Raw genomic sequence first — 55,241 nt, 5'->3', positions numbered from 1 at the left:
CGGCTGGTCCATGCGCCCGGCGTGTCTCGCACCGACAACGTGGGCTTTACCAACCTCCGCTGCGAGGGCACCGGCTATGCCAACGTGGCGGTGATCCCGGCGCTGTTCGGCAACTGCTCCGCCATCGAAATCACCAATGCGAAATTCCACGGCACCGGCAACGGCGACAACAACTACGGCGGCACCGCGACCTGCCTGTTCCTGGGCACGGCTGACGGTTTCAGCTTCTCGGGCTGGCTTGAGCAATGCGGCAACAGCCCGCGCTATGGCGCGGTGACGGTCGCGGGCAACAGGGTGCGGGCCGATTTCTATGGCAAGCTCACGCCCTATGGCGACGGGTCGCGCTCGGCCATGACCTATGTGGACCCGCCGCCCGGTTCCACCGAGGTGCAGATTCGCTGGGGCATGGTGCATCCGAGCGGGACGTTCCCGCGCGCGTCCCAGGCTGCGCATCGCTTCGGTCCCAACGGGACGCCCGACATGGTGGTGAGCATCGCCTCTCCGCCGCGCCCGACGACTGGTGCGCCGATCCTGACGCCGACGCGGCTGGGCGAGGTAACTGCAACCTCCCTGCGCGGGGATGCGGTCACGCAGGGGCAGACGACAGGCTCGGCGCAGGTGACATATCCGCGCGCCATGGCGGTTGGCTTCGGCGGCAACACGGGCGACGTCAACCCAGAGGCGGTGACTGACCTGGACGCGATTGTAGGCAGATGGAGAGCAGTTCGGATTGCATCTGGTCCCGGCGGGGATGGCTATGTCATTGAAGCCAAGCGCCAGGTGGGCAACACCTGCATCCAAGTCGGCTGGCGCATCCAGTTCAACTCCGCCCCCCGCCTGATCATGCGCCACAACAACAACACGGGCGGCGCTTGGGGTGACTGGTATTACCTCGACGGCACCATCCTCACCCCCTGACAGGAGGCGGCATGCTTGTCGAACTGGTCGGCCAGTCTGGCCGTGATCTCGATAACGTATCGGCCAACCCTGCGCGCTTGGTCAATGTTTACGCCGAGCGAACCACTGAGGGCGAGCGCGTGCTGAAATCCGTGCTGGGCATGGATCGCCACACGCAGCTTGATGGCGTTTTCGTGCGCGCCATGGGGCGCGTCGATGGCGTGACCTATGCCGTTTGCGGCGGCCACCTGTGGCGCATCAATCTGCACGGGTCTGCCAACGATCTGGGTGCGGTCGATACCGGACGCGCCACCCTCTGCGGCAATAACGGCTATGTCTGTGTGCAGGCCGGGACGCGGTATTTCGTCTACGACCCGGACGCCGACACGATCACCGAGCCGGCAGCCGGGGCCTTCTCCGATATCGGCTCGGTGGAGTTCTTCGGCAACTACACGGTCATCACCGAGGCAGGGGGGCGGCGGTTCCAGTGGTCGGCGCTGGCTGATCCTACCGACCTGCCGGGGCTGAATTTCTCCACTGCGGACGGCAAGGACGACAACCTGCTACGCGGGCTAGCGATGGATGGCCGGCTTTACCTGTTCAAGCAGGAAAGCACCGAGCTTTGGTATAACACGGGCGAGGCCGGAGCCGATGCCATGGCCCGTGTTGCCGGCGGCGTCTGGGATATAGGCCTGCTGTCCCGCGACATGCTTTGCCAGTTCGAGGGCGGCGCGTTCATCGTCGGATCGGACAACCGGGCGCATTTGGTGTCGTCGGGCGGTTTCCAGCCGGTTTCGATCCCGCCGGTTGAGACAGCGATCAAGATCGACCGGCCGCAAGCGTGCCTGACCTATTCGGATGAGGGGCATACCTTCTGCGCCATCATCTTCAAGGACTCGCCCGCATGGGTCTACGATCTTTCCATGAACGAATGGCACGAGCGTGCCGAGGGCGTGAATCTCGGGCCTTGGAACGTCGCCGCATCCTGCAAGATCGGCAAGGAATGGGCGGTAGGCCGGAACAACGGTGAAATCTCGATCCTGCGCCGCACCAATGCCGATGGCTCAACCCCGCTGGTGCGTGAAATCACGTCCCGGACGCTGCGCATGGACGGCCAGCGGACGATCCTGCGGGAATTCGAGGTGTTTCCGCGTCAAGGCTTCTCGGCCGGCACGATGAACCTGCACATCTCGCGCGACGGCGGGTCAACGTGGACCCCGCCGAAGCCGAAACCCATCGGCGGGCAGGGTGAGTATGGCCGCCGGGTTCTGTGGCGCAATCTGGGGCAGGCGCGGGCGATCAATGCCAAGCTGCGCTGGACCGAGCCGCGCGACATTTGCCTGTCCACGCAAGCGAGGATCGTGACATGACGGTCAAACCCCTCCTGATCGGCCAGCCCGTGACGCAGAAAGGCGACATGCCGAGCGCGGAACTGGTGATGATCATTCAGCAGCTTGTTCGCGAGGTGAACAAGCTGGCTGAGCGCGTGGCGGCGCTGGAACCGTGACCCGGCAAATCACCGTGGACGAGGCGCGCGAATTCTTCGTGCATCCGTCGCAGCGGAAAGGCTTCAACCCCGACGATCTGCCGGAAGATGGCGTGGCGTATTGGGCCGATGGGCCGGTCTGCGGCGTGTTCCGGGATTTTTCGTGGCCTCGCGTTCTGGACGTGCATTGCGGCGTGAAGCCAGAAGGCTGGGGCAGCACCGTCCCGCACGCCCGCGCCATTTTGGAAGCCGTCTGGCACTACTACGCGCCTGACCTGATCGTCGCGCAATCGCTCGCCAAAAACCGCGCCGTGCTGGCGATGAACAAGCGCCTCGGGTTCGAGGTTATCGGAACGCTACCGACGCCAGAGAGCGTCGTTGTCCAAGCATGGAGATTGTGACATGCCCGTCGCTGCGATTGCCGGTGTAGGCTCTGCCTTGATCGGCGCATCTTCCGCGTCCAAAGCCGCGAAGGCGCAAAGCCGCGCTGCCGAACAACAGATGCAACTCCAACGCGAGATGTATGACCAAACTCGCGAGGATCTGGGCGGATATCGCGATGCTGGCTCCACGGCCCTGCAAGCGTTGATGTATGAGATGGGGCTGGGGGCCGCGCCGACCGTGGGCGGGACCGCGCCGCAGATCGAAACCGTCACGACGCCCGCTGACGGGGGTGGCAGCATTCTTGGATTGCTCAAGGCCGTATATGGCGGCGATACCGGCGAACTTGGATTGCTCAATGCCTTATATCGCGGCTATGGCGGCGAAACATATGGCGGCGGAACGAGTGGGGGGACGCAATACCGTGTCGGGGGGCAGACCTTCAACACGCTGGAAGATGCACAGGCATGGGCGCGCGCCAATCCGACCGGGGGCAGCGCCTATGGAGGCTTTACGGCAACGCCCGGCTATGAGTTTCGCCTGCAATCCGGCAATGAAAGCATCAACGCGCTTGCCGGTGCCCGCGGTGGCCTGAACAGCGGTGCCACGCTCAAGGCGCTGGCCGATTACAACCAGAACATCGCGAGCGAGGAATACGGCAACTATCTGAACCGCCTCGCCGGGCTGACGGACATGGGCGCCAGTGCTGCATCCGGGCAGGCCGGGGCCAACAATGCTCTTGCGCAGATGGGCAGCAACTCGCTGGCCCAAAAGGGCAATGCTCAGTCTGCCGGTGCGATCGGTATCGGCAATGCCCTGCAAGGCGGTCTGCAAACCGGCATCGGGCTGTGGAACTACCAGAACAACCTGAACAACGGGCTGAAACCGGCCGGGTGGACGTGATGAACGCGCTTTCCCCCGAGGTTTTCTATGCCGGCTTGGTAGAGCGCGGCGTGCCATCGCATATCGCCCAAGCCTTCGTGGTGAATGCGCGGGACGAAAGCGGACTGAACCCCGGTATCAACGAAGCCGCCCCTATCGTTCCTGGCTCGCGCGGCGGTTATGGCCTGATGCAGTGGACCGGACCGCGCCGCCGGGCGCTTGAGGCGTTCGCTGCGGATCGCGGGGCCAGCGTGTCCGACCCAGACGTGCAGATGGATTACCTGCTGACCGAGTTGCAGGGGCCGGAAAGCCGTGCGTGGAGCCGGATCAGCGCCGCTCAGACCCCCGAGGAAGCGGCGGCGGCCATCGTCAACGACTTCCTGCGACCGGCCGAAAGCCACAGGGCGCGCAGGGAGCGCAACTATCTCGCTGGTGTCACCTTCAACCCGGAGAATGCCGGTCAGCTTTACATCCCCGCCAGCGAGGGCAGGGACGCGCAGGGCAATGCGCTCAATGCGTTCGGCCAGCCGCCGAAACCCGAACGCTATGCGCCGGCCCTTCCGCAGATCGGCACGTTCCTTGACGCCTCGGCTTTTCAGGCGCCCGTGAACAATGCCCTTGCGGCCCCGCAATTCTCCATCTCTCCGCTTTCCACGAGGTTCCGCTGATGGCCCTGAATCCCTCGATCATCCTTTCCGGCCAGCAGGCCGATATCCTCGGGGCCATGCAACAAGGCAACGCCCTTGCGCAGCAGGTCAACCAGCAGCGGCAACAGAACGCACTGCGCGGGTTCCTTGGCGACAATGCCGAGGCGCTGATGCAGGGCGACCAGAACGCGCTGGCGCAGTATGCACGGCTGGACCCGACCGCCGCCTTCGACATGATGGGCCGCCAGCAGGATCGCGCATGGCGTGAGGACGAGCGGCAGTATCAGCGTGGTCGCGATGCCCGGCAGGATCAGCGTGCCGCCAAGCTGGACGCCCGCGGCGATCAGGAATGGCAGATGAAGATCCAGCAGCACGCCGCGCAGCTTTCCGCAGCGGAGCGCGAGGCGCAGGCCAAGCAGATCGAGGACGCCGTGAAGGTCGGCCTTGCCGCACGGTCGCCGCAAGAATGGGATGCGCTGGTGCAATCGGTCGGCGCCCCCGATCTGGTCGGTCAGTTCGAGAACCGGCAGGCGCTAGCAAACCGCTACATGGACATGGCCGCTATCCTCAAGGGCCAGAACCCGGCGCCGCTTTCCAATCCCGGAAAGGTCTATGCTGATATTCAACGCGGCCTACTGCCCGAGGGGACCCCTCTGCGCGGCGAAGGCGCGACCGTCAAGGTGGACATGGGCGGTGGGGCGCCCGGCCTTGGTAAGCTCAGCACCGACTACGGCTATGTGATGGACCCCAACACCGGGCAACCTGTCATCGATCCGCAAACCGGGCTTCCGACCGCATCGGCCATCCCCGGATCGCCAGCCGCCCTTGAGGCGCAGCAGGCCGCCAGCAAGGCTGCGCAAGGTGGCGGTGCGAAAGCTGTTTCCACCGATACGGTGATGACCGCAGCCAACGAAGCGCGAAACCTGATTGGTCGCACGTCAACCGGCACCTTGGGGGCGGGGCTGGCATATCTGCCCGAATCCGATGCTGCCGAAGTGAACCGGCAGATCAGCGTCATGAAGTCCATTGCTACTATCGAGACTTTGGGCGCGATGCGGGCAGCATCTCCTACCGGCGGCGCTCTGGGCAGTGTGACCGAGAAGGAGGGCGCAATGCTGGCCGCCGCCGCTGGCGCTCTCGATCCCAAGTCCGGCCCGGAACGGTTCGGCAAGCAGTTGGACAATTACGAGCGGACGTTGCTGCGCATCATCCACGGCCCTAAGGTCGGGGATGCGATCTTTGAACAGTCGCGCGACCAAGCCAAGGGCGGCGGGCAAGATGGCGGCGTTCCGACGATTTCAAGCGATGCGGATTATGATGCGCTTCCATCAGGCGCGACGTTTCGCGACCCCAATGGCGTGATGCGGAGGAAGCCCTGATGGGATGGCAAGACGCCCCTATCGTTGAGGATGCACAACCCAAGTGGATGAGCGCGCCGGCGGTGGATGAGGAAGAAGTTGCATCACGGCAATCCCCCGATCAGCCCCAGATCGTCGGCGGTGTCATCATGCCGCCCCCGGAAGACCAGCAGCGGCGCATCGACCCCGTCGAATACAGCTATGGCGGCCGCGATGCGCAGCCCCGCATGGGATCGATGATGTATCCCCAAGCGGGCGGGTCCCAAGCCCTGCCTGAGCCGGATCGGCGCGTGACGTTCGAGGATTGGCAGCGCATGTCCCGGTCCGAGCGCAAAGCAGCCGGACTGCCCGTGTCGGCTATCGGCGGGCAACTGGCATTCGACCGCATGGCAACGGGGATTTCCGGCAATGCGCGAGAGTTCATCCTGCGCGATGGTCAAGAGCCGGAAAAGGTCGTCAGGGGCGATTATAATGCGCTGGGGATTTCGCCGGAAGCCGACGCCATGGTTGCAGGTGGATTGCGCACTATTGGCGAGCCGCTCAACGCTTTCAACCGCGCGTTTACGAACATGTTCACCCTCGGGTCTCTGGATGAGATTGAGGGCGTTGCTGATGCGGCGATGACGGATCAGTCGTTCAGCGAAGCGCGGCAGGCATCGCGGCAGCGTTCGGAAGCGCAGGCGGCGGAATATCCCATCGCCACCACCGCCGCCGGGGTAGCCGGGGCCGTCACGTCGCCAGCCGCTCAACTTGCCATGCGGTATTTCCCCGCTGGCGGCTCGCCTGTTGCGCAGATCGGCGCAGGGGCTGGAACCGGAGCGGTTCTGGGGGGCGCGCAGGGCTTCATGGAGGGCGAGGGCGGCGCGGTCAACCGTCTCAACAACGCCTTGGGCGGGATGCTCTTTGGGGGCGCCATTGGTGGGGCCATTCCGGCAATCGCCCAAGGCGCTGGCGCGCTCTATCGCACGGGCCGCAACGCTCTGGCGGAATATCGCGGTATCGGACAGGTTGCCGACGACCTCGGTATCAGCCGCCGCGCTGGCCGCCTGCTGTCCGACACGCTGGAAATGGACGACGCCGCCCGGATGCGGAATGCTCTGAGACGCCCCGATGCGATGCTTGCCGACGCCGGCCCGTCCACGCAAGGCGCGCTGGATGCGGTCATTCAGTCGCCCGGCGAGGGCGCACGCACGGCGCTGGGTCGGATTGATGACCGGGCAACGGCGGCAGGTCAGCGGCTTGTCGGGGAACTGGATCGCACGATGGGCGCTCCGCAGGGTATCAACGCCGCGCAGGGGGCTATCCGGCAGGGCACCGCGGGCGCCCGCAGCGCAGCCTACGACGCCGCCTATTCCAAGCCCATCGACTATGCGGGTGAGGCAGGGATGCGGCTTGAGGGGCTGTTGCGGCGCGTGCCGGGCAAAGCCATTCAGGACGCCAACCGACTGATGCAACTGGACGGCGATTCTTCGCGCCAGATCCTCGCCAGCATTGCCGATGACGGATCGGTCACGTTCCGCCAGATGCCCGATGTTCGCCAATGGGACTACATCAAGCGCGCGCTGGATCAGGCTGCGGCCTCGGGCGAAGGGCAAGGCGCGCTCGGTGGGCAAACTCCCATGGGCCGAGCCTATCAGGGTCTCGCGCGCACGATCCGCGACACGGTTGCAGATGCCGTTCCCGAATACCGGACGGCGCTGGACACGGCAGCGGACGCGATTGGGCAGGTGCAGGGCGTCAAGTTTGGCGCGCAGATGATGCGGCCCGGCACGACGCGCGAGGAAGTCGCGGACTTTCTCAAGGGTGCCACAGGAGCCGAGCGCGCGGCCGTCAAGCAAGGTGTGCGCCAGCAGATTGACGATACTATTGCCAATGTCCGGGCCATTGCCACCGACCCGAACATTGACGCACGGCAGGCTTACAAAGCCATGACGGACATGTCGTCGCCTTCCGCGCGAGCCAAGCTGGAAATGCTGTTGGGCGATGAGTGGCCGGCAGTCAGGCAGGCTTTGGACGATACGGCGCAGGCGCTCGGGCTGCGAGCCCGCGTGGCGACGAACAGCCGCACCTTCGGGCGTCAGCAGTTCGGGCAGATGCTGGACGACAGCCTAGAGCCAGGAGCAATCGCGCGCGGCGAGCCGGTGAACACCGCCAAGGGCATCTGGCAACGCGTTACCGGGTCAACCCCTGCGCAAATCCAGCGCGCCAAGAGCGGTGTGCGCAACGAGCTTGCGGACGTTCTGACCCGACCGAACGCACTGGCAACGCTGAACGCATTGGAAGCGGCGCGCACGGCCTTTCCGATCCTGCCGGGGGCAGGGCGAGGCGTCACTAACGCGCTGAATGCGTTTGGGCTGGGTTCTGTTCCTGCGATAGTTCCCGAAGTGCGAAACCGGCTGCGCCAACCATAAAGCAGCAGAACAGGATCAGGATGATCGCCGGGCCGTCACTCTCTTTTTTCCGAAGCCGCCATAGGCCATAGAAAAACATGGCGGTGATCATGTTGGCGGCGATAGCGCCAGAAAACGCATAGACTAGCATCCCCCGATCCTACACCGGGCCGGGGGATGCCGCAATCACTCGCAAGACAGGCTAGGCTTGCGGAAATCCACCACAGTGTAGCTGCCCTTCGGGTTCCTCTGCCCGATCAGGGTGTAGGTGCATTGCCAAGTTGACACACCGCCGCCGTAGGTCGTCGCGGTCCCGGTCACCCAATTCCCGGACTGAACGGCGCTGTAGTTCGTCGTCTGCGGCATGACGGTGCCCTGCGTCATCCGCCACATGAACGCGCGGCGACCGTCAGGAAGATCCATCACGCCGGCCGGCGGCCCGTAGTCCATCGCTGCCTCTGTAATGTCCTTGCCGACATAGGATTGCATGATGCTGGACGCGCATCCTGCGACCGCCATCACCAGAGCCAGAACAATCGCTCGCATATCAACCTCCTAGCGAATCTCACACCACCGTTACCACGATCCGGCCCGCTTTCGAGCGGGCTTTTTGCATGGAGCGCCCATGGCTACTCTCATCAGCTTCAACCCCAACCGTGCCGTTGACCTGAACAGCTTCGCCCTCCCCGGCGCGCTGGCCCTGTTCTATGACAGCGGCACCTCGCGCCCTCGGATCGTCTACAGCGACCCGGAATGCACGTTGCCGCATCCCTCGCCCCTGGCCGCTGACGGGGCAGGGGTATTCCCGCCCGTCTACGACACAGGCGACGGCGACGTGAAAGTGGAGGTCACGACCGCCGAGGGCGTCATGCTGGCGGGATACCCCATGGACCCGGTCCGGGTGGTCAGCACCGGATTGACCGGCGCTTCGGCGATCCAGTTTTCCCCGACCGAGAACATTCCAGAAACCAATGTCCAGGATGCTATCGAGCGCGTTCAGGAAAACATGATCCAGCCGCTTCTTGACTACGGTCTTGGCGTGACCGGGAATGCGCCGCTGCTTTCCGATATCGACGCGGTCAATATCGCCTCTGGCATCTATCGTTTCAGCGGGGAAACGGCCGGAACCTTCCCCAGCGGTGTGACGGCCAGCAACGGCGGGACGGTGAGGGTCTGGCGGGCCAACTCGACATCGGCAATCATGATCCTCACGCCAAACGGTGCGCGAAAGCAGCACATTCGGGCGCTATCGACCACCTGGGGCGCGTGGGCGTTCATCCTGTCCAGCGCCGACACTGTGGAAAACTCGGTATGGATCACCGGCACGTCCACAACGCCGGCAGCGATTTCACCCGCTGCGCTGGCGGCCGCCTTGAACGCAGACGGCAGGACTTGGCGAAGCGTCACCTCCCAGCGGTCCATCGGCACCATTTACCAGAACACCACCGGCACCACGATCCAGGTGTCAATCTGTTCGTATGATGGCATTACCGAGGTTTCGGTTAATGGATCGACGGGCTGGGTCCGCGTCGGACAGCCTACCTCGACCAGCTTGCAGTTTCAATGTTTCGACGTGCCGCCGGGCCATCGGTATCGATGCCGCAACGCCGCCCATATCGAATCCTGGTCGGAGCTTCGCTGATGCGCGCCCCGGTCCAAATCCCCCCGCTGAACATCTGGCCCGACCGCGACACCGTGCAGTCGTGGCGCTACCTTGAGGCTCAAACCCCGGTTGACTTCACGCAGACCCTTGAGGGCGTCGGATATTCCGGCGAAATCATGATCCTGCGCTGCGGATCGGTCATCTGGCAGGCTCCCCTTGTGCTGGATGCTGACGGCTATGTCACCGTCACGGTTCCTGAATCCATAGGCCAGACCTTGCGCAGCCCCCGGCGCATCGACGCCACCGGGCAGATCGTCATCACCTCCCCCATTCCCGAACAAACCGTCACCTGGGTTTTCCCGGTCGCTGTCTATGAGGTCCACGCATGAGCGCCATTAACAGGGTGATCGTCGTCAATGACGATAGCCGCTACCTGACTCATCGGGTCATCGAGGTTCTTGAGGAATACGATGACGTTCAGGAGGCGGCAGAGCAAGCGCAGCAGGCCGCGCAAGATGCGTCTCAGGCTGCCGGGGAGGCATCGCAGGCCGCGCAAGATGCGTCTCAGGCTGCTAACGATGCAGTGGCGGCCGTCGCCGTCGCTTTGCGCACCTATCCTTCTCGGGCCGCCTTGGTTTCCGCCCTGCCGAGCCTGCAGGATGGCATGACCGTCCTGGCCGGGGGCCAGCCATACATCATCGACTCCAACGCCATCGGCTGGCGTTCCGCTATGGCCGACCTCGGCGTGGACGGTGTAGTGCTGGACGAGCCGATCAACGCCTATGTCGCCGCATGGTTTGCCGACGATGGCGACAACACGATCTATTTCTATACCTCGCCCGACGGCAAAACCTGGTCTCGTCTGAACGACAGCTTCGTTCGCGTCGGCAACACGAACCGGAACGTCCTGTCGCGCGATCCGTCGCTGGTGTTCTTCCGTGGCGAGTTCTGGATGTCGGTGACGAACTATGCCGAAGGGTCGCATGACGCGGTAATATTCCGGTCGCGCGACCTGATGAATTGGCGTCGGTTCGAGGTCAAATTCGGCCCGGTGCCGAACATCAGCGCCACGGTTCCGTTCCCCGGAGGGATCGTCCCGGCCAGCTTCGTCTGGGCTCCCGAACTGGTGGTCGATGGCGACGACCTCTATGCGTTCCCGACGATCCGCTACGGCAATGACGTGGTGGACGATTACGGCAGCACCATCCAGTCGAAGCGCATTTTCCGCTCGCGGCTCGTCAGCCCCGACACCATGGAGTTCTCGGCGCTGGAATATGTGCCGCTGGGCGATGTGCATCCCAAGGGCACCTATCAGGCGGTCGGCGAGATTGCCGCGCCGCCGTCGGTCCCGCTGCGCCATATCAACGGGCAGTCGGGAATGATGGGGCTGGATATCACGTTCTCGCAGGATTTCCGGGCGGCATTCCCGGCCGACGATCTGATCATCATCCCCGCCGCTGCTGGCGCGACCAGTTTCAGCGGTGGCAACTGGATCGCGGGCGGGTCCACGTATATCAACTTCGTTTCGCGCGTTAACACGTTCCTCGCGGCCAACCCGGATGTGGTCCTGGAGGCCATGATCTGGCAGCAGGGCGAGGACGACCGTAACAATTCCAACTATCAGAGCCAGCTGGCCGACTTCTTCGTGCGTGCGCGGGGCGATATTCCCGCCCTGTCCGGGGTTCCGCTGCTTCTCGGCGAGATGGGGACGTTCGTCCCGGCGGGGACGACCGACATCAACGCCGTCATTGCTGCGGTCGCCGCGGCCACGCCCAACGCCCATGTCGTGTCATCGGCCGGCCTGACTGATAAAGGCGACAGCCTGCATTTCAATGCAGCCAGCTATCGGACGCTGGGGCATCGCTATTTCAGCGCCTTCGCCTCGGCGCGCGGTTCGACCGGCTCTGGACCTGTGCCGCAGCGCCGCGCGATCATCATCGCCGGGCAGAGCAACGCCGTTGGGCAGGATCTGTTCGAAAACCAAGCGGTGATCGGCGGTCAGTTGGACGCGGCGGCGGAATGGAAGCTGACCGAGCCCGGATGGTGGTTCGTCACCAAGGACGAGAAGGCCAAGACCTGCCTGGTCTTCGACGGCGACGCAATCGACGGCGGCTTCGATTACGTCCAGACCCTGACCGCGCCCTATATGGTTGAGGGGTTCAGCCTGGTTCCGCACACATACCTGACCCCCGCAGGCGTCAGGGACCTGAAATGGCGCATCTATTGCGACGCCCACGCCGACCTCGACAATGTTCCGCTTGGAAAGCAATTCTATTGGGAGTTGCCGACGCCGGGGTCTTCGCCCGAGGCTTTCACCGCCATCAATGTGTCCCATCCCGTTCGGCACGGCGGTGTGAAAAACCTCGCGGTGCGCAGCGATGCGGCGGCCATCCCTGCGATTTACCGCGCGGCAGCGTTCATGCACGGCGATCCTGGGCGCGGGTTTTCCTATTCCGTGCAGCTGGCCAGCGGGGCCCGGAGCATCAACCCCCAAGAGGGCGTGCTTTACTATGTGGGCGGCACCGGAAGCGCCGTCACGCTGACCATCAAGGACGGCGCGGCGAACGTGTTCCATCTGGCGGCGCTGACCTTCGCGACGGATTCCGGCATCCACGTCTTGCAAAGCCCGGTCGTCGCCTGGCCGGTGGCCCTGGGCTTCGGGGATAACGTCAACCAGGTCGTCACCTTCCGGCGCGGGCCGAGCGGCCTCTATTACCCGGACCTGGCACCGAGGGCGGCGTTTTCGGCGCATAAGGGCGGAACGCCACAGACCATCAGCGGCGCACTGGTGCAGACGGCCATCAGCTTCCCCAGCGAAGAGTTTGACAGCGGGGCGGCCTTCGATGTGGCCACCGGAATGTGGACTCCGCCGCCGGGCCGGTATCGCGTGACCGCTTCCGTCCGGTTCACCGGCAGCGTCGCGGGTGCGAACAACAGCCTGCTTCTTCTCCGTGACGGATCGGTTTACCGCCGCACGTCCATGCAGTCCGTCGGGGCTGAGGACATGACGCTGGACCTCACGGCCCTGGTTCGAACCAACGGCTCCAACGCGTTCGGCGTCGCCGTCGTCCTTGGCGGCTCGGGTGACAAGACGATTTCCGGCGCGGCGGCAGACACCTGGTTTGAGGGGGTGCCGGTGTGATGGCCCAATTCGACAATAGGATAACCAAGGGGTCCATGATCGCGGCGGCGCTCGCATTCGTAAGCCCCATGGTCACGTTCGGCGGCGCTGCGTTCTGGTTCGGTGGTCAGGACCAGAAGATCGCCACCCATGAGACACGGATCAGCGAGAACTCCGCGAACATCGCGCAGATCAGCGAGCGTGTCAGAACCCTGGAAATCAATGCCGGCCGCGCTGATGAGCGGCTGCTGCTGATCCTCGACAGCGTGCGGAAGATCGAGGCCAAGCTTGAACGGAGCGCGCCATGACCAGCTGGTGGCGCGCGTCCGTGATCCTGTCCCGCGCGCTCTGCGGCCCACGGGGCAAGCCGCTCTGCGCCCGCATCCACGAGGCCCGGCCCTCCGCATGGCGAACGGCGGCCATGGTGGCTCTCGACATGATCTTCGGCGAGCCGAGCCATTGCGAAAAAATCCATCGCCGCTGGAAGGCGCTGCAACCCGCGAGGACGACATGAGAAGCAATTTCGACCGCTGCTTAGCGGAAACCCTCGCGCATGAGGGGGGCTGGGCGGACGACCCGCGCGACGCCGGCGGGGCGACGATGAAGGGCATCACCTTTGCCACCTATCGCGCCTGGAAGCGACGGCCGATCACCAAGGCCGAGTTGCGGAACATCTCCGACGCCGAGGTGGCCGCCATCTACCGGCAGAACTATTGGGATGCCGTGCGCGGCGACGATCTGCCGGCGGGGCTGGATCTGGTTGCCTTTGACGCGGCGGTGAACAGCGGCGTCTCGCGCGGGGCGAAGTGGCTGCAATCGGCCCTCGGCGTGGCGGCTGACGGGATGATCGGCCCGCAGACTATCGCAGCGGCGCAGCAGGCGCACCCCGAGGCCGTGATTGACCGGGCGATCAGCGCGCGGCTGGCGTTCCTGCGGGTGGCGAAGAATACCAAGACCGGGGCCTTGCTCTGGCCGACCTACGGCAAGGGCTGGACGCGCCGCGTGGAAAGCGTGCGCGAGACGGCAATCGCCATGTCGAAGGTGACGACGCCGAACGCCACCAAGCCTGCGGCGCCGTCATCTGGCATCATCGCCGCGCTTCTGGCGCTTTTCAAGTCCATGTTCGGGGGGAAGTGACCATGTTTCTTTACATCCGCATCGCGCTCTACGCGTTCTTCGGCTGGCTGGCCGGGGCAGGGGTCGGCTCCATCGATCCGACAGGGCAGGTGTTCAGCATCGAAATTGACCGGCTGGCCGAATGGCTGGTGAGCGGCCTTGGTATCGTCGGCACCTTCGCGGCCTCGCGCGTGGCGAAGCGCATGGGGGGTCGGACATGAGCTATATCCCCGATTGGCAATCATCCATCCTGCTTGATGCTGTGTGGCGGCGGTTGGGCAAATGACCGCGTGGCTTCTCACCATCCTCGGGGCCATCGCCGCCGCCGTGGCTGCGTTCCTGCGGGGCCGGTCGCGGGGCAGGGCGGACGCACAGGCGCGAGAGGATGCGGCCTATCGTGAGACAAGGGAAAGGATCGACCATGCGGGCAATGACGTGGACAGCGCTTCTGACGCTGATGTTGACCGCCGCCTGCGCGACCACGCAAAGCGATAGCGCGGTCTGTGCTGGGACGTCCGAGGCGGCGCGCGCCCATGCCGATGCGCTGCTAATCGACGGTGGGCCCCTGAGCAAGCGCACGGGGCTGGTGCTGCTGGATAAGCGCAAGGCGGGCTGTCACCCCTGACACCGGGCGCGGTGGAGGTCGAGGGCGGCGCGACATTGCCTCACCATGGGCTCGATGCGATCTGCCATTGGCCCCTCAACGTATCCGGCTGCCCGATCCAACGCCTCCGCCAGCGCGTCAGCATGCGCCCGCTCGTCGGATAGGGCGGCGCGGATGGTCGAGATAGTATCAGCGTAATCGCAGTTGCAATCGGGGTCATGCAGCCCTCTGTCCTTGTAGGCGGGGTGGCATCTGCACCGCACCAGATCATCCAGTTCCGCGAAAGCTTGCTCCACGTCACTCATCGCGCGTCCTCCGGGGGCTGATAGCGCCGGTTCCAAGCGGCGATGGCCTTGGCTTTGGTCGGGAAATACCCGAGATTGCAGCCGCAAAACTTGCATTGCGGGCACCGGCTCTGAACGGTCATGTCACCGAACTTGGCCTCGTAATCATTCAACCATGCCTCTGCCCCGCAGAACGGGCACGGTTTTAGTTCCTCGCTCATGTCCTCTCCTTCTGGTCGCGGGGGTGGCTCATGGCGTCATTCCTCTGTGGTGGGGCGTTTCAAGATTCCCGATTCGGTCCCGGTTTGTCCTGCCCGATATTTCAGCCATCGGCATTGATTCCGTTGGTCTTTCCATACGTTCCTGAACCATCTTTACGGCGGCATGGACGAGCCCGAGCTGAAGATCATCGACGTCTTCGTCTGCAAGCTGCGCAAGAAGCTGGCGGCGGCGATGAACGGCGAAAGCCATATCGAGACGGTCTGGGGCAGGGGCTATGTCCTGCGCGACCCGGCCTCCGAGACGCAGAACCCCGAACGCATGGCCCTGCGCGCCTGAGCCCGGCGGGGCTTCGGGGTCGCGGAAGACCGTGGGGCCGGGCGCTGGACAACCCGGCCTTCGCCCCGGTATCACCTGCTGCGCAGATCACGGCCCGCAAGGCCGACAGAAGGCGGAGGGCAGATGGCCGGAGATGACGAGGATCGGGCGGTTCCGGCGGGGGAGCCGGCAGCGCCGGCTGCGGCCCTGCCGCCCGTCTCCAGCCTGGACGCCGAGGCCGCCGAGGCCGAGCACGCCCGGCTGAGCGACGAGGTGGCGCGGGCGAACCTGGCCTATTACCAGGAAGATGCGCCCTTCATCAGCGATGCCGAATACGACGCCTGCAAGCGCCGGCTGGAAGAGATCGAGGCGCGCTTTCCCCATCTTGCCCATCCCGGCAGCCCGACCGAGCAGGTCGGCGCCACGCCCGATACGCGCTTTGCCAAGATCCCGCATCGCCTGCCGATGCTGTCGCTGGAAAACGGCTTTACCCAGGGCGATGTCGAAGCCTTCGTGCAGCGGGTGCGCTCATTCCTGAACCTCGCCCCCGGCGCGGCGCTGGAGATCACCGCCGAGCCCAAGATCGACGGGCTGTCGCTGTCGCTGCGCTACGAAGGCGGGCGGCTGGTCCAGGCCGCGACCCGCGGCGACGGGGCGGTGGGCGAGAACGTGACCGCCAACGCCCGCACCATCGCCGACATTCCCGGCCAGCTTGCCGGCGACGACTGGCCCGACGTGCTGGAGATCCGCGGCGAGGTCTACATGTCGCATGTCGATTTCGAAAAGCTGAACCAGTCTGACAGCGGCCGGGTCTTTGCCAACCCGCGCAATGCGGCGGCGGGCTCGCTGCGCCAGCTCGACCCTGCGGTGACGGCATCGCGGCCCCTGCGCTTCTTTGCCTATGCCTGGGGCGAGGTCAGCGCGCCCTTTGCCCGCACGCAGATGGAGGCGGTGCGGCGGATGCAGGATTTCGGCTTCCAGACCAATCCGCTGACCCGGATCTGCGCCTCGGTCCAGGACATGCTGGCCGCCTGGGCCGAGATCGAGCAGATGCGCGCGACCTTGGGCTATGACATCGACGGCGTGGTCTACAAGGTGAACGACCTTGGCTATCAGGCGCGGCTGGGCATGCGCTCGACCACGCCGCGATGGGCGCTCGCGCACAAGTTCCCGGCCGAGCGCGCCTGGACCCGGCTGGAAGCCATCGACATCCAGGTCGGCCGCACCGGCGCACTGAGCCCGGTGGCGCGGCTGCATCCGGTGACGGTGGGCGGGGTCGTCGTCTCGAACGCCACCCTGCATAACGAGGATTACATCGCCGGCCGCGGCGCCGACGGCAGCGAGATCCGCGGCGGCAAGGACATCCGCATCGGCGACTGGGTCGAGGTCTATCGCGCCGGCGACGTGATCCCCAAGGTCGCGGACGTGGACCTGGCCAAGCGCCCGCCCGAGGCCGCGCCCTATGCCTTTCCGGCCACCTGCCCGGAATGCGGCTCGCCCGCGATCCGGGAAGAGGGCGATTCGGTCCGCCGCTGCACCGGCGGGCTGATCTGCCCGGCCCAGGCGGTCGAGAAGCTGCGCCATTTCGTCTCGCGCGCCGCCTTCGACATCGAGGGGCTGGGCGCCAAGCTGGTCGAGGAGCTGTTCCGCGACGGCTGGATCGCCGAGCCGGCCGACATCTTTACCCTGGAGGACCGCTATGGCCCCGGCCAGCCCCGGCAGCTGAAGAATCGCGAGGGCTGGGGCGAGAAAAGCGCCGCGAGCCTGTTCCAGGCCATCCAGAAGCGCCGCGAGATCCCGCTGGCGCGGCTCTTGTTCGCGCTCGGGATCCGCCATGTCGGCGAGGTCGCGGCGCAGGATCTGGCCCGCCATTACGGCAGCTGGCAGGCGCTGGAGGCGGCGCTCGACACCGCGCGCCCGGCCGCCATCGCCCATCGCGCCGCCGAGGAGGCGGTCCAGGCCGAACGCGAGGCCGCGCAGGCCGAGGGCCGTCGCGCCCGCCCCGCGGAGGCGCGCGCCGCCGCCTTGGCGCAGGCCGACCTGCCGGCCGATGCGGCGAATGCCTGGGCCGGGCTGATCGCCGCCGACGGCATCGGCCCGGTGCTGGCCATGTCGCTTTCGGACGCCTTTGCCAATGAGCGCGAGCGGGCGGCGATCGACCGGCTGGTCGCGCATCTGACCGTGCTGCCGCCCGAGGCGCGCGCCACCGACAGCGCCATCACCGGCAAGACGCTGGTCTTTACCGGCACGCTGGAAAAGATGACGCGGGCCGAGGCCAAGGCGCGGGCCGAGGCGCTTGGCGCCCATGTCGCGGGCTCGGTCTCGGCCAAGACCGACCTGCTGATCGCCGGGCCGGGCGCGGGGTCGAAGGCGAAGAAGGCGGCCGAGCTTGGCATCAAGGTCATCGACGAGGACGAATGGCTGGCGATCGCCCAGGGGTGACGGGCCGGCCGCCGGCGCTGTTCCCGCTGTTCGCGGGCGTCGAGACCCTGCCCGGTGTCGGCCCGCGCGCGGCCGAATCCTTTGCCCAGATGGGCGTGACGCGGCTGCGCGACCTGGTCCTGACCCTGCCGCATTCCGGCATCCGCCGCCGCCCGATCGCCCGACTTGTCGAGGCCCGCCCGCCCGAGATCGTCACCGTGGCCGTCACCGTGCAGCGCCACAGCCCGCCCACGGCCAAGGGCCGGCCCTGGCGGGTGCTTTGCTCGGACGGCAGCGCCGACCTGCTGCTGGTCTTCTTCCATCCGCGCAAGGACTGGATCGAAAGCCAGCTGCCCCTGGGCGCGCGGCGGCTGGTGTCCGGCAAGGTCGAGCTGTTCGACGGCGTGGCGCAGATGGTGCATCCCGACCATATCGGCGCCGAGGGTGTGGCCCCGCCGCCGGAATTCGAGCCGGTCTATCCGCTCTCGGGCCGGCTGACCCAGGGGGTGGTGCAAAAGGCGGTGGGGGCCGCGATGGCGCGGCTGCCGCAGGCGGGCGAGTGGATCGACGCCTCGGTCCTGGCGCGCGAGGGCTGGCCGGCCTGGGCCGAGGCGCTGGCCCGCGCCCATGCGCCCCAGGGGCCGGCGGGCCTGTCGTCGACCGATCCGGTGCGCGCGCGGTTGGCCTATGACGAGCTGTTCGCGCATCAGATGACGCTGGCGCTGTTGCGGCGCGACCGGCGGCGGCAGGCGGGGCTGTCCACGCAGGGCGACGGCCATCTGCGCGCCAAGGTGCTGGCCGGGCTGCCCTGGCCGCCGACCGGGGCGCAGGCCCGCGCGGTCGAGGAGATCGCCGGTGATATGGCCGCGCCGCGGCGGATGAACCGGCTGCTGCAAGGCGATGTCGGCGCCGGCAAGACGCTGGTCGCCTTCCTGGCGCTGCTGGTCGCGGTCGAGGCGGGCGGGCAGGGCGTGCTGATGGCCCCGACCGAGATCCTGGCGCGCCAGCATTTCCGCGCGCTGGAGCCGCTCGCGCGGCTGGCCGGCATCCGGCTCGAGGCGCTGACCGGCCGCGACAAGGGCGATGCGCGCGCCAATATCCTGACCGACCTGGCCGAGGGCCGCATCGACATCCTGGTCGGCACCCATGCGGTGATCCAGAAATCGGTCGAGTTCCACGACCTGCGGCTGGCCATCGTCGACGAGCAGCACCGCTTCGGCGTCAACCAGCGCATGGAACTGGGCGCCAAGGGCGGGCACCAGCCGCCCGACATGCTGGTGATGACGGCGACGCCGATCCCGCGTTCGCTGGCGCTGGCGCAATTCGGCGACATGGACCTGTCGGTGCTGGACGAAAAGCCCGCGGGGCGGCAGCCGATCCGCACCACGGTGATCTCGGACGCCCGCATGGCCGAGGTGGTGGCGCATCTGGCCCGCGCGCTCGAGGGTGGGGCGCGGGCCTATTGGGTCTGCCCGCTGGTCGAGGAAAGCGAGGCGGTGGACCTGACCGCGGCCGAGGCGCGCTTCCAGGAGCTGCGGGCGCGATTCGGCGCGCAGGTGCGGATGGTGCATGGCCAGATGCCGGCCGAGGAACGCGATGCCGCCATGGCCGATTTCGCCGCCGGGCGGGCGCGCATCCTGGTCGCGACCACGGTGATCGAGGTCGGCGTGGACGTGCCCGAGGCGACGATCATGGTGATCGAGCGCGCCGAAAGCTTCGGCCTGGCGCAATTGCACCAGCTGCGCGGCCGGGTCGGGCGCGGTTCGGGCGCGTCGAGCTGCCTGCTGATGTATCACGAGCCGCTGTCGGAAACCGGGCGGCGGCGGCTGACGATCCTGCGCGAGACCGAGGACGGTTTCCGCATCGCCGAGGAAGACCTGGCCATGCGCGGCGCCGGCGACGTGATCGGCACGGCGCAATCCGGCCTGCCGCGATTCCGCATCGCCGACCTGGAACGCCAGGCCGGGCTGATGGCCCTGGCGCGCAAGGATGCGCAGAGCTTCCTGGAGCGCGACCCTGCGATGGAGAGCGAGCGCGGCCAGGCGGTGCGGCTGCTTCTGTGGCTGATGGAACAGGACCGCGCCATCCGCCTGATCACCGCCGGATAGATGTTCGCAGGATGTTCTTAAAAAGTTCTTTACTTTGTTCCCGACTCATGAGAACAAACCATAAACGAACCGTGGAGAGACCTCATGACCCGCGAATCCCTCTCTGACCTGCTCGGCACCGTCGCGATCTCGGTGACGGCGATCATCCTGTTTTCGCTGCCTTCGATCCTGGCAGCCTGATCCCTACTGCCCCGCGCAATCGACGGCCCTTCGCCTGGGGCCGGTCCCTTTCCCCGGACGATCCTGCGCGCAACTGCCGGTCCCCTGCGGGCCGGCTTTCTTTTTTTATCGCCTCCGGCGGGAGTATTTGGGGAACGAAGAAGCCGGGCGGGGCGCGCCTCCGGCGGGGGTATTTGGGGAACGAAGAAGCCGGTCAGGCCGAGGCGTCGATGGCGCCCAGGAGCGCCTCCCAGGCCAGCAGGATCGAGGCGTGGCGGTTCGGGAATTCGCGGGCGGGCAGCAGCGCCTCGAGTTCCTCGAAGGGGGCGGCGGGGGCGGGGCCGCCGGATTTCAGCATGGCCTGCAATTCGTCGCGGGCCTGCGCGATCTCGGCCCGTGTGCGGCCGAGCGCGGTGCGGCCCAGCACCCCGGCCGAGGCCTGGCCCAGGGCGCAGGCCCGCACCTCTTGCGCGAAATCGGCGATGCGGCCGTCCTGCATCGCCACATGTGCCGTCACCGACGAGCCGCATTGCGGCGAACGGCGATGGGCGCTGCCTGTCGCATGGTCAAGCTTGCCCAGATGCGGGATGTCCGAGGCCAGCGCCAGGATGCGCCGGGAATAGAGCTGCATCAGGTCGCTGTCGGACATGGTCTTTTCCCTTGCTGCCGCCCGGTCTAGATAGGGACGGTGCAGCCGAAAGGAAAGCCGATGTTCGACCCCGCCAGCCTGAAATATGACGCGAAGGGCCTGATTCCCGCCATCGCGCAGGATCATCGGAGCGGCGAGGTGCTGATGATGGCCTGGATGAATGCCGAGGCCGTGCAGCGGACGCTGGAGACGGGACGCGTCACCTATTGGTCGCGCTCGCGCCAGGGCTTCTGGGTCAAGGGCGAGAGTTCGGGCCATGTGCAGAAGCTGGTGGAGTTGCGGGTGGATTGCGACCGCGACTGCCTGCTGCTGCTGGTGGACCAGCATGGGCCGGCCTGCCACACCAACCGGCGCAGCTGCTTTTACACCGCCATCCGCGAGGGGGCGGAGGTCGTCATCATGGAGCCGTCAGAAGCCTAGCCGGCGGCGGATCTCGTCGGCGCTGATGCCTTCGTCGCGGAACAGCTTCAGCGCGCGGGCGTCGTCGCGCTTGGCCAGCCGCTTGCCCTGGTCGTCTCGGATCAGCCGGTGGTGGTGATAGCGCGGCGTCGAAAGCTCCAGCAGTTTCTGAAGAAGCACATGGATCCATGTTGAATCCAGAAGATCTTTTCCGCGCGTGACCAGGGTGATGCCTTGGGCGGCATCGTCCACCACCACCGAAAGGTGATAGCTGGTGCCCATGCCGCGCCGCGCCAGAACCACATCGCCGATGCCGGCGATGAAATCCTGCGCCGACAGCCGGTGCGGCAGGCCGGGGGCGACATTCTCGTCGAGGAAGGCGATCTCGTCGAGGCCGAGGTGCCGGAACGCGCGGGCGGCGTCCAGGCGGATGGCGTCGTCCGGCCCGGCATCCGCCATGGGGCAGTGGCGGCAGGTGCCGGGATAGACCGGGCCGTCCGGGCCGATGGCCGGCGCCGCACCTTCTTGCGGGGCGGAAAGCGCCGCGCGGATGTCGGCGCGGCGGCAGCGGCAGGGATAGGTCAGGCCAAGCGCCGCCAGCCGGTCGAGCGCCGCCTGATAGGCGGGCAGGCGTTCGGACTGGCGCATGACCGGCTGCGGCCAGTCGAGGCCCAGCCAGTGCAGATCCTGCGCGATCAGCGCCTCGTATTCCGGGCGGCAGCGGGATTGGTCGATGTCCTCGATCCGCAGCAGGAACTGGCCGGGATCGGCCAGCCGCGCGGCGGTCAGCGCCGCGAAGGCATGGCCCAGATGCAGGGGGCCGGTCGGCGAGGGGGCGAACCGCGTCCGGTTCAACTCTGCCCCGCAAGCCATTCATTAAAATCGGCTTTTGCCCGGTCGGTATAGGCCGGGTAGCGGTCCTTGCGCCCCTTGCGGCCGCCGCGCATGGCGTCCAGCGGCGGGTAGAGGCCGAAATTCACGTTCATCGGCTGGAAGGTTCTGGCATCCGCGCCGCCGGTGATGTGGTTGACCAGCGCGCCCATGGAACTGGTCGCGGGCGGCGGCGGCAGGTCGCGCCCCAGCGCCTCGGCCGCGGCCATGCGCCCGGCGAGCAGGCCCATGGCGGCGCTTTCGACATAGCCCTCGACCCCCGTCACCTGGCCGGCAAAGCGCAGGTTCGGACGCGCGCGCAGCCGCAGCCGGTCGTCGATCAGCCGCGGCGAATTCAGGAAACTGTTGCGATGGATGCCGCCCAGACGGGCGAAACTCGCGTCCTGCAATCCGGGAATACGCCGAAAAACATCCACTTGCGCGCCATATTTCATCTTGGTCTGGAAGCCGACGATATTGTAGAGCGTTCCCAGCGCATTGTCGCGGCGCAGCTGCACCACGGCATGGGGCTTTTCCGCCGGGTTATGCGCATTGGTCAGGCCGACCGGCTTCATCGGGCCGTGGCGCAGGGTCTCGCGGCCGCGCTCGGCCATCACCTCGATCGGCAGGCAGCCGTCGAAATAGCCGGCCGTTTCTCCCTCGTGGAACTCGGTCTTGTCGGCCGCCAGCAGGGCGTCGATGAAGCCCTCGTAATCCGCGCGCGTCATCGGGCAGTTGATATAGGCGGTGCGCTCTTCCTCGGTCTCGCCCTTGTCGTAGCGGCTTTGGCGCCAGCAGATCGACATGTCGATGCTCTCGGCATGGACGATGGGGGCGATGGCGTCGAAGAAGGCAAGTGAGCCCTCGCCGGTCAGGTCGCGGATCGACCGGCCGAGCGCGTCCGAGGTCAGCGGGCCGGTGGCGACGATCCAGCGCCCCTCGGAGGGCAGGCTGCGGATCTCGCCGGGCTGGAAGCTGACCAGCGGCTCGGCCTGCAGCGCCTGCGTCACCGCCTGCGAGAAGGCGTCGCGGTCCACGGCCAGCGCGCCGCCGGCCGGCAGGCGGTGGCGGTCGGCCATGGCCATGATCAGCCCGCCCGCCGCCCGCATCTCCCAATGCAGCTGGCCCACGGCGTTCATGCGGTCGTCGTCCGAGCGGAAGCTGTTCGAGCAGACCATCTCGGCGCAATCGCCGGTGCGGTGGGCGAAGGTCGCGACCTGGGGCCGCATCTCGTGCAGCACCACCGGCACGCCGGCGCGGGCGATCTGCCAGGCGGCCTCGGACCCGGCAAGGCCGGCGCCGATGATATGGATCGGTTCCATGGTTTTCCCCTTCGCGTCAGGCGCGATCTCCTAGCAACCGCGGGCCATGACGGCAAGAGAAAGGGCGGCGCCCGCAGGGGTGCCGCCCGATGTGATTCGCCTTGCCTGGGCCTGCGATCAGGCCTCGGTGGCCTCGCCTTCGGCAGCGGCGGCTTCCTCGTTGTCGGCCGAACGCAGGCCCGAGGGCGCCGCGATATTGGCGATGACGAAATTGCGGTCGATGGTCGGCTTCACGCCGGCGGGCAGCACCACGTCGTTGATGTGGATGGTGTCGCCGATCTGCTTGCCGGTCAGGTCCACGGTGATCTGCTCGGGGATGTCCGAGGCGGTCACGACCAGTTCGACCTCGGGGCGCACCACGACCAGCGTGCCGCCGCGCTTGAGGCCGGGGGCGGCTTCCTGGTTTTCGAAGTTCACGTGGATGAACAGGTTCACGCGGGTGTTGCGGTGCAGGCGCATGAAGTCGATATGCGTCGGCAGGTCCTTGACCACGTCGCGCTGGACGCCGCGGCAGACGACGCGCACGTCGTCCTGGCCGTCGATCTTCAGGTTCCACAGCGTGGACATGAAGCGACCGGCGCGCAGCTTGGTCAGCAGCGAGTTGAACTCGATTTGGATCGGCTGCGGCTCCTTGCCGTCGCCATAAACGATGCCGGGCACCTTGCCTTCGCGGCGAGCTTGGCGGGCGGCCCCCTTGCCTGTCCCCGCGCGTGCCTCGGCCACCAGATCCGGGATCTCTTTGGCCATGATGGTATTCCTTTGTTGACGGTTCGCGGCCATCCTCCAAGGGTGCATGGCCGAATGCGGGCCTATAGCGCGACGTCAGATGGATGTGAAGCGAAAAAACACTTGCATGCGAGGGGAAAAAGGCTTGTCAGATGGCCCTCGCGGTTGCAGAGCATTGCAGCACACGGGGCCGGGGTTTTCGCGTTGCATCGTATTCATTCGCTGGACTATCTCAAGCTGGGATTGGCGGTCCTGGTTGCCTTTGCCCATACCTACTGGCTGCAGTCGCACATGACGCCCAGGCTGTTCATGATCGGCAACGGGCTGATGCGGGTCATGGTGCCGGCCTTCTGCATCGTGGCGGGCTATTTCCTCTATTCTGCGGTGGCGCGCGACAAGGGCAACAAATGGCTGGCCCGCGTGGCGGCGCTCTACCTGTTCTGGATGGCGGTCTATCTGCCCTTCTGGCTGAACGAGGTGCATGGGCTGGTCTCGCTGCTCAAGACCCTGGCCTGGGGCTATTTCCACCTGTGGTTCATGGCCGGCATCCTGGTCGCCGGGGCGGTGATCCTGCTGCTGCGCGGCATCGCCCGCGCGCTGGCGCCGGCCTATGAATACCGCATCCTGCTGGCGGCCGCGGCGGTCTGCGCCGCGACCGGGCTGGTGCTGCAATATGTCGCCCTGTCGGGGATCGCGCCTATCGGCGTCAAGAAATTCTCGAACGGCCTCTTCATGTGCTTTCCCTTCGTGGCCATCGGCTATCTCTGCGGCCGGCGCATGGCGCGGCTGGGGATGGCGGGGCTGCCGCCGCGCTGGCTGGTGCTGGCCGCCACCGCCGCCGGGGCCGGGCTGCTGATGGCCGAGGCCTGGCTGGTGCAGGCCTGGCGCAGCGACCAGGTGATGCTGGACATCCCGATCAGCTCTTACGTCGCGGCGCCGGCCCTGTTCGTGGCGGTGCTGGGCACGGCCATGCCGCAGCCGCCGATCCGGCTGGATCCGATCTCGGCCATGATCTATTTCATGCATGTGATGGCGCTGCATCTGGCCCGCTCGCTGGGTTTCGAGCATCTGGGCGAGCTGATGCTGTTCGCGCTCGGCCTGCCGACGCTGGCCGCGCTGCTGCTGGGCCGGCTGCCGATCCCCGGCTTCGGCAAGGACAGGAAGCGTGGGCGGGGCGAACGGCCCCGGCCCGATCCCGCGCCCTAGCCTGACATTCTAGCCCGACATTCTAACCCGGCACCCTAGCTCCAGGGCTGCAGGAAGTCCTGCGGCACCAGCAGGTTGTGGCGGTCGAGATTCTTGACGTCCCGCTCGCCGCAGAGCGCCATGGTGATGTCCAGCTCCTTCTGGATCACCTCCAGCGCGCGGGTCACGCCGGCCTCGCCCATGGCGCCCAGCCCATAGATGAAGGCGCGGCCGATATGGGTGGCATGTGCCCCCATGGCCAGCGCCTTCAGCACGTCCTGGCCCGAACGGATGCCGCTGTCGAGATGGATCTCGACCCGGTCGCCCACCGCCTTGACGATCTCGGGCAGCATGCGGATGGAACTGACCGCACCGTCCAGTTGCCGGCCGCCGTGGTTGCTGACGATGATCGCATCGGCGCCGAAATCCGCGGCGATGCGGGCGTCCTCGGGGTCGTTGATGCCCTTGAGGATCAGCTTGCCGCCCCAGAGGTCGCGGATGCGGGCGATCTTGCCCCAGTCGAGCTGCGGGTCGAACTGCTCGGCCGTCCAGGCGACCAGCGACGAGGGATCGCCCACCCCTTTGGCATGGCCGACGATATTGCCGAAGAAGCGGCGCCTGGTCTGCAGCATCTCGATGCCCCAGCGCCATTTCGTCGCCAGGTCCAGCAGCACCGGCAGGGTCAGCCGCGGCGGCGCGGACAGCCCGTTCTTCAGATCCTTGTGGCGCTGGCCCAGGATCTGCAGGTCCAGCGTCAGCACCAGCGCCGAGCAATGGGCACGCCGGGCCCGCTCGATGATCGCCTCCAGGAACTCCTGGTCGCGCATCACGTAAAGCTGGAACCAGAACGGCGCCTGGGTCGCCTGGGCCACGTCCTCGATCGAGCAGATCGACATGGTCGAAAGCGTGAAGGGCACGCCAAAGGCTTTCGCCGCCCGCGCCGCCTTGATCTCGCCATCGGCGCATTGCATGCCGGTCATGCCGACCGGGGCCAGCGCCACCGGCATGGCGACCTTCTGCCCGATCATCGTGCTTTCGGTGGTGCGCCCGGTCATGTCCACGGCGACGCGCTGGCGCAGCTTGATGCGCTGGAAATCGCTGCAATTGTCGCGGAAGGTGCCCTCGGTATAGCTGCCGCTTTCGCAATAGTCGTAGAACATGCGGGGCACGCGTCGGCGATAGATCGCCTTCAGGTCGTCGATGCAGGTGATGACCGGCATGGGCTTCTCCTCAGTTCGGCGGGCAATCGGCGCTGCCCTCGGGGCAGTCCTCGGCCGGGGATTGCTGCGACAGCGCCTTGGCGCGGGCGCGCAGGGCCTCGGCGCGGCGCTGCAATGCGGCGTCGCCCGCGGCGGGCGCTGCGCCGGCGCGGGCGGCAAGGGAGCGGCCGCGCGCATCCAGCGCGTTGCCCGCCGCCGCGGGGTCGCGGCCGGCATCGGTGGCATGGCCCGGCAGGGCCGGCTCGGCCAGCAGCCGGTCGGTCGGCATCAGCTCGGGATAGTCGCCTACCATGTCGCCGCATGCGGCAAGGCTTGCCAGCGCCAGCGCGCCCCAGATCCGCCCCATGCCGTTCCCCTGAAAATTCATGTGCCGGACCATAGGCCTGCGGGGGTGGCGAGGGCAAGATGTGCTCTTTTCTTGGCGCGGCTGGCCGCCTAGAAGGCGGCATGGCAAGAACCCAGGGCTCGAAGGCAGAGATTACCGGACCGCTGGTCCGCGACGCCGCGCGCAGGCTGTTTGCGCGCCACGGCTATGCCGCGGTCTCGATGCGCCAGATCGCGGCCGAGGTCGGCGTGCAGGTCGGCACGCTCTACAGCTATACCGCCGACAAGCAGGCGCTGCTGGCCGACCTGCTGCGGGTGCATATGGAAGAGCTGCTGGCCGCCTGGCGCGACGATCCGGCCCGGCCCGCGCTCGACCGGCTCGAGGCGTTCCTGCGCTTTCACATCCAGACCAGCCTGGAGCGCCCCGAGGCGGTGTTCCTGTCCTATATGGAGCTGCGCAACCTGACGCCCGAGAACCGCGCCGAGATCGCCGCCCTGCGCCGCCGCTACGAGGATGCGCTGGAGGCGATCCTGATCGCCGGCGAAGCCGAGGGCGCGATGGCGGTGCCCGACACGCGGCTGGCCACCATGGCGCTGATCGCCATGCTGACCGGCGTCACCAACTGGTATCGCGAGGGCGGCCGGCTGGACCAGGAACGGGTGGTCGCGGTCTATCGCGAATTGGTGCGCGGCGCGGTGGGTGCATGACCCTTTGCAACCGGCCGGCGTGATCCGATATAAGACGGCATGAGCCTGCCGCCGCAATTCCTTGACGAGATCCGCGCCCGCGTGCCTTTGTCGCGCGTGATCGGGCGCAAGGTGGTCTGGGATCTGCGCCGCTCGAATCAGGCCAAGGGCGATTGGTGGGCGCCCTGTCCCTTCCACGGCGAAAAGACCGCCTCCTTCCATGTCGACGACCAGAAGGGCTTCTATTACTGCTTCGGCTGCCACGCCAAGGGCGATGCGCTGACCTTCCTGCGCGAGGCCGAGGGGCTGGGTTTCATCGAGGCGGTCGAGCTGCTGGCCGCCGAGGCCGGCCTGCCGATGCCCGAGCGCGACCCCCGCCAGGTGCAGCGCGCCGACCGCCGCACCGAGCTGGTCGAGGTCATGGAACAGGCGGTGCGCTGGTTTCGCATGCAGCTGGGCATGGGCCCGGCCGAGGCGGCGCGGGCCTATCTGGCCCGGCGCGGGTTGGACGAGGCCGCCTGCGAAGCCTTCGGCATCGGTTTCGCCCCCGACCAGCGGCAGGGCCTCTACAACGCCCTGCGCGCCAAGGGCATCGCCGAGGCGCTGATCGTCGAGGCCGGGCTGGCGGCCAAGCCCGAGGATGGCGGCGCCTCCTTCGACCGCTTTCGCGGCCGCATCATCTTTCCGATCCGCGACGGGCGCGGGCGCTGCATCGCCTTCGGCGGCCGGGCGATGGACCCGAACGCGCGGGCGAAATACCTCAACAGTCCCGAGACGCCGCTCTTCGACAAGGGGCGCAACCTCTACAATATCGGCCCGGCGCGGGCGGCGGTGGCCAAGGGCCGGCCGCTGGTGGTGGCCGAGGGCTACATGGACGTGATCGCCCTGGTCCGGGCGGGTTTCGAGGGCGCGGTGGCCCCGCTGGGCACCGCGATCACCGAGGACCAGCTGCGGCTGATGTGGCGCATCTCGCCCGAGCCGGTGATCGCGCTCGACGGCGACCAGGCGGGGCTGCGCGCGGCGATGCGGCTGATCGACCTGGCCCTGCCGATGACCGGGCCGGGGCAGGCGCTGCGCTTTGCCTTCCTGCCGCAGGGGCTGGACCCGGACGACCTGATCCGCGCCCGCGGGGCAGGGGCGATGGGCGCCGTGCTGGACGAGGCGCGGCCGCTGGTCGACCTGCTGTGGCGGCGCGAGACCGAGGGACGGGTCTTCGACAGCCCCGAGCGCCGCGCGGCGCTGGACAAGGCGCTTGCCGAGGCGGTGGCCAAGATCCCCGACAAGGACACCCGCGACCATTACCACGCCGTGCTGCGCAACCTGAAATGGGAGCTGTTCGGCAACCGCCGCCGCGCCGATGCGCCCGCGGCCGCGCGCCCGGCCCGCGACTGGCCCCGCGACTGGCAGGGGCAGGGGCGCAATGCCCGCTTCCAGCCGGTCGCGCCGGCGGCGCCCACGCGCGCCTCGCGGCTGTCCTCGCCCGACATGGACGGGCAGCAGGCCGAGGCGCTGGTCGAGGCCATGGTGCTGGCGATCTGCGCCACCCATCCGGGCCTGATCGCCCCGGTCGAATCGCGGCTGGAGCGGCTGGAGCCGCAAGATGCGGACCGCGCCGCGCTGATCCACGACCTGCTGTCGGGCACGCAATCCCAGGCCGGGCAGCGCGCCCTTGAAAGCATCATGGCCGACCCCCATGTGAGGGCGGCCCCGGCGATCCTGCGTCCGCATGACGGCGATGCCGCCGCCGGCATCCTTGCCAATGCCCTGGACCGGATCGAGGCCCGCCGCGCCGCGCGCGAGGAAATCGCCCGCGCCGAGGCCGAGATCGAGGGCCTGGCCGACGAAGGCCTGACTTGGCGCATGGCGCAATCCGCCCGTGCCCGCCAGCAGGCCGACCACCCCTCGCTGGCCGACCTGTCGGACCTGGGCGAGGACAGCGACGCCTATCGGGCCATCCTCGATGCGGCGCTGAAGAACGAGATCTGGCGCAAGCCGCGCCGCTGAAAGGCGCGCGAATCGCCTGCGCCGAATCACCCCGGCCGGCGCCGGGTCGCAGGCTTTGAATCGCCGGCGATTCGCGCTAGAACCGGCCGATAGCCGATCCCGATTCGCCGATTCGCGAATCACCGCTTCAAGGGAGCCAGCATGGCAGCCAACGACGAAGACCAGAAGCCCGAGGCCAAGGACGACGATCCTTCGCTGGACATGTCGCAGGCCGCGGTCAAGCGCATGATCGCCGAAGGGCGCGAGCGCGGCTTCATCACCTATGACCAGCTCAATGCCGTCCTGCCGCCCGAACAGGTCAGTTCCGACCAGATCGAGGATGTCATGTCCATGCTGTCGGAAATGGACATCCGCGTGGTCGAGAACGACGAGGAGGCCGAGGAGGCCGAACCGGGCGGCGAGCTGACCACCACCGGCTCGGGCTCGCGCGAGCTGACCGTCGCCACCGCCGAGACGGAAAAGCTGGACCGCACCGACGACCCGGTGCGCATGTATCTGCGCGAGATGGGCTCGGTCGAGCTGCTGTCGCGCGAGGGCGAGATCGCCATCGCCAAGCGCATCGAGGCCGGCCGCAATACCATGATCGCCGGGCTTTGCGAAAGCCCGCTGACCTTCAAGGCCATCACCATGTGGCGCCAGGAGCTTCTGGACGAGGACATCCTGCTGCGCGACGTGATCGACCTCGAGACCACCTTCGGCCGCTCGATGGACGAGGACGGCGAGGAAGAAGAGGTTCTGCCGACCGAGACCCGTCCCGCCGCAGGCAACGGTGCCGCGCGCGAAGAGGAAGAGTTCGACGCCGACGGCAACCCCATGGGCCGCGAGGAGGACGAGGACGAGGACGACGGCCAGAACCTGTCGCTGGCCGCGATGGAAGCCTCGCTGAAGCCCAAGGTGCTGGAGACGCTGGAGGCCATCGCCCGCGGCTACGAAGAGCTGTCGCACATGCAGGACAACCGCATGTCGGCGACGCTGAACGAGGACGGCACCTTCTCGGCCGCGCAGGAAAGCGCCTATCAGGAGCTGCGTTCGCGCATCGTCGCGCTGGTGAACGAGCTGCACCTGCACAACAACCGCATCGAGGCGCTGGTCGACCAGATCTATGGCATCAACCGCCGCATCGTCACCATCGATTCCAACGTGGTGAAGCTGGCCGATGCCGCGCGCATCAACCGGCGCGAATTCATCGACGCCTATCGCGGCAGCGAGCTGGACCCGACCTGGGTCGAGCGCATGATGCAGCACAAGGGCCGCGGCTGGCAGGCGCTGTTCGAGAAATCCCGCACCCAGGTGGAAAGCCTGCGCGCCGAGATGGCCATGGTCGGCCAGCATGTCGGCGTGGACATCGAGGAGTTCCGCCGCATCGTCAGCCAGGTCCAGCGCGGCGAAAAGGAATCGCGCCAGGCCAAGAAGGAAATGGTCGAGGCGAACCTGCGCTTGGTGATCTCGATCGCCAAGAAATACACGAACAGGGGCCTGCAATTCCTTGATCTCATTCAGGAAGGCAATATCGGCCTGATGAAGGCCGTGGACAAGTTCGAGTATCGCCGCGGCTACAAGTTCTCGACCTATGCGACCTGGTGGATCCGCCAGGCGATCACGCGAAGCATCGCCGACCAGGCCCGGACCATCCGCATCCCGGTCCACATGATCGAGACGATCAACAAGCTGGTGCGCACGGGGCGGCAGATGCTGCACGAGATCGGCCGCGAGCCCACGCCCGAGGAACTGGCCGAAAAGCTGCAGATGCCGCTGGAAAAGGTCCGCAAGGTGATGAAGATAGCCAAGGAGCCGATCAGCCTCGAAACCCCGATCGGGGACGAGGAGGACAGCCAGCTTGGCGATTTCATCGAGGACAAGAACGCCGTCCTGCCGCTCGACTCGGCCATTCAGGAAAACCTGAAGGAGACGACGACGCGGGTGCTGGCCAGCCTGACCCCGCGCGAGGAGCGGGTTTTGCGGATGCGCTTCGGCATCGGCATGAACACCGACCACACGCTGGAAGAGGTCGGCCAGCAGTTCAGCGTCACCCGCGAACGCATCCGCCAGATCGAGGCCAAGGCGCTGCGCAAGCTGAAACATCCCAGCCGGTCGCGCAAGCTGCGGTCCTTCCTGGACCAGTAACCGCCCGGATCAATGAAAAAGGCCGCGCCCCAGGGCGCGGCCTTCGTCGTTCCGGGCTCAGCCGTGCTTTTCGATCCAGTCCACGAAGGCATCGACATAGGCTTGCAGGAACTTCGCGGTCTTTTCGTCGGTGACGCTGCCGTCGGCGGCATGGGCCTCGGCGTGCCACTGGATATAGGCCTCGGGCATGCTCATCATCACCGTGCCGACATGGACCAGGTCGTTTTTCAGCCGCGCCTGCGCCAGCGCCGCGCCGATCACGCCGGGCGAGGTGCCGGTGACGGCCGCGGGCTTGCCCTTCCACGAGTTCTGGCCATAGGGGCGCGTCGCCCAGTCGATCGCGTTCTTGATGACGCCCGGATAGCTGCGGTTGTATTCCGGCGTGATCGCCAGCACCGCGTCGGAATGCTCGATCCGGTCCTTGAGCCGCAGAACCGATTCGGGCGGATCGGCCCAAAGGTCGTCGTTGTAATGCGGCAGATCGCCGATATGCAGCAGGTGGAACTGCAACCGGCCCTCGGCCAGTTTCTGCAATGCCTTCATCAGCTTGTGGTTGAGCGAATCCTTGCGCAGCGACCCCACCATGACGGCGACGGACTTGACCATGCCTGATCTCCTCTTGCGGTTTTCAGGGGCAAGCTAGGGATGCAACCGGCGCGAGGGAAGGGGGCCTTGCGCTTGCATTCTGGGGGAAAAAGGTGAACAGTCCCCGGCAAGCGACGCGAAACCGCGGTTGGGACAAGGCGCAGGGGCCGATGGGCGAGGCGGAAAAAATGCAGGCATGGCTGGCGGATGCGGGCAATCTGCGGCTGCTGTTGGTCGCGGCGCTGGCGGCGCTGGCGCTTTGCCTCGTTGCGCTGTGGCGAACGCGGCGTTCGGCAGCGGCGGATGCCGTGCTGGCCCGGCGGCGCGAGGCCGAGTTGCAGGCGCGCTGCGATGCCGAATCGGCCGGGCTGCGCGACCAGCTTCTGGCCGTCAGCCGGCTGGAGACGCGGGCGGAATCGCTGACCCAGCGCCTGCAGGAGCTGGTCGAGGAGCGCGACGGGCTGAGCGATGCGCTGCATCGCGAAAGGCAGGCGGTCTCGCGGCTGGAGCGCGACCTGGCGGAAACCCGGCTGGCGGCGCAGAAGGACCGCGAGGCGGCCGAGCGCGACATCGCCACCCTGCGCGAATTGCGCGAGGAGATGACCGGCCAGTTCCGCCTGCTGGCCAACGAGACGCTGAAATCCCAGGGCAGCGAGATGCAAAAGGCGCATGGCGAGCAGCTTTCGGCCCTGCTGACTCCGTTTCGCGACCAGGTCCACCGCTTCCAGACCGAGCTTCAGGCCCGCAACAAGGCCACGGACGAGGAACGCGCAAGGCTGCGCGAGCAGATCGAATACCTGCACAAGCGCTCCGAGGACATCTCGCGCGAGGCGGTGGCGCTGACCCGCGCGCTGAAAGGCGACAGCCAGAAGCGCGGCGCCTGGGGCGAGATGATCCTCGAGCGCATCCTCGAGGATTCCGGCCTGATCGCCGGCACGCATTACGACACGCAGTCGAGCCATCGCGACACCGACGGCAAGCTGTGGCGGCCGGACGTGATCGTGAAGATGCCGCAGAAGAAGCTGCTGGTGATCGACAGCAAGGTCTCGCTGAACGCCTATGAAGAGGCGGTGAATGCCGAGGACATGCCGACCCGCGACGCCGCGCTGCGTCGGCACGTCGCCTCGGTTCGCGCCCATGTCGCCGGGCTTGCCGCCAAGGGCTACCAGGCGCTGGACGAGGGCTCGGTCGATTACGTGCTGATGTTCATCCCCGTCGAGGGCGCCTTTTCCGAGGCGCTGCGCGTCGATCCCGACCTGGCGCGGCACGCGATGGAGAGCCGGGTGGGGCTGGCGACGCCGACCACGCTGATGCTGACCCTGCGCACGGTGGATCACATCTGGACGGTCGAGCGGCGCGAGTCGAACGCCATGGCCATCGCCGCCCGCGCCGGCCAGCTTTACGACAAGCTGCACGGCTTCGTCTCGGCGGTCGAAGATGTGGGCAGCGCGCTGGAGCGGGCGCAGAAAAGCCACGCCACCGCCATGGACCGGCTGACCCGCGGGCCGGGCAACGTCATCCGCCAGGCCGAGATGCTGCGCGACCTGGGCGCGCGCACGCAAAAGCGGATCGTACTGGACCATGACGGCGTCGAGTCGCTGGAAGCGCCGGGCGAGGCGGCGGAGTAGCTCATTGGGTATTTGTGCAACGGAGAAACCCATGGCGGGGAGTGATTGGGCGCCTTGGCGCAAACCGCCGGGGCTCTGCAGGGTTGAGCGCGTCGACCTGAACAATCGCGAGTTCTGGCGATTGCTGGTCAAGGCGCCTGTCGGCAAGGTCATGCAGGTCTTGGCGACCCTGGCGATTGCCTTGCATGCAAGGTCGCTGGCCATGCCCGCGGGCAGCGCAGATCGCGCGCAGGTCGAGGCCTGCATGTGGATCGGCACCAGCGTTTTCTTGGCCGCCTGCCTCGTTTTGCTCGTTGAGGCGAGCGGGTTCAACCACGGGCTGAAACGCGCTGATCGCAGCCTGCATTCGGCAGCTTGGTGGCGGTGGCACCTGCTGAGCCGCTTTGCCGGGCAGGTTTTGGTCGTGCTGGCCTTCAGCGGGGTTGTGGTTCTGGGCATATCGGCCCTGGAGCGCCTGTTTTGAACACCACCTTCACCATCCCGACCCGCGGGCCGGCCTGTCATGATTTCACCGCCGAGGTGGAGGCCTGGCTGCGCGGCATCGGCGCGCAGGGGGGCGTGGTGACGCTGTTCGTGCGCCATACCTCCTGCTCGCTCCTGGTGCAGGAGAACGCCGACCCGGACGTGCAGCGCGACCTGCTGGCCTGGCTCGACCGCATCGTGCCGTCGGCCGATCATCCGTCGATGCGCTACCTGACGCATCGCGCCGAGGGGCCGGACGACATGCCCGCGCATCTCAAGGCCGCGATCCTGCCCGTCAGCCTGCAGATCCCCGTCGCGCGCGGCCGGATGGAACTGGGCACCTGGCAGGGCATCTACCTGGTCGAGCATCGCGCCCAGCCGCATCGGCGTGAGGTGGCGGCGCATTTCCAGGGCTCGTGAAGCCGGCCTGCCGCAGCGCAGGAAAACCCTTTTCCTCGCGGCACGGATATGGAAACCTGCCACCCCAAGCGACAGGGATTCACAGGGCAGGGCATGGCGTCAGGAAACCGATCTCAGACGGCTCAGGGGCTGACCCTGATCGCGCCGCCGCTGGGCTATGCCGTGCTGGTGCTGGCGGCGCCCCTGCTGACCATCCTGGCCTATTCCTTCTTCAAGGACGGCTACCTGACGGTGATCCGCGAATTCACGCTGGAGAACTATCGCACCGTCTGGGCCGACCCGATCTTTCACCGCATCATGCTGCGTTCGCTGGGGGTGGCGGCGCTGGTGACGCTGGCCACCGTGGTGCTGGCCTTTCCGGTGGCCTATTTCCTGTCCTTCGCCGTCTCGCCGCAGAAAAAGGCCATGTGGCTGTTCCTGATCACCATCCCGTTCTGGACCAGCTACCTGATCCGGGTTTTCCTGTGGAAGGTGATCCTGGGCTATAACGGCGTCATCAACTCGGGGTTGAAGACGCTGGGGCTGATCGAGCAGCCGCTGACCTTCATCCTCTACAACGTCAACGCCATGGTCATCACGCTGGCCCATGCCTATGCGCCCTTCGCCATCCTGCCGATCTTCATCGCGCTGGAAAAGATCGACCGCTCGCTTCTGGAGGCCGGGCGCGACCTGGGCGAGAGCCGCGCCATGACCTTCTGGCGCGTCACCCTGCCCTTGGCCATGCCAGGGGTGGTGGCGGCGGCGCTGATCGTCTTCATCCCGACCATCGGCGACTATGTCACCCCGGCGCTGATCGGCGGCGGCAAGATCCCGATGATCGCCAACATGATCCAGGCGCAGATGCTGGACCTCGACAACCGGCCGATGGGCTCGGCGCTGGCGGTGACGGCGATGCTGATCGTCGCGGTCATCAGCCTGGCCTTCATCGCCGTGAACCGCCGCTTCCTCAGGGTGCGGCAATGAAGGGCGGGGGCCTGCGCGCCTATGCGCTGATCTACCTGCTGTTCCTTTACGCGCCGATCCTGCTTCTGCCGATCTTCGCCTTCAATTCGGGCACGATCATCGCCTTTCCGCTGAAGGGCTTTACCACGGAATGGTTCGCGCAGATGTGGGGCAATGCCTCGCTGCGCCGGGCGCTGACCAATTCGCTGACCATCGCCGTCAGTTCCTCGATCCTGGCGACCTGCCTTGGCGTATTCGCCGCCCGCGCCTCGACCCGCTTCGCCTTTCCGGGCAAGGGGCCGATCATGGGGCTGATCATGCTGCCGCTGGTGCTGCCCGAGATCATCGTCTCGATCTCGCTTCTGGTGGTGCTCTTGTCGCTGGGCGTGCAGCTGAGCATCCTGACGGTGATCCTGGGCCATACGCTGATCTGCATGCCCTATGCCACGGTGATCCTGTCCACCGCCTTCAACTCGCTCGACCGTTCGCTGGAGGAGGCGGCCTATGACCTGGGCGAGACGCGGATCAGCGCCTTCCGGCTGGTGATCCTGCCGCTGGTCATGCCGGGCATCATCTCGTCCCTGCTGATGAGCTTCACCATCAGCCTGGACGAATTCATCATCGCCTTCTTCCTGGCCGGGAACGAGCCGACGCTGCCCACCTATATCTTCAGCCAGCTGCGTTTCCCCAAGCAGATCCCGATGATCATGGCGCTGGGGACGGTGCTGGTGCTGCTGTCGATCGCCCTTTTGACTATCGCCGAATATTTCCGCCGCCGCGGCATCGCCAAGACCGGCGCCAAGGATACCGGAGGCTTCCTGTGACGACCCAAAACCCCGGCCCGAAAAGCACCGCCGCCCATCGCGCCGCCATGGCCGGCGCGCGCCCGATGATCGAGATCCGGCAGGTGCAGAAGCATTACGGCGATTATCACGCGCTGCGCGGCATCGACCTGACCATCCGCTCGGGCGAGTTCTTTTCGCTGCTGGGGCCCTCGGGCTGCGGCAAGACCACGCTTCTGCGCACCATCGCCGGGTTCGAGGATATTTCCTCGGGCGTGGTGCTGATCGACGGGCAGGACATGCAGGACGTGCCGGCGAACCGGCGGCCGACCAACATGGTGTTCCAGTCCTATGCCATCTTCCCGCACCTGACCGTGGCCGAGAACGTGGGCTTCGGCCTGCGCCGCGACCCGCGCTCGCGCGCCGAAAAGGCGGCGGCGGTCGAACAGGCGCTGGAGATGGTGGGGCTGAAAGGCTATGGCAGCCGCGCCAGCCATGCGCTGTCGGGCGGGCAGCGGCAGCGGGTGGCGCTGGCCCGCGCGCTGATCCTGAAGCCCAAGGTGCTGCTGCTGGACGAGCCGCTTTCGGCGCTGGACCGCAAGATGCGCGAGCAGATGCAGGTCGAGCTGATCAAGCTGCAACGCCAGGTCGGCATCACCTTCGTCCTTGTCACCCACGACCAGGAAGAGGCGCTGGTCATGTCCGACCGCATCGCGGTGATGTTCGAGGGCCAGATCGCCCAGCTCGACGGGCCCGAGGCGCTTTATGCCCGCCCGACCAGCCGCCGGGTGGCGAATTTCATCGGGGTGATGAACTTCCTGCCCGCCCGCGTGCTGGGCGAGACCGCCGATGCGGTGCAGATCGAGGCGCCGGGGCTGGGCCGCGTCGACATTCCCCTGGCCAATGTCAGCCAGGCCGATCCGGGCGACGACGGCCCCTCGATCGGCTTCCGGCCCGAGGCGGTGTCGCTGGTCGCGCCCGGCGCGCAGGGCGCGAACCGGGTGGCCGAGGGGGTGATCGACGAGGTCGTCTATTACGGCGACATGACCTATTACGACGTGCGGCTGGACGGCTCGGCCGGCTTCGACGGCCAGGCGCGGCCGGTGCGCATCGCCATGCGCAACGTCTTCGGCCGCGAGGTGCAGGATGTCGGCACCCGCGCGAATGTGAGCTGGTCGCCGGGCTCGCTGGTGCTTTTCCGCTGATCGGCGCGTAAGCGGCCGCGGCATTCCGCCGAGCCGGTTTGCGGCCCCGGCCACCCCATGCCACAGTCCGCCCACACGCAACAGACGGAGATCGAGATGATCGCACGTTTCGCAATCCTGCCCGCCCTGGCCCTTGGCCTGACCGCAGGCGTGACGCTGGCGCAAGAGACGGCCCCGGCCGCGCCCGCCGCCCCCGAGGCCCCGGCCACGACCGAGGCGCCTGCCGCCGTGCCGGCCCAGGACAGCGCCGCCGCCTATGAAAGCGCGCGCAACCAGCTGGGCGTCCTGGCCTATTGCCAGGAGCAGGGCCATATCGACGGCAAGGCGGTCGAGATCCAGACCAAGCTGCTGGCGATGATCCCGGCGGGCGACAGCGCCAAGGGCGATGCCGCCGAGGCCAAGGGCAAGGAAGGCACCGTCTCGGCCATGGGCGTCGAGCGGACGCTGGCCGATGCCGCGACCGAGCAGAACACCACCGAAGAGGCGCTCTGCAAGCAGATGGAAGGCTTGCTGCAACAGCTCGCCTCGCAGGTTCCGGCCTGACGCCTTGCCGATCGTTCTTGGCGCGGGGCCAGTCGCTCGGCCCTTCGCCTCTGGCCGGCTCCCTCTCGGGGCCGGCCATTTTCGTTACAGGGGCGGGTTACAGGGGCGGCAGGGCCGCCTGAACCTTCCTGGGCAGGGCGCCGCGCACCAGGCGATAGGAATGGCGGATGCGATGCGCCAGCTCGTCGGGCGCCGAATCGAGCGGCAGCGCGACCCAGCTGCGGTGCAGATAGGCCGCGCGCTCGGCCACGCCGGTCTCGATCAGGAATTCGGCCGTCTCGGCGCTGTCGGTCTTGACCGAGACATGGGTGCCGATGGCGCCGGTGACGGCAAAGGTCTTGCCGCCGATCTTCCAGCAATCATGGCCGCCGCCCCAGGGATCCGACCACTCGGCCCCAGGCTGCGCGGCGCAGATTTCATTGACCAGTTCGCGGCTCATGGCCCAAGTTTTGCAGCCTCTCTTGGCATAGGCAAGACAATGCGTTAAGGCGGGCGCATGAAGGCAGGAACCGCCACCACTCGCTGCATCATTACCGGCTGAAAATTCAGGCGGGCGGTTCATGGTGACCTGACGACGCCCGCAAAGGGGAAGTCATGGTCGAGATCAGGCTGACGAATACCAGGACGCGCCGGAAAGAGGTTTTCCGGCCCATCGACCCGCAGAACGTGCGGCTCTATCTCTGCGGGCCGACGGTCTATGACCGGGCGCATCTGGGCAATGCCCGCCCGGTGGTGGTGATCGACGTGCTGGTGCGGCTGCTGCGCCACGTCCATGGCGCGGACCATGTCACCTATGTGCGCAACTTCACCGACGTGGACGACAAGATCAACGCCGCCGCCCTGGCCCGCAAGGAGGCCGGTGCCGAAGGCAGCCTCGAGGAGCTGATCCGCGAGCGCACGCATGAGACCATCGGCTGGTATCACGCCGACATGGATGCGCTGGGGGCGGCGCGGCCGGATTACGAGCCGCGCGCCACCGATTACATCGGCGAGATGATCGCCATGATCGAGACGCTGGTCCAGGGCGGCCATGCCTATGCCAAGGACGGGCATGTGCTGTTCCGCGTGCGCAGCTTTGCCGGTTACGGCAAGCTTTCGGGGCGTTCGGTCGACGACATGATCGCCGGCGCCCGCGTCGAGATCGCGCCGTTCAAGGAAGACCCGATGGATTTCGTGCTGTGGAAGCCCTCGGATGCGGAACTGCCGGGCTGGGACAGTCCCTGGGGCCGCGGCCGTCCGGGCTGGCATATCGAATGCTCGGCCATGTCCTACGAATTGCTGGGCGAAAGCTTCGACATCCATGCCGGCGGCATCGACCTGCAATTTCCCCATCACGAGAACGAGATTGCGCAAAGCTGCTGCGCCCATCCGCATGGCGATTTCGCCCGCGTCTGGCTCCATAACGAGATGCTGCAGGTCGAGGGGCGCAAGATGTCCAAGAGCCTGGGCAATTTCTTCACCGTCCGCGACCTCTTGGACCAGGGCATTCCGGGCGAGGTGATCCGTTTCGTGCTGCTGTCGACGCATTACCGCAAGCCGATGGACTGGACGGCCGAGAAGGCGCGCGAGGCCGAGGCCGTGCTGCGCCGCTGGCGCGGCCTTGTCGCGGGGATCGACCCCGCGCCAAGCCCGGCACCCGCCGTCCTGGCCGCGCTTGCCGACGACCTCAACACCGCGGGTGCGATCGCGGCCTTGCACGAGATGGCGGGGCAGGGCGACGGCGCGGGCCTGCTGGCCGGCGCCCGCATGCTTGGCCTGCTGACCGAGGATCTGGGCGGCTGGATCGCCGAGGGCCCCGACCTGTCGCCCTGGGCCGAGCGCATGGCGGCGCTGCGTGCCGAGGCCAAGGCCAGCAAGGATTTCTCGGCGGTGGACGGCTTCAAGCAGCGCCTGCTGGCCGCCGGGGTCGAGGTGCGCATGGGCCCGGCCGGGGTCGAGCTTCTGCCCGGTCCGGATTTCGACGCCGCCGGACTGCCCGAATAACCGAACACCAGCCAGCCGAAGGGGCCGCCCCGATGACGCGCCAGCGCCTTTACCTTTACGACACCACGCTGCGCGACGGGCAGCAGACCCAGGGCGTGCAGTTCTCTGCCGCCGAAAAGGCCGAGATCGCGCAGATGCTGGACCGGCTGGGCGTCGATTACATCGAGGGCGGCTGGCCGGGCGCCAACCCGACCGACAGCGATTTCTTCGCCCAGGCCCCGGCGACCCGCGCCACCATGACCGCCTTTGGCATGACCAAGCGCGCCGGCCGCTCGGCCGACAACGACGACGTGCTGGCGGCGGTGATGAATGCCGGCACCCCGGCCGTCTGCCTGGTCGGCAAGACCCATCCCTTCCATGTCCGCGAGGCGCTGGGGATCTCGCTCGAGGAGAACCTCGACAATATCCGCGCCTCGGTCGCGCATCTGGTGGCCCAGGGGCGCGAGGCGCTGTTCGATGCCGAGCATTTCTTCGACGGCCATGACGAGGACGCGGATTATGCCCTGGCCTGCCTGCGCGCGGCGCTGGAGGCGGGCGCGCGCTGGATCGTGCTGTGCGACACCAACGGCGGCACCCTGCCCGAACGGGTGGGGCAGGTCACGCGCGCGGTGATCGCGGCCGGCATCCCCGGCGACCGGCTGGGCATCCATTGCCATGACGATACCGGCAATGCCGTGGCCTGCACGCTTGCCGCGGTCGATGCCGGGGCGCGGCAGGTGCAGGGCACGCTGAACGGGCTGGGCGAGCGTTGCGGCAACGCGAGCCTGACCAGCCTGATCCCGACCCTGCTGCTGAAGGAGCCCTATCGCTCGGCGCTGGAAACTGGCGTCACCGCCGAGGGGCTGGCCGGGCTCACGCGCATCTCGCGCCGGCTGGACGAGATCCTGAACCGCCCGCCCGCCCGGCCCGCGCCCTATGTCGGCGCTTCGGCCTTTGCCCACAAGGCCGGGCTGCATGCCAGCGCCATCCTGAAGAACCCGGCGACCTACGAGCATGTGGACCCCGCCACGGTCGGCAACGAGCGCATCATCCCGATGTCGAACCAGGCCGGGCAGTCGAACCTGCGCGCGCGCCTTGCCGAGGCGGGGATCGAGGTCGGCCGCGACGATCCGGCGCTGGCGCGCATCCTGGACCTGGTCAAGGCGCGAGAGGATGCCGGCTATGCCTATGACGGCGCGCAGGCCAGCTTCGAGCTGCTGGCGCTCGCCGAACTGGGCCGGATGCAGCATTACTTCACCGTCGAGCGCTACCGCGTCACCGTCGAGCGGCGCAAGAATGCGCTGGGGAAACGGATTTCCGTCTCGGAAGCCGTGGTGGTGGTGCAGATCGGCGGCGAGCGCATGCTGTCGGTCAGCGAAAGCATGGATGCCGAGGGGCATGACCGCGGCCCGGTCAACGCGCTGTGGCGGGCGCTGGCCAAGGACCTGGGCCCCTATCAGGCGGCCATCGACGACATGCACCTGGTCGATTTCCGCGTCCGCATCACCGGCGGCGGCACCGAGGCGGCGACGCGGGTCATCATCGACAGCGCCGACGGGCAGGGCCATCGCTGGTCCACCGTGGGCGTCTCGCCCAATATCGTCGATGCCAGTTTCGAGGCGCTGGTCGATGCGATCCGCTGGAAGCTGGTCCGCGACCGGGTGGTGCCGGCATGAGCCTGGACGATTGCGCCGAGGCGCTGCGCGAGCACGATCCCGATCGCTTCGGCATCTGCCTGCTGGTTCCCGCCGAAGCGCGGCCGCGGCTGCTGACGCTTTATGCGCTGAACCTGGAACTGGCGCGTGCGCCCTTGGCCTCGACCGAGCCGCTGATCGCCGAGATGCGGCTGCAATGGTGGATCGAGCGGCTGGAGGACATCGGCGCCGGCAAGGCGCAGTCGCATGAGCTGCTGACGCCGCTGGCCGAGGCCTGGGGGCCGCGCGCCGCCGGTTTCGCCGTGCTGGCCGAGGCGCGGCGCCGCGATGCGGCGCGCGAGCCGCTGGACGGGCCTGAAGCCGTCGCGGCCTATGTGCGGGATACGGCGGTGCCGCTGGCGCGCTTCGCCGCCGAGGCCCTGGGCTGGGAGGCTGCCGGGGGCTTCGCGCCCCCGGACCCCCGCGGGGTATTTGGAAAACGGAGAAAGCCGGAGGTTGCCGAGATCGTCGACGCCCAGGCCGAGGGGGCGGGGTTGGCGCATTGGCTGGCCGCGCTGCCGGTCTTGCAGGGGCTGGGGCTGGGCCTTTGGGACGCCTCGCCCGAGGCGCTGGCCGGGATCGCGGACAGGGCCCGCGCGAAGCTTGCCGAGGCCAGGGCGCAGCGCCGGCTTGTGCCGCGCCGGCTGGCGCCGGTGCTGTTTGCCGGCGCGGGCGTGCGGGCCGCGTTGCGGGCGGCGCCGCGGGGGATCGAGGCGCTGGCCGGCGCCGCGCCCTCGGAGTTCCGCCGCCGCCTTGCGCTTGGCGCCTTTGCGCTGACGCATCGCTGGTGGATATGAAAAAGGGCGGCCTCGCCGGGCCGCCCTGCTTCGTTGCGATGCCCTGCGGATCAGCCGCGCAGGATGGACTTGCCGGCATATTCCGCTGCGGCGCCCAGCATTTCCTCGATGCGGATCAGCTGGTTGTATTTCGCCAGCCGGTCCGAGCGCGCGAGGCTGCCGGTCTTGATCTGGCCGCAGTTCGTCGCCACCGCCAGGTCGGCGATGGTCGCGTCCTCGGTCTCGCCCGAGCGGTGCGACATGACCGAGGTGTAGCGCGCGCGATCCGCCATGCGCACGGCGTCGAGCGTCTCGGTCAGCGTGCCGATCTGGTTCACCTTGACCAGCAGCGAGTTGCCGCAGCCCCGCGCGATGCCCTCGGCCAGGCGCGCCGGGTTGGTCACGAAGAGGTCGTCGCCGACCAGCTGCACCCGGCCGCCCAGCGTGTCGGTCAGGAGCTTCCAGCCTTCCCAGTCGTCCTCGGAACAGCCGTCCTCGATCGACAGGATCGGGTAGTCGTTGCACAGCGCCTCGAGATAGGCGACGTTCTCGGCCGGGGTCAGCGACTTGTCCTCGCCGGCCATTTCATACTTGCCGCCCTTGAAATACTCGGTCGAGGCGCAGTCCAGCGCCAGCATGATGTCGTCGCCGGGGGTGTAGCCGGCCTTCTCGATGGCCTTGAGGATGAAGTCCAGCGCGTCGCGGGTGCTGCTGAGGTTCGGCGCGAAGCCGCCCTCGTCGCCGACGCCGGTGGCGAGGCCCGCCGCCGAGAGTTCCTTCTTGAGCGTGTGGAAGACTTCCGAGCCCATGCGCACGGCTTCGCGGATGTTCTCCGCCGAAACCGGCATGATCATGAATTCCTGGATGTCGATGGGGTTGTCGGCATGTTCGCCGCCGTTGATGATGTTCATCATCGGCACCGGCAGCACGCGGGCGCCGGCGCCGCCGACATAGCGGTAGAGCGGCTGGGTGCAGGCTTCGGCCGCGGCCTTGGCCACCGCCAGCGAGACGCCCAGGATGGCATTGGCGCCCAGGCGGCCCTTGTTCGGGGTGCCGTCCAGCTCGATCATCATGCGGTCGATGGCGACCTGTTCGGTCGCGTCCTCGCCGATCAGGTTCTCGGCGATCTCGCCGTTGACGGCGGCGACGGCTTCCAGCACGCCCTTGCCCATGTAGCGGGCCGTGTCGCCGTCGCGCTTCTCGACCGCCTCATGCGCGCCGGTCGAGGCGCCCGAGGGCACCGCCGCCCGGCCCATGGTGCCGTCTTCCAGCGTCACATCGACCTCGACCGTCGGGTTGCCCCGGCTGTCCAGAATCTCTCGCGCGAATATGTCGATGATGGCGGTCATGTCTGCGTCCCCCTTGGCTGACGAGCTTTGGCGCTGTTTAACCGCCTTCGCAATTGCAGAAAAGCGTCAATCCGCCCCGGCCACCCCATCCTCGCCGGGAATGCGCGAGGTGACGCGCGCCGGCTGGTAGCCGCGCGGCACCTCTTCATGCGCATCGACGGCGAGGTCGGCCCAGATCGGCAGGTGGTCCGAGGCCGCCCGCGCCATCTCGTTGTCCAGCACGCCGCAATCCAGCACCTCGATGCTGCGCGAGACGGCGAAGCGGTCGTAGCGCAGGCGCGGGAAGGGCGCGGGCCAGCTGGGGCCGGGGGTGACGACGCGCAGCGCCTCAAGCGCCTCAAGCCCGCGCGAATCGTGCCATTCGTTGAAATCGCCGGTCAGCGCCATGCGGTCGTGGCCGATGCGCCGCGCCTGGGCGATGATGCGCGACAGCTGGGCGCGGCGCGACGAGCGCATCAGCCCCAGATGCACCGCCACCACCGTCAGCCCCGGCAGGCGCAGCACCAGCGCGCCCCTGGGCTCGATCCCCGGCAGGGGCAGGCGGCGGATCTCGGCCCTCTCGCGCAGTTCGGGGCGCAGCAGGATGGTCTGGCCGTGCCAGCCCAGCGAATTCTCGCCGGTGCCCAGGAAGGGGGCGGGGACCATGCCGGTGGTCTTTTCGATCAGCGCGCGCGGCAGCGCCTCGGGGCGGGCGCCGAAGCGGAAATCGACCTCTTGCAGGGCGATCACGTCGGCATCCAGTTCGGCGATGACGCGCAGGTTGCGCTCGGGCGCGTGCGGGCCGGTCATGCCGCGGCACTTGTGCAGGTTGTAGCTGGCCAGGCGAAGGTGGTCGGGGCTCGGATGGTCGGGGCTTTTCGGCATTGGGCCTTTCGCTGCTGCTCAGGTGCCGCAGAAGGTGCGACGGACGATCTCATCGGGGGCGGGGGCCTGCGCGAAGCCGTCCCATTCCGGCCGGTCCTGGAAGGGCGCGCGCAGCGCCGCGTCGAGCGCGTGGAAGGGCGCGTAATCGCCCTCGCGCCCGGCGGCGATGACCTCCTCGATGCGGTGGTTGCGCGGGATGCGGCGCGGGTTGGCGCGCGCCATGACCTGGCTTGCGTCCGCAAGGTCGCGGATGCGCGACCGCCAGCCCTCGGCCCAGGCGTCGAACTGCTGGGGCGCCGCGAATTCGTCGCGGGCGCGGCCGTCGGCCAGCCCGGCGAAGGTGCGGGTGAAATCCGCCTCCTCGGCCGCCATCAGCGTCAAGAGCCGCTCGATCAGCGCCCGGTCCTCGGGGCGAGGGTCGGCGATGCCCAGCTTGGCGGCAAAGCGCTTCAGCCATTCCGCCTGGTAGAGCCCAGGGAAGCTGTGGACGATGCGCGTCGCCTCGGCCACCGCCGCGTCGTCGTTGCCCATCAGGGGCACCAGGCAGCTGGCGAATTGCGCCAGGTTCCAGACCGCGATGTTGGGCTGTTCGTTCCAGGCATAGCGGCCCTGGGCGTCGATCGAGCTGAACACCTTGTCGGGGCGGTAGCCGTCCATGAAGGCGCAGGGGCCGTAGTCGATGGTCTCGCCCGAGACCGACATGTTGTCGGTGTTCATCACCCCGTGGATGAAGCCGAGCGCCATCCAGCCGGCGATGGTCGCGGCCTGCCGCTCGACCACGCGCTGCAGCAGGTCGGCCGCGCCCGAGGCATCGGGATAGTGCCGGGCGATGACGTGGTCGGCCAGCAGTTGCAGCCGCTGCCGGTCGCCGCGGGCGGCGTAGAATTCGAAGGTGCCGACGCGGATATGGCTGGCGGCGACGCGGGTCAGCACCGCGCCGGGCAGCAGCGTCTCGCGGATCACAGTCTCGCCGGTGGTGACGGCCGCAAGGGCGCGCGTGGTCGGGATGCCGAATGCGGCCATGAATTCGCTGACCAGGTATTCGCGCAGCACCGGGCCCAGCCAGGCCCGCCCGTCGCCCCGGCGCGAGAAGGGCGTCGGCCCGGCACCCTTCAGCTGGATGTCGAAGCGCGCCCCGTCCGGCGCCACCACCTCGCCCAGCAGGACCGCGCGCCCGTCGCCCAGCTGCGGCACGAAGCCGCCGAACTGGTGGCCGGCATAGGCCTGGGCGATGGGCTCGGCCCCCTCGGGCAGGGCGTTGCCGGCCAGCATGGCCACGCCCTCGGGGCTGGCAAGCCAGTCGGCGTCGAAGCCCAGCCGCTCGGCCAGGGGCCGGTTCAGCGCCACAAGCCGCGGGTCGCGCACCGGGGTCGGGGGGGTGCGGGTGAAGAAACCTTCCGGCAGTCGGGCATAGCTGTTGTCGAAGTGGATCATCGCGGCCCTCCCTTCGGACATTAATCTAGACCCGATTGCCGGAATGTTAAGGGTGGAGGCGATTCAATGCGTCACGCTGCCCGAGAACAGGTTCACGATGACGACACCCGCGACGATCATGGAAAGCCCGACCACCGCCGCGAAATCCAGACTCTGGCCAAAGACGACAAGCCCGATCAGCGAGACCAGCACGATCCCCAGCCCGCTCCAGATCGCATAGGCGATGCCCAGCGGCATGGCCCGCAAGGCCAGCGACAGGAAATAGAACGAGCCCGCATAGCACAGGCCCATCAGCAGGGTGGGGACAAGCCGGGTGAACTGCTCGCTGCGCTGCAGGAAGGTGGTGCCGACCACTTCAAGCGTGATGGCGGTGAAAAGCGTGGCATAGGTCAGGACCGGCATGGCGTCTCCACTCGTTCGTCGCCGGCCCATCTAATTCGCGGGACGGGGGAAAGTCACGCCACTTGCACGAAAACGGCCAAGCGCGTATCCCACGGCTTTGCCATAGCTGACAGGATTGCGCCCGTGAAATTCCTCGATCTCGCCAAGGTCTATGTCCGCTCGGGCGGCGGGGGCGCGGGCTGCGTATCCTTCCGCCGCGAGAAGTTCATCGAATATGGCGGGCCGGACGGCGGCGACGGCGGCAATGGCGGCGATGTCTGGGCCGAGGCGGTCGAGGGGCTGAACACGCTGATCGACTTTCGCTTCCAGCAGCATTTCTTCGCCAAGTCGGGCGGGCATGGCATGGGCGCGCAGCGCACCGGCGCCTCGGGAGACGACATCCTGTTGCGCGTGCCGGTCGGCACCGAGATCCTGGAAGAAGACCAGGAAACCGTGGTCGCCGACCTGACCGAGCCGGGCCAGCGGGTGCTGCTGGCCAGGGGCGGCAACGGCGGCTTCGGCAACCTGCATTTCAAAAGCTCGACCAACCGCGCGCCGCGCCACGCCAACCCCGGCCAGCCGGGGGTCGAGCGCACGCTGTGGCTGCGGCTGAAGCTGATCGCCGATGCCGGGCTGGTGGGCCTGCCGAATGCCGGGAAATCGACCTTTCTTGCCGCGGTGTCGAACGCGCGGCCCAAGATCGCGGACTATCCCTTTACCACGCTGCACCCGAACCTGGGCGTCGTGGGCGTGGACGGGCATGAATTCGTCATGGCCGACATCCCCGGCCTGATCGAGGGCGCTTCCGAGGGCCGGGGCCTGGGCGACCAGTTCCTGGGCCATGTCGAGCGCTCGCGCGTGCTTCTGCACCTGGTCGACGGCACGGCCGAGGACGTGGCGCAGGACGCCCGCACCATCCTGACCGAGCTTCAGGCCTATTCCCCGGCTCTGGCCGAAAAGCCGCGGGTGACGGCGCTGAACAAGATCGACGCGCTCGACCCCGAGACGCTGGCCGAGCGCAAGGCGGCGCTCGAGGCCGAGATCGGCGGCCCGGTGCTCTTGATGTCCGGCGTCTCGCGCGAAGGCGTGACCGAGGTCTTGCGCGCACTCTGGTCGCGGATCGCGCCCTCGCGCAAGCCCGCCGCCGACAAGGAAGACAAGCCGTGGCAGCCCTGACGCCGGAACTGGGCCGCGCGCAGCGGCTGGTGGTCAAGATCGGCTCGGCGCTGCTGGTGAACGGCGCGGGGCTGCGCGCCGAATGGCTGCGCGCGCTTTGCGACGACGTGGCGCGGGCGCGGGGGCGGGGGACGGACGTGGTGCTGGTTTCCTCGGGCGCCATCGCGCTGGGGCGGCAGGTGCTGGGCCTGCCCGCCGGTCCCCTGCGGGTCGAGCAGTCGCAGGCGGCGGCGGCGGTGGGCCAGATCAAGCTCGCCCGCGCCTATGAAGAGGCGCTGGCGCCGCATGGCGTCAAGACCGCGCAGCTGCTGGTGACGCTGGACGACACCACCGACCGGCGCCGCTATCTCAACAGCCGGGCGACCATGCAGACGCTCCTGGGCCTCGGCGTGGTGCCGATCGTGAACGAGAACGACACCGTGGCGACCGACGAGATCCGCTTCGGCGACAACGACCGGCTGGCGGCGCAGATCGCCGTGACCTGCGGGGCCGACCAACTCCTGCTGCTGTCCGACGTCGACGGGCTCTATACCGCCAATCCCAAGACCGACCCCGCCGCGCGTCACCTGCCGGTGGTCCAGCAGATCACCCCCGAGATCGAGGCCATGGGCGGCGACCCGATCTCGGGCGTCAGCAAGGGCGGCATGAAGACCAAGCTGATGGCGGCGCGCACGGCGGTGGCGGGCGGCTGCGCCATGGCCATCGCCGAGGGCTCGGTGCTGAACCCGCTTTCCGCCGTGGCGAGTGGCGCGCGGGTGACATGGTTCCTGCCCGACACCGACCCGCAGGCCGCGCGCAAGCGCTGGATCGCGGCGATGAAGCCCAAGGGCGAGATCACCGTCGATGCCGGCGCGGCGCTGGCGCTGGGGCAGGGCAAGTCGCTGCTGCCGGCCGGCGTCACCGCCGTCTCGGGCCGCTTCGGCCGGGGCGATCCGGTGGTGGTGCAGGACGGCAAGGGCGCACGGCTGGCCTGCGGCCTCGTGCGCTATTCCTCGACCGAGGCGCGCGCCATCGCCGGCCATCGCAGCGACGAGATCGAGGGCATCCTCGGCTATCCCGGCCGGGCCGCGCTGGTCCATCGCGACGACATGGTGGTGTGATCTTCTTGGGCCGTAGCTTCTGCGTCGCGGTCGCATGGGTATTTGAAGAACGAAGAAGCCCGGTGCCGCGCTGAATTTCGGAAAGCGGCACCGGGCTTCTTCGTTCCATAAATACCCATCTGCGACACCGATCATGAGGCCGGCGTCGCAGTTCACTCGATCGGGCGCGGCTTGGCGAGCGCGTGGCGGCGCTGGAACAGCCCGCGGATCTGCGACATGCGCACCGCGTTCTGGCCCGGTGCGGGCAGTCCCAGCACCGTATCGCGCAAGAGCGCGATGCCGTCCTCGCTGCGGCCGGGCAGCGACGCGGCCGGGATCGGGGCGCCGATGGTCACGCGGAAGGGCTGGCCCGCCTTGTTCAGCACCTCGTTGAACAGCGTCACGTCGCGCAGCGTCGGGTGGATCGCGTCAAGCAGGTAGAACAGCGCCGAATTGCGCGCCCGGATCCGCAGCGGGATGATGGGCGCATCGAACTTGCGTGCGATCATCGCTGCGCTGGCCATCCAGGGGCGCTCGTGCAGGCTCAGGCCCCGGCGCTTGGCCAGCCGGCCCGAGGGGAAGATCAGACCGATCCGCCCGCGCCCCAGCGCCTCGCGCGTATAGTCCATCGTGGCGCGGGTCTTGGCATGGCTGCGCTTTTCGGCGCGCCATTCCACCGGGGCGATCAGGCTGTCGAATTGCGGCAGGATGCGCAGGATGTCGTGATTGGCATAGACGAAAAGATCGTCCCGCACCGCAGCGATCACCGCGTTCAGCACGATCCCGTCGGCGATCCCGGTCGGGTGGTTCGACACGATCAGCGCCGGGCCGGTGGCCGGGATATGCTCGATCCCCTCGACCCGCAGGTCGCGCAGGATCAGCCCGGCGATGCGGCGCATGACCTCGTCCGTGGGCAGGTCGCGATATTCCGCCGCCAGCTCCAAGGTGCGCGGATAGCGCAGGAGCCGCATCAGCAGCTGCCGCGCCAGCGCATGGTGCCGGCGGCCCGAAAAAAGCCAGGGCGCCCGCTCGGCAATCAGCGGATCGAGACGGCGTTTCATGTCCTCGCGGGCATCCATGGGGGCAGTATTGCCGTGCCCGCAAGATGCCCGCAAGAGTGGTTCGATCATGGTCAGGCGCCACCGGCAAGGATGCGCGTAACCATCTCGGAGGTGTTGCGCGACAGGCCCGGCATCGCCGCCAGCCGGCCAAGTGCGACGCGGGCATGGGCCTGGCGGGTGGCGTCGTAGCGGGTCCAGGTCTCGAAGGTCGAACACATGCGCGCGGTGGTCTGCGGGTTCACCGGGTCGAGCCGCATCAGCCAGTCCACGGTGAAATCGTAGCCCGAGCCGTCGGCGGCGTGGAAGGCGGCGTGGTTCGCGCCGAGCCCGCCGATCAGGGCGCGGAAGCGGTTCGGGTTCTTCCAGTCGAAATCCGGCCGCGCCGCAAGATCGCGGGCGCGGGCCACCGCCAGGCCGGGCGCGGCGCGCAGCGGCTGGACCATGAACCATTTGTCCATGACCAGGCGGTTCCCGGCGAATTCCCGCGCAAAGGCCGCCAGCGCCTCGGCGTCCCTGCCGGCCGCGATCAGCCATTCCAGCGCGCCCTGCCGCTCGGTCATGTTCGAGGCGGCGGCGAACAGCGCCTCGGCCCGCGCGGCCCCGTCGATGCGCGACAGAAGGCCCAGACAGGCGAGCCGCAGGCTGCGCCGCCCCGCGCCCTCGGCATCGGGGCGATAGGGGCCGGGGGTCGCCATCGCCTCGTAGAGCCGGGCCAGCGCCGGTTCATGCGCCGCGGCGATGTCGCGGGCCAGCGCCTCGCGCGCGGCATGGATCGCGTCCGGGTCCGGGATCTCGCCGCGGGCGGCGATGGTGGTCGCGATCTCTTCCTCGCCGGGCAGGGACAGGCAGAGCGCGGCAAAGGCCGGGTCGGCCTCGGCATCGGCCAGAAGCCCGCCGATGGCGCGGCTGAATTCCGCGCCGCCCTCGGCCCCGGTGGACCGCGCGATCAGCGCGTCCAGCGCCAGGTCGTGGCCGGCCTGCCAGCGGGCATAGGGGTCGGTGTCATGCGCCAGCAGCAGCGCCTGTTCGTCCGCCGCGATCTCGCGCGAGACCGTCACCGGCGCCGAAAAGCCGCGCAGGAGCGAAACCACCGGCCGCGCGCCCAGGTCCCCGAAGCGGAAGCTCTGCCGGGCCTCGGTCATCTCCAGCACCGTGGTCGGCAGCACCTCGTCGCCATTCGGGCCGATCAGGCCGAGCGCGATGGGAATCACCCGCGGCGGCTTGTCCGGCTGGCCGGGGGTCGGCGCGGTTTCCTGGCGGAAATCCAGCGTGAGCGTGCCGTCGCGCCAATCCTCGGAAAGCGTCAGCCGCGGCGTGCCGGCATCAGTATACCAGCGCTTGAACTGGGTCAGGTCGCGGCCGGTGGCGTCCTGAAAGACCTTGATCCAGTCCTCGATGGTGCAGGCCTGGCCGTCGTGGCGGTCGAAATAGAGGTCGAGCGCGCGGCGATAGCCCTGATCGCCGACCAGCCGCTTGAGCATGCCGATGACCTCGGCGCCCTTTTCATAGACCGTGGCGGTGTAGAAATTGTTGATCTCCTGATAGTGGTCCGGGCGCGGCGGATGCGCGAGCGGCCCGGCATCCTCGCGGAACTGGCGCGCGCGCAGGGTCTGGACGTCATGGATGCGTTTGACCGCGGCCGAGCGCATGTCCGAGGTGAACTGCTGGTCGCGGAACACCGTCAGCCCCTCTTTCAGGCACAGCTGGAACCAGTCGCGGCAGGTGATGCGGTTGCCGGTCCAGTTGTGGAAATATTCATGGCCGATCACGCCCTCGATGCGCTCGTAATCGCCGTCCGTCGCGGTTTCGGCACTGGCCAGAACCAGCTTGGAGTTGAAGATGTTCAACCCCTTGTTCTCCATCGCGCCCATGTTGAAATCATCCACGGCGACGATGTTGAACACGTCGAGGTCGTATTCGCGGCCGTAAGCCTCCTCGTCCCATTTCATCGAGCGGATCAGCGATTCCATGGCATAGCCGGCGCGGTCCTGGTCGCCCGGCCGCACCCAGACGTTCAGCGCCACCTGGCGGCCCGACATGGTGGTGAAGCTGTCGGGCACCGCCACCAGATCGCCCGCGACCAGCGCGAAGAGATAGGCGGGCTTCGGCCAGGGGTCGTGCCAGACCGCCTGACCCGCCCCCTGCGAGACCGGGTTGCCGTTCGACAGCAGCACCGGCTTGTCCGAGCGGATGGTGACGCGGAAAGGCGCCATCACGTCGGGGCGGTCGGGATACCAGGTGATATGGCGAAAGCCCTCGGCCTCGCATTGGGTGCAGAACATGCCGCCGGACAGATACAGCCCCTCCAGCGCGGTATTGGCCTCGAGGTCGATCTCGACCTCGGCGGCGAAGGTGAAGGCGTCGGGCAGGTCGGCGGCGGGGATCACCAGCCGCCCGCCCGTCGCGCCCGCGGGGTCGAGCGGCTTGCCGTCGATCGCCAAAGACAGCGTTTTCAGCCCCGCGCCGTCCAGCACCAGGTCGCCCGCGCCCTTGCGGCGGAAGTCGATCTGCGAGCGCACCCGCGTTGCGCGCGGGGCGAGGTCGAATTCCAGCCGCGTCTCGGCGATCTCGAAGGGATAGGGGCGCCAATCGGCGAGATATTGCGTGACGGTCATGGGGCACCTCATGGCAGGCGAAAAAAATCGGCGGCACGGCGGAACTTGTGCGAAACCCAAGTGTTAGACGCAGGATAGCCGGGTCGCAAGCCGGGGTCCGTCCCCGGCCGACCAGCCGCAAGCGCCAACCAGAAGAGCGAGGAACAAGAATGGCCCATTACGACCCGAACGATCCGAAGCGGACCGAGGGCACCGATCCCCAGCGCCCGGCCGCGGCGCCCGAGACCTATGTCGAGCCGGTCGAGCGGCGCGCCTCGCCGCTGCCGCTGATCATCGGCATCCTGCTGGCCCTGGCCATCGCCTATTTCGTGCTGCAGTATTTCATGGGCCGCGACGAAGGCGCGACCACCGGCGAGGATGCCGCCGTGACCACGACCGAGCCCGCGGACACCACCGCGGACGTGCCGGGAACCACGACCGCGCCGGCCGCGACGGATGCCACCACGACCGGAACCCCGGCCGAAGCCGCCTCGGATGCGGCTGACGACGCCGCGACCGCTGCCGAGGACGCCGCCGATGCCGCCGGCGAGGCCGCGAGCGACGCTGCCACCGCCGTCGAAAGCGGTGCCGAAGCCGCGGGCGAGGCGATGGGCGAGGCGGCCGATGATGCCGCTGCCGCCGTCGGCGACGCCGCCCAGGACGCCGCGGAAGCCGCGGGCGAGGCCGCGACCGCCGCGCAGGAAGCCGCCGACAATGCCGCCGAGGCTGCGGGCGAGGCGATGCAGGATGCCGGCGAGGCGCTGGACGACGCCATCACCGTGGAAGAGCCGGCGGCCCCGGTGACGCCGCCGGCCGGCGAAACCACTACCACGCCGCCGGCGAACTGATCGTCCCATGCGGGTGCGTGCCGCCGTCCGGTCACTCGGACGGCGGCTTTCAATTTTTACGCAAGGCAGAATTGCGGGATCATTGAAGGTCGGGCCGGTTGAAACCCTGCGCCGTTTGGCATACCACGGCACACCAAAGCCAGCCGGACAATTGAAGCAAGGGGAAGTGCGATGGGTCGCGTGGAAAAGGCAGGATTGCGGGTGGACGAGACGCTTGCCGCCTTCATCAACGAGCGTGCGCTGCCCGGCAGCGGCGTCGAGCCGCGCCGGTTCTGGGAGGGGCTTTCGGCCCTGCTCCACGATTTCGGGCCGCGCAACCGGGCGCTGCTGGAGCGGCGCGAGGAGCTGCAATCGGCCATCGACGCCTGGCATATCGCCCATCGCGCCGAACCCAAGGACGCCGGCGCCTATCGCGATTTCCTGGCCGAGATCGGCTACCTGGTCCCCGAGGGCGAGGATTTCCAGATCGAGACGCCCGAGACCGACCCGGAATTCTCCAGCGTGGCCGGGCCGCAGCTGGTGGTGCCGATCACCAATGCGCGCTATGCGCTGAACGCCGCCAATGCCCGCTGGGGCAGCCTCTATGATGCGCTTTACGGCACCGATGCCCTGGGCGACCTGCCGCAGGGCAAGGGCTATGACGCCGCCCGCGGCGCCCGCGTCATCGCCTGGGGCCGCGATTTCCTCGACACTGCCGCGCCCTTGGCCGAGGGCTCCTGGGCGGGGATCGAGGCGCTGTCGGTCACGGACGGCGCGCTGGTCCCGGCGCTGCGCGAGCCGGCCAAGTTCGCCGGCCATCGCGGCGACGGCGCCACTCCGACCGACATCTTCCTGAAGAACCACGGGCTCTTGATCCGCATCGTCATCGACGCCTCGACCCCGGTCGGCGCGCAGGACAAGGCGGGCATCTCGGACATCGTGATCGAATCGGCGCTGTCGGCGATCATGGATTGCGAGGATTCCGTCGCCTGCGTCGATGGCGAGGACAAGGCGCTGGCCTATGCCAACTGGCTGGGCCTGATGGATGGCACCCTGGCCGAAGAGGTCGAGAAGGGCGGCAAGACCTTTACCCGCCGCCTCAATCCCGACGTGACCTTCACCGCGCCCGACGGCTCGGAAGTCACCGCCAAGGGCCGCGCCCTGATGCTGGTCAGGAATGTCGGCCACCTGATGACCACCCCCGCCGTGCTGGACCGCGACGGCGGCGAGGTCTTCGAGGGCCTGCTGGACGCCATGGTCACGACGCTTTGCGCCAAGCGCGACCTGGACCGCGAGGGGCCGAAGAACTCGGTCACGCAGTCGATCTATGTGGTCAAGCCCAAGATGCACGGCCCCGAGGAGGTCGCCTTCGCCTGCGAGATCTTCGATTTCGTCGAGGATGTGCTGGGCCTGCCGCGCCATACCGTCAAGCTGGGCATCATGGACGAGGAGCGCCGCACCTCGGCCAACCTCAAGGAATGCATCCGCGCCGCGAAGCATCGCGTGGCCTTCATCAATACCGGCTTCCTCGACCGCACCGGGGACGAGATCCACACCTCGATGGAGGCGGGCGCGATGCTGGCCAAGGGCGAGATGAAGGCGCAGCCCTGGATCTCGGCCTACGAGGATCGCAACGTCGACATCGGCCTGGCCTGCGGGCTGGCCGGCAAGGCGCAGATCGGCAAGGGCATGTGGGCGATCCCCGACCGCATGGCCGAGATGCTGGAGCAGAAGATCGTCCATCCCATGGCCGGCGCCAACACCGCCTGGGTGCCCAGCCCGACCGCCGCGACCCTGCATGCGACGCATTACCACAAGGTCGACGTCTTTGCCCGCCAGGCCCAGATCGCCGCGGCGCGCCGGCCCCTGCGGCTCGACGACCTGCTGACCATCCCGCTGGCCGGCGGCCGCAACTACAGCGAGGCCGAGATCACCCGCGAGCTGGAGAACAACTGCCAGGGCATCCTGGGCTA

Annotated in this window: 53 protein-coding genes and 1 pseudogene (2 of these 54 only partly in view); 38 read left to right on the top strand and 16 right to left on the bottom strand. The window is 67.7% G+C overall.

From position 1 onward, the window contains the following. The 8 genes in view from E3U25_RS06615 to E3U25_RS06580 are tightly spaced (at most 11 nt apart) and all read left to right on the top strand, a layout consistent with a single transcriptional unit that may run on beyond the window. Positions 1-918 carry the end of a hypothetical protein gene (locus E3U25_RS06615; protein ID WP_116220869.1) on the top strand. 1,479 nt of this gene lie to the left of the window's left edge, so only the last 918 of its 2,397 coding nucleotides appear in the window; its start codon lies off the left edge, out of view; it ends in the stop codon at positions 916-918. Between the two features lie 11 nt (positions 919-929). Next, the gene (locus E3U25_RS06610) at positions 930-2,267 is read left to right on the top strand and encodes a hypothetical protein (protein ID WP_116220870.1); all 1,338 of its coding nucleotides are present in this window, start codon (positions 930-932) and stop codon (positions 2,265-2,267) included. Next, a complete protein-coding gene (locus E3U25_RS06605) occupies positions 2,264-2,404 on the top strand; it encodes a hypothetical protein (RefSeq protein WP_166435394.1) in 141 nt (46 codons plus the stop codon). Before E3U25_RS06610 ends, E3U25_RS06605 begins: the two co-directional genes overlap by 4 nt. Beyond that, entirely contained in the window at positions 2,401-2,784 is a 384-nt protein-coding gene (locus E3U25_RS06600; protein ID WP_116220871.1) for a hypothetical protein, read from the top strand. The genes E3U25_RS06605 and E3U25_RS06600 overlap by 4 nt, the downstream gene beginning before the upstream one ends. A 1-nt stretch (position 2,785) precedes the next feature. Beyond that, positions 2,786-3,667 (top strand): hypothetical protein, encoded by an 882-nt coding sequence (locus E3U25_RS06595; RefSeq protein ID WP_147304466.1) that lies wholly within the window; start codon positions 2,786-2,788, stop codon positions 3,665-3,667. Further along, a complete protein-coding gene (locus E3U25_RS06590; protein ID WP_116220873.1) occupies positions 3,667-4,314 on the top strand; it encodes a phage tail tip lysozyme in 648 nt (215 codons plus the stop codon). The genes E3U25_RS06595 and E3U25_RS06590 overlap by 1 nt, the downstream gene beginning before the upstream one ends. Then, positions 4,314-5,672 (top strand): hypothetical protein, encoded by a 1,359-nt coding sequence (locus E3U25_RS06585; RefSeq protein WP_116220874.1) that lies wholly within the window; start codon positions 4,314-4,316, stop codon positions 5,670-5,672. The genes E3U25_RS06590 and E3U25_RS06585 overlap by 1 nt, the downstream gene beginning before the upstream one ends. Next, positions 5,672-8,062, top strand: a complete 2,391-nt coding sequence (locus tag E3U25_RS06580) for a hypothetical protein (RefSeq protein WP_116220875.1) — start codon at positions 5,672-5,674, stop codon at positions 8,060-8,062. Before E3U25_RS06585 ends, E3U25_RS06580 begins: the two co-directional genes overlap by 1 nt. A gap of 165 nt (positions 8,063-8,227) precedes the next feature. Here E3U25_RS06580 and E3U25_RS06575 read toward each other — a convergent pair whose 3' ends face one another. Beyond that, positions 8,228-8,587: a hypothetical protein gene (locus E3U25_RS06575; protein WP_116220876.1), complete on the bottom strand. Its 360-nt coding sequence runs from the start codon at positions 8,585-8,587 to the stop codon at positions 8,228-8,230. Positions 8,588-8,666: 79 nt separating this feature from the next. Here E3U25_RS06575 and E3U25_RS06570 point away from each other — a divergent pair, with 79 nt between their 5' ends. The 8 genes from E3U25_RS06570 to E3U25_RS06535 all read left to right on the top strand — a co-directional run bounded on the left by E3U25_RS06570 (position 8,667) and on the right by E3U25_RS06535 (position 14,506). Then, positions 8,667-9,683: a hypothetical protein gene (locus tag E3U25_RS06570; RefSeq protein WP_116220877.1), complete on the top strand. Its 1,017-nt coding sequence runs from the start codon at positions 8,667-8,669 to the stop codon at positions 9,681-9,683. Continuing rightward, on the top strand, positions 9,683-10,033 hold the full coding sequence (locus tag E3U25_RS06565; RefSeq protein WP_116220878.1) for a hypothetical protein: 351 nt from the start codon (positions 9,683-9,685) through the stop codon (positions 10,031-10,033). The genes E3U25_RS06570 and E3U25_RS06565 overlap by 1 nt, the downstream gene beginning before the upstream one ends. Beyond that, entirely contained in the window at positions 10,030-12,786 is a 2,757-nt protein-coding gene (locus tag E3U25_RS06560; protein WP_116220879.1) for a sialate O-acetylesterase, read from the top strand. The genes E3U25_RS06565 and E3U25_RS06560 overlap by 4 nt, the downstream gene beginning before the upstream one ends. Next, positions 12,786-13,073: a hypothetical protein gene (locus E3U25_RS06555; protein ID WP_116220880.1), complete on the top strand. Its 288-nt coding sequence runs from the start codon at positions 12,786-12,788 to the stop codon at positions 13,071-13,073. The genes E3U25_RS06560 and E3U25_RS06555 overlap by 1 nt, the downstream gene beginning before the upstream one ends. Then, on the top strand, positions 13,070-13,279 hold the full coding sequence (locus E3U25_RS06550) for a hypothetical protein (RefSeq protein WP_116220881.1): 210 nt from the start codon (positions 13,070-13,072) through the stop codon (positions 13,277-13,279). The genes E3U25_RS06555 and E3U25_RS06550 overlap by 4 nt, the downstream gene beginning before the upstream one ends. Next, on the top strand, positions 13,276-13,902 hold the full coding sequence (locus E3U25_RS06545) for a glycoside hydrolase family 108 protein (RefSeq protein ID WP_116220882.1): 627 nt from the start codon (positions 13,276-13,278) through the stop codon (positions 13,900-13,902). The genes E3U25_RS06550 and E3U25_RS06545 overlap by 4 nt, the downstream gene beginning before the upstream one ends. A gap of 2 nt (positions 13,903-13,904) precedes the next feature. Further along, positions 13,905-14,102, top strand: coding sequence for a hypothetical protein (locus E3U25_RS06540; protein ID WP_116220883.1), 198 nt, complete (start codon positions 13,905-13,907; stop codon positions 14,100-14,102). Positions 14,103-14,302: 200 nt separating this feature from the next. After that, entirely contained in the window at positions 14,303-14,506 is a 204-nt protein-coding gene (locus E3U25_RS06535) for a hypothetical protein (RefSeq protein ID WP_147304469.1), read from the top strand. A 280-nt stretch (positions 14,507-14,786) separates the two neighbouring features. Here the strand turns inward: E3U25_RS06535 and E3U25_RS06530 are convergent, their stop codons facing one another. Next, positions 14,787-14,990 (bottom strand): Lar family restriction alleviation protein, encoded by a 204-nt coding sequence (locus E3U25_RS06530; protein ID WP_116220886.1) that lies wholly within the window; start codon positions 14,988-14,990, stop codon positions 14,787-14,789. Between the two features lie 139 nt (positions 14,991-15,129). Here E3U25_RS06530 and E3U25_RS06525 point away from each other — a divergent pair. From E3U25_RS06525 to recG, 3 genes and pseudogenes are all read left to right on the top strand, one after another. Further along, a pseudogene (locus E3U25_RS06525) lies at positions 15,130-15,327 on the top strand (winged helix-turn-helix domain-containing protein); the annotation flags it as partial. Between the two features lie 123 nt (positions 15,328-15,450). Further along, positions 15,451-17,748, top strand: a complete 2,298-nt coding sequence (gene ligA / locus E3U25_RS06520; protein ID WP_116220888.1) for an NAD-dependent DNA ligase LigA — start codon at positions 15,451-15,453, stop codon at positions 17,746-17,748. Then, positions 17,724-19,835 carry an ATP-dependent DNA helicase RecG gene (gene recG / locus E3U25_RS06515; RefSeq protein ID WP_116220889.1) on the top strand — a complete coding sequence of 704 codons (2,112 nt, stop codon included), beginning with the start codon at positions 17,724-17,726 and terminating at the stop codon, positions 19,833-19,835. Before ligA ends, recG begins: the two co-directional genes overlap by 25 nt. Before the next feature lie 373 nt (positions 19,836-20,208). Here the strand turns inward: recG and E3U25_RS06510 are convergent, their stop codons facing one another. Further along, a complete protein-coding gene (locus tag E3U25_RS06510; RefSeq protein WP_116220890.1) occupies positions 20,209-20,643 on the bottom strand; it encodes an iron-sulfur cluster assembly scaffold protein in 435 nt (144 codons plus the stop codon). Positions 20,644-20,703: 60 nt separating this feature from the next. On the opposite strand from E3U25_RS06510, the gene hisI reads away from it, so the two are divergent. Beyond that, entirely contained in the window at positions 20,704-21,063 is a 360-nt protein-coding gene (gene hisI / locus E3U25_RS06505; protein ID WP_072463542.1) for a phosphoribosyl-AMP cyclohydrolase, read from the top strand. Here the strand turns inward: hisI and gluQRS are convergent. The 3 genes from gluQRS to E3U25_RS06490 all read right to left on the bottom strand — a co-directional run bounded on the left by gluQRS (position 21,052) and on the right by E3U25_RS06490 (position 23,981). After that, the gene (gluQRS, locus tag E3U25_RS06500; RefSeq protein ID WP_166435395.1) at positions 21,052-21,915 is read right to left on the bottom strand and encodes a tRNA glutamyl-Q(34) synthetase GluQRS; all 864 of its coding nucleotides are present in this window, start codon (positions 21,913-21,915) and stop codon (positions 21,052-21,054) included. The two genes, hisI and gluQRS, sit on opposite strands and share 12 nt — an antisense overlap. Then, complete coding sequence (gene trmFO / locus E3U25_RS06495) at positions 21,894-23,234, bottom strand: methylenetetrahydrofolate--tRNA-(uracil(54)-C(5))-methyltransferase (FADH(2)-oxidizing) TrmFO (RefSeq protein ID WP_116220892.1); 1,341 nt, start codon at positions 23,232-23,234, stop codon at positions 21,894-21,896. Before trmFO ends, gluQRS begins: the two co-directional genes overlap by 22 nt. A gap of 117 nt (positions 23,235-23,351) precedes the next feature. After that, positions 23,352-23,981, bottom strand: a complete 630-nt coding sequence (locus E3U25_RS06490) for a 50S ribosomal protein L25/general stress protein Ctc (protein ID WP_036754782.1) — start codon at positions 23,979-23,981, stop codon at positions 23,352-23,354. A gap of 183 nt (positions 23,982-24,164) precedes the next feature. On the opposite strand from E3U25_RS06490, the gene E3U25_RS06485 reads away from it, so the two are divergent. Then, positions 24,165-25,166: an acyltransferase family protein gene (locus E3U25_RS06485; protein ID WP_240540431.1), complete on the top strand. Its 1,002-nt coding sequence runs from the start codon at positions 24,165-24,167 to the stop codon at positions 25,164-25,166. 35 nt (positions 25,167-25,201) lie between these two features. Here E3U25_RS06485 and E3U25_RS06480 read toward each other — a convergent pair whose 3' ends face one another. Together E3U25_RS06480 and E3U25_RS06475 are read right to left on the bottom strand one after the other, a co-directional pair. Beyond that, on the bottom strand, positions 25,202-26,365 hold the full coding sequence (locus tag E3U25_RS06480; RefSeq protein ID WP_116220894.1) for an alpha-hydroxy acid oxidase: 1,164 nt from the start codon (positions 26,363-26,365) through the stop codon (positions 25,202-25,204). A 10-nt stretch (positions 26,366-26,375) separates the two neighbouring features. Beyond that, a complete protein-coding gene (locus tag E3U25_RS06475) occupies positions 26,376-26,732 on the bottom strand; it encodes a hypothetical protein (RefSeq protein ID WP_243700213.1) in 357 nt (118 codons plus the stop codon). An 80-nt stretch (positions 26,733-26,812) separates the two neighbouring features. Between E3U25_RS06475 and E3U25_RS06470 the strand changes: the two genes are divergently transcribed. The 3 genes from E3U25_RS06470 to rpoD all read left to right on the top strand — a co-directional run bounded on the left by E3U25_RS06470 (position 26,813) and on the right by rpoD (position 31,504). Next, positions 26,813-27,397 (top strand): TetR/AcrR family transcriptional regulator, encoded by a 585-nt coding sequence (locus E3U25_RS06470; RefSeq protein WP_036754636.1) that lies wholly within the window; start codon positions 26,813-26,815, stop codon positions 27,395-27,397. A 39-nt stretch (positions 27,398-27,436) separates the two neighbouring features. Further along, the gene (gene dnaG, locus E3U25_RS06465) at positions 27,437-29,380 is read left to right on the top strand and encodes a DNA primase (protein ID WP_114535341.1); all 1,944 of its coding nucleotides are present in this window, start codon (positions 27,437-27,439) and stop codon (positions 29,378-29,380) included. 141 nt (positions 29,381-29,521) lie between these two features. Next, the gene (gene rpoD / locus E3U25_RS06460) at positions 29,522-31,504 is read left to right on the top strand and encodes an RNA polymerase sigma factor RpoD (protein WP_036754631.1); all 1,983 of its coding nucleotides are present in this window, start codon (positions 29,522-29,524) and stop codon (positions 31,502-31,504) included. A gap of 57 nt (positions 31,505-31,561) precedes the next feature. Here the strand turns inward: rpoD and E3U25_RS06455 are convergent, their stop codons facing one another. Next, complete coding sequence (locus E3U25_RS06455; RefSeq protein WP_072463534.1) at positions 31,562-32,110, bottom strand: NADPH-dependent FMN reductase; 549 nt, start codon at positions 32,108-32,110, stop codon at positions 31,562-31,564. Positions 32,111-32,277: 167 nt separating this feature from the next. On the opposite strand from E3U25_RS06455, the gene E3U25_RS06450 reads away from it, so the two are divergent. From E3U25_RS06450 to E3U25_RS06420, 7 genes are all read left to right on the top strand, one after another. Then, the gene (locus E3U25_RS06450; RefSeq protein WP_244294901.1) at positions 32,278-33,717 is read left to right on the top strand and encodes a DNA recombination protein RmuC; all 1,440 of its coding nucleotides are present in this window, start codon (positions 32,278-32,280) and stop codon (positions 33,715-33,717) included. Between the two features lie 31 nt (positions 33,718-33,748). Further along, complete coding sequence (locus E3U25_RS06445; protein WP_116220895.1) at positions 33,749-34,180, top strand: hypothetical protein; 432 nt, start codon at positions 33,749-33,751, stop codon at positions 34,178-34,180. After that, positions 34,177-34,599, top strand: a complete 423-nt coding sequence (locus E3U25_RS06440) for a secondary thiamine-phosphate synthase enzyme YjbQ (RefSeq protein WP_116220896.1) — start codon at positions 34,177-34,179, stop codon at positions 34,597-34,599. The genes E3U25_RS06445 and E3U25_RS06440 overlap by 4 nt, the downstream gene beginning before the upstream one ends. A 93-nt stretch (positions 34,600-34,692) precedes the next feature. Beyond that, positions 34,693-35,562 carry an ABC transporter permease gene (locus E3U25_RS06435; RefSeq protein WP_036754616.1) on the top strand — a complete coding sequence of 290 codons (870 nt, stop codon included), beginning with the start codon at positions 34,693-34,695 and terminating at the stop codon, positions 35,560-35,562. Then, entirely contained in the window at positions 35,559-36,365 is an 807-nt protein-coding gene (locus E3U25_RS06430) for an ABC transporter permease (protein ID WP_116220897.1), read from the top strand. The genes E3U25_RS06435 and E3U25_RS06430 overlap by 4 nt, the downstream gene beginning before the upstream one ends. A gap of 65 nt (positions 36,366-36,430) precedes the next feature. Then, positions 36,431-37,528, top strand: coding sequence for an ABC transporter ATP-binding protein (locus E3U25_RS06425; RefSeq protein WP_114535344.1), 1,098 nt, complete (start codon positions 36,431-36,433; stop codon positions 37,526-37,528). A 96-nt stretch (positions 37,529-37,624) separates the two neighbouring features. Continuing rightward, positions 37,625-38,071, top strand: a complete 447-nt coding sequence (locus E3U25_RS06420; RefSeq protein ID WP_036754774.1) for a pore-forming ESAT-6 family protein — start codon at positions 37,625-37,627, stop codon at positions 38,069-38,071. A 97-nt stretch (positions 38,072-38,168) separates the two neighbouring features. On the opposite strand, the gene E3U25_RS06415 is transcribed toward E3U25_RS06420, so the two are convergent. After that, on the bottom strand, positions 38,169-38,510 hold the full coding sequence (locus E3U25_RS06415; protein ID WP_036754610.1) for an MmcQ/YjbR family DNA-binding protein: 342 nt from the start codon (positions 38,508-38,510) through the stop codon (positions 38,169-38,171). Positions 38,511-38,665: 155 nt separating this feature from the next. On the opposite strand from E3U25_RS06415, the gene cysS reads away from it, so the two are divergent. From cysS to E3U25_RS06400, 3 genes are read left to right on the top strand one after another with little or no spacing between them, the layout of a single operon-like run. Then, the gene (cysS, locus tag E3U25_RS06410; protein ID WP_116220898.1) at positions 38,666-40,054 is read left to right on the top strand and encodes a cysteine--tRNA ligase; all 1,389 of its coding nucleotides are present in this window, start codon (positions 38,666-38,668) and stop codon (positions 40,052-40,054) included. A gap of 32 nt (positions 40,055-40,086) precedes the next feature. Continuing rightward, a complete protein-coding gene (cimA, locus tag E3U25_RS06405; RefSeq protein ID WP_116220899.1) occupies positions 40,087-41,709 on the top strand; it encodes a citramalate synthase in 1,623 nt (540 codons plus the stop codon). Beyond that, a complete protein-coding gene (locus E3U25_RS06400) occupies positions 41,706-42,524 on the top strand; it encodes a squalene/phytoene synthase family protein (RefSeq protein WP_116220900.1) in 819 nt (272 codons plus the stop codon). Before cimA ends, E3U25_RS06400 begins: the two co-directional genes overlap by 4 nt. Positions 42,525-42,574: 50 nt before the next feature. Here the strand turns inward: E3U25_RS06400 and eno are convergent, their stop codons facing one another. From eno to E3U25_RS06380, 4 genes are all read right to left on the bottom strand, one after another. Next, positions 42,575-43,852 (bottom strand): phosphopyruvate hydratase, encoded by a 1,278-nt coding sequence (gene eno, locus E3U25_RS06395; RefSeq protein ID WP_116220901.1) that lies wholly within the window; start codon positions 43,850-43,852, stop codon positions 42,575-42,577. Between the two features lie 66 nt (positions 43,853-43,918). Next, positions 43,919-44,716 (bottom strand): endonuclease/exonuclease/phosphatase family protein, encoded by a 798-nt coding sequence (locus tag E3U25_RS06390; protein ID WP_036754585.1) that lies wholly within the window; start codon positions 44,714-44,716, stop codon positions 43,919-43,921. Between the two features lie 18 nt (positions 44,717-44,734). Next, on the bottom strand, positions 44,735-46,150 hold the full coding sequence (locus tag E3U25_RS06385) for a protein adenylyltransferase SelO (protein WP_116220902.1): 1,416 nt from the start codon (positions 46,148-46,150) through the stop codon (positions 44,735-44,737). 63 nt (positions 46,151-46,213) lie between these two features. After that, positions 46,214-46,552 carry a DMT family transporter gene (locus E3U25_RS06380; protein ID WP_116220903.1) on the bottom strand — a complete coding sequence of 113 codons (339 nt, stop codon included), beginning with the start codon at positions 46,550-46,552 and terminating at the stop codon, positions 46,214-46,216. 123 nt (positions 46,553-46,675) lie between these two features. Between E3U25_RS06380 and obgE the strand changes: the two genes are divergently transcribed. Together obgE and proB are read left to right on the top strand one after the other, a co-directional pair. Further along, positions 46,676-47,707: a GTPase ObgE gene (gene obgE, locus E3U25_RS06375; protein WP_116220904.1), complete on the top strand. Its 1,032-nt coding sequence runs from the start codon at positions 46,676-46,678 to the stop codon at positions 47,705-47,707. Then, positions 47,695-48,807, top strand: a complete 1,113-nt coding sequence (gene proB, locus E3U25_RS06370) for a glutamate 5-kinase (RefSeq protein ID WP_116220905.1) — start codon at positions 47,695-47,697, stop codon at positions 48,805-48,807. Before obgE ends, proB begins: the two co-directional genes overlap by 13 nt. A gap of 152 nt (positions 48,808-48,959) precedes the next feature. On the opposite strand, the gene E3U25_RS06365 is transcribed toward proB, so the two are convergent. Together E3U25_RS06365 and pepN are read right to left on the bottom strand one after the other, a co-directional pair. Further along, a complete protein-coding gene (locus E3U25_RS06365) occupies positions 48,960-49,847 on the bottom strand; it encodes a 1-acyl-sn-glycerol-3-phosphate acyltransferase (protein ID WP_370362682.1) in 888 nt (295 codons plus the stop codon). 71 nt (positions 49,848-49,918) lie between these two features. Then, positions 49,919-52,462: an aminopeptidase N gene (pepN, locus tag E3U25_RS06360; protein WP_116220906.1), complete on the bottom strand. Its 2,544-nt coding sequence runs from the start codon at positions 52,460-52,462 to the stop codon at positions 49,919-49,921. Between the two features lie 149 nt (positions 52,463-52,611). Here pepN and E3U25_RS06355 point away from each other — a divergent pair, with 149 nt between their 5' ends. Beyond that, a complete protein-coding gene (locus E3U25_RS06355) occupies positions 52,612-53,289 on the top strand; it encodes a hypothetical protein (protein ID WP_116220907.1) in 678 nt (225 codons plus the stop codon). A 171-nt stretch (positions 53,290-53,460) separates the two neighbouring features. Next, positions 53,461-55,241 carry the 5' portion of a malate synthase G gene (locus E3U25_RS06350; RefSeq protein ID WP_116220908.1) on the top strand. Its footprint extends 367 nt past the window's final position, so only the first 1,781 of its 2,148 coding nucleotides appear in the window; the start codon lies at positions 53,461-53,463; its stop codon lies beyond the right edge, outside the window.

The organism is Paracoccus versutus (genome assembly GCF_029909795.1).
GTDB classification, from domain to species: Bacteria; Pseudomonadota; Alphaproteobacteria; order Rhodobacterales; family Rhodobacteraceae; genus Paracoccus; species Paracoccus versutus.
The sequence above is the reverse complement of the archived record's forward strand: the minus strand, read 5'-3'. Positions and strand labels throughout refer to the sequence as shown.

What these genes read in the sequence shown, in the direction of transcription:
- E3U25_RS06610 (WP_116220870.1), top strand. Translation starts at nt 930, where the DNA reads ATGCTTGTCGAACTGGTCGGCCAGTCTGGCCGTGATCTCGATAACGTA.
- E3U25_RS06605 (WP_166435394.1), top strand. Translation starts at nt 2,264, where the DNA reads ATGACGGTCAAACCCCTCCTGATCGGCCAGCCCGTGACGCAGAAAGGC.
- E3U25_RS06595 (WP_147304466.1), top strand. Translation starts at nt 2,786, where the DNA reads ATGCCCGTCGCTGCGATTGCCGGTGTAGGCTCTGCCTTGATCGGCGCA.
- E3U25_RS06590 (WP_116220873.1), top strand. Translation starts at nt 3,667, where the DNA reads ATGAACGCGCTTTCCCCCGAGGTTTTCTATGCCGGCTTGGTAGAGCGC.
- E3U25_RS06585 (WP_116220874.1), top strand. Translation starts at nt 4,314, where the DNA reads ATGGCCCTGAATCCCTCGATCATCCTTTCCGGCCAGCAGGCCGATATC.
- E3U25_RS06580 (WP_116220875.1), top strand. Translation starts at nt 5,672, where the DNA reads ATGGGATGGCAAGACGCCCCTATCGTTGAGGATGCACAACCCAAGTGG.
- E3U25_RS06575 (WP_116220876.1), bottom strand. Translation starts at nt 8,587, where the DNA reads ATGCGAGCGATTGTTCTGGCTCTGGTGATGGCGGTCGCAGGATGCGCG.
- E3U25_RS06570 (WP_116220877.1), top strand. Translation starts at nt 8,667, where the DNA reads ATGGCTACTCTCATCAGCTTCAACCCCAACCGTGCCGTTGACCTGAAC.
- E3U25_RS06565 (WP_116220878.1), top strand. Translation starts at nt 9,683, where the DNA reads ATGCGCGCCCCGGTCCAAATCCCCCCGCTGAACATCTGGCCCGACCGC.
- E3U25_RS06560 (WP_116220879.1), top strand. Translation starts at nt 10,030, where the DNA reads ATGAGCGCCATTAACAGGGTGATCGTCGTCAATGACGATAGCCGCTAC.
- E3U25_RS06555 (WP_116220880.1), top strand. Translation starts at nt 12,786, where the DNA reads ATGGCCCAATTCGACAATAGGATAACCAAGGGGTCCATGATCGCGGCG.
- E3U25_RS06550 (WP_116220881.1), top strand. Translation starts at nt 13,070, where the DNA reads ATGACCAGCTGGTGGCGCGCGTCCGTGATCCTGTCCCGCGCGCTCTGC.
- E3U25_RS06545 (WP_116220882.1), top strand. Translation starts at nt 13,276, where the DNA reads ATGAGAAGCAATTTCGACCGCTGCTTAGCGGAAACCCTCGCGCATGAG.
- E3U25_RS06540 (WP_116220883.1), top strand. Translation starts at nt 13,905, where the DNA reads ATGTTTCTTTACATCCGCATCGCGCTCTACGCGTTCTTCGGCTGGCTG.
- E3U25_RS06535 (WP_147304469.1), top strand. Translation starts at nt 14,303, where the DNA reads ATGCGGGCAATGACGTGGACAGCGCTTCTGACGCTGATGTTGACCGCC.
- E3U25_RS06530 (WP_116220886.1), bottom strand. Translation starts at nt 14,990, where the DNA reads ATGAGCGAGGAACTAAAACCGTGCCCGTTCTGCGGGGCAGAGGCATGG.
- ligA (WP_116220888.1), top strand. Translation starts at nt 15,451, where the DNA reads ATGGCCGGAGATGACGAGGATCGGGCGGTTCCGGCGGGGGAGCCGGCA.
- recG (WP_116220889.1), top strand. Translation starts at nt 17,724, where the DNA reads ATGGCTGGCGATCGCCCAGGGGTGACGGGCCGGCCGCCGGCGCTGTTC.
- E3U25_RS06510 (WP_116220890.1), bottom strand. Translation starts at nt 20,643, where the DNA reads ATGTCCGACAGCGACCTGATGCAGCTCTATTCCCGGCGCATCCTGGCG.
- hisI (WP_072463542.1), top strand. Translation starts at nt 20,704, where the DNA reads ATGTTCGACCCCGCCAGCCTGAAATATGACGCGAAGGGCCTGATTCCC.
- gluQRS (WP_166435395.1), bottom strand. Translation starts at nt 21,915, where the DNA reads ATGGCTTGCGGGGCAGAGTTGAACCGGACGCGGTTCGCCCCCTCGCCG.
- trmFO (WP_116220892.1), bottom strand. Translation starts at nt 23,234, where the DNA reads ATGGAACCGATCCATATCATCGGCGCCGGCCTTGCCGGGTCCGAGGCC.
- E3U25_RS06490 (WP_036754782.1), bottom strand. Translation starts at nt 23,981, where the DNA reads ATGGCCAAAGAGATCCCGGATCTGGTGGCCGAGGCACGCGCGGGGACA.
- E3U25_RS06480 (WP_116220894.1), bottom strand. Translation starts at nt 26,365, where the DNA reads ATGCCGGTCATCACCTGCATCGACGACCTGAAGGCGATCTATCGCCGA.
- E3U25_RS06475 (WP_243700213.1), bottom strand. Translation starts at nt 26,732, where the DNA reads ATGAATTTTCAGGGGAACGGCATGGGGCGGATCTGGGGCGCGCTGGCG.
- E3U25_RS06470 (WP_036754636.1), top strand. Translation starts at nt 26,813, where the DNA reads ATGGCAAGAACCCAGGGCTCGAAGGCAGAGATTACCGGACCGCTGGTC.
- dnaG (WP_114535341.1), top strand. Translation starts at nt 27,437, where the DNA reads ATGAGCCTGCCGCCGCAATTCCTTGACGAGATCCGCGCCCGCGTGCCT.
- rpoD (WP_036754631.1), top strand. Translation starts at nt 29,522, where the DNA reads ATGGCAGCCAACGACGAAGACCAGAAGCCCGAGGCCAAGGACGACGAT.
- E3U25_RS06455 (WP_072463534.1), bottom strand. Translation starts at nt 32,110, where the DNA reads ATGGTCAAGTCCGTCGCCGTCATGGTGGGGTCGCTGCGCAAGGATTCG.
- E3U25_RS06450 (WP_244294901.1), top strand. Translation starts at nt 32,278, where the DNA reads ATGCAGGCATGGCTGGCGGATGCGGGCAATCTGCGGCTGCTGTTGGTC.
- E3U25_RS06445 (WP_116220895.1), top strand. Translation starts at nt 33,749, where the DNA reads ATGGCGGGGAGTGATTGGGCGCCTTGGCGCAAACCGCCGGGGCTCTGC.
- E3U25_RS06435 (WP_036754616.1), top strand. Translation starts at nt 34,693, where the DNA reads ATGGCGTCAGGAAACCGATCTCAGACGGCTCAGGGGCTGACCCTGATC.
- E3U25_RS06430 (WP_116220897.1), top strand. Translation starts at nt 35,559, where the DNA reads ATGAAGGGCGGGGGCCTGCGCGCCTATGCGCTGATCTACCTGCTGTTC.
- E3U25_RS06425 (WP_114535344.1), top strand. Translation starts at nt 36,431, where the DNA reads ATGATCGAGATCCGGCAGGTGCAGAAGCATTACGGCGATTATCACGCG.
- E3U25_RS06420 (WP_036754774.1), top strand. Translation starts at nt 37,625, where the DNA reads ATGATCGCACGTTTCGCAATCCTGCCCGCCCTGGCCCTTGGCCTGACC.
- E3U25_RS06415 (WP_036754610.1), bottom strand. Translation starts at nt 38,510, where the DNA reads ATGAGCCGCGAACTGGTCAATGAAATCTGCGCCGCGCAGCCTGGGGCC.
- cysS (WP_116220898.1), top strand. Translation starts at nt 38,666, where the DNA reads ATGGTCGAGATCAGGCTGACGAATACCAGGACGCGCCGGAAAGAGGTT.
- cimA (WP_116220899.1), top strand. Translation starts at nt 40,087, where the DNA reads ATGACGCGCCAGCGCCTTTACCTTTACGACACCACGCTGCGCGACGGG.
- E3U25_RS06400 (WP_116220900.1), top strand. Translation starts at nt 41,706, where the DNA reads ATGAGCCTGGACGATTGCGCCGAGGCGCTGCGCGAGCACGATCCCGAT.
- eno (WP_116220901.1), bottom strand. Translation starts at nt 43,852, where the DNA reads ATGACCGCCATCATCGACATATTCGCGCGAGAGATTCTGGACAGCCGG.
- E3U25_RS06390 (WP_036754585.1), bottom strand. Translation starts at nt 44,716, where the DNA reads ATGCCGAAAAGCCCCGACCATCCGAGCCCCGACCACCTTCGCCTGGCC.
- E3U25_RS06385 (WP_116220902.1), bottom strand. Translation starts at nt 46,150, where the DNA reads ATGATCCACTTCGACAACAGCTATGCCCGACTGCCGGAAGGTTTCTTC.
- E3U25_RS06380 (WP_116220903.1), bottom strand. Translation starts at nt 46,552, where the DNA reads ATGCCGGTCCTGACCTATGCCACGCTTTTCACCGCCATCACGCTTGAA.
- E3U25_RS06365 (WP_370362682.1), bottom strand. Translation starts at nt 49,847, where the DNA reads ATGAAACGCCGTCTCGATCCGCTGATTGCCGAGCGGGCGCCCTGGCTT.
- pepN (WP_116220906.1), bottom strand. Translation starts at nt 52,462, where the DNA reads ATGACCGTCACGCAATATCTCGCCGATTGGCGCCCCTATCCCTTCGAG.
- E3U25_RS06355 (WP_116220907.1), top strand. Translation starts at nt 52,612, where the DNA reads ATGGCCCATTACGACCCGAACGATCCGAAGCGGACCGAGGGCACCGAT.